The organism is Sandarakinorhabdus cyanobacteriorum, from assembly GCF_002251755.1.
GTDB classification, from domain to species: domain Bacteria; phylum Pseudomonadota; class Alphaproteobacteria; order Sphingomonadales; family Sphingomonadaceae; genus Sandarakinorhabdus; species Sandarakinorhabdus cyanobacteriorum.
The window spans coordinates 1-43927 of sequence record NZ_NOXT01000090.1 but is presented as its reverse complement, the minus strand read 5'-3'; the positions used below and the strand labels follow the sequence as shown (position 1 = coordinate 43927).

Here is a 43927-nt window from a genome sequence, read left to right as displayed (position 1 = left end):
AACGCCCTGACAGGAAGGCTCATGAATAAGGCGGGCTAAGTTGCAACCGCAACTTCGCCGCCCGCAGTTGAATCGTCGGATTTTGGAGAACGGCGTGCAGGCGGCCTTGTCGGCAGGGTGGGAGCCGACGTCCCGCGGCAAAGCGGTTGTATTGAAGGTAGATGACAGCGGCTGTCCTTGGATCGCAAATGCGCCCCTTCTCAACTCGCGCGCCTGAAAACAAACGGGTGCAGGGACTGAGTCCCTGCCCGCCGGAGGCCCCTCGACTCCTTGCCTGAAGGTCAGGCCAGCCCCACCGCCTTCATCGTCAAATCCCACAGCCGCTCGTTGCGCGCTTCCAGGGTGGCGCGGGCGGACAGGGGCTGGGCGAAGGGCATGCGGCCTTCTTTCTGGCGGTTGCCCCAGCTCCAGTGGACGCCGGATTGGCTGGCGAAGGCGGGATCGGCGACCACTTGGGCGGTGCGTTCGCCGGCCAGCGGCTGGCTGACGTAGCCTTTGGTGATGTTCTTCTGGAACCACGGGAAAATCCGCTGGAAGGCGGGTGGGGTGTGGCGGAAGAGGGGGGTGTCGGCGACGCAGCCGGGGTAGAGGGTGTTGAAAACGACGCCGGTATCGGCCCAGCGTTTGTGGAACTCGCGGCTCATGATCATGCAGGCGAGCTTGGAGTCCTTGTAGGCCTTGCCGGGTTTGAAGTCCTTGCCGTCGATCATGGCGATGGGGGCCTTGAAGCCGCTGGCGAGGCCGGAGAGGTCCCCCAGGTCGGCCGGGGCGGGGATGGGGATCTTGCCGCCGAATTCCTCGCTGTTGGCGGTGACGGTGCCGAGCGTGATCAGGCGGGAGGGGCTGGCCCCCAGCTTCCCCTTTGGTCGGCCGTTGCTGGCCTTCAGGTCGCCGATCAGCAGGTGGGCGAGGAGGAAGTGACCGAAATAGTTGGTGGCGACGCTGATTTCATAGCCTTCGGGGCTGCGCATCGGCGCTTCGAGGCGCGGCAGATAGACGGCGGCGTTCAGGAGCAGCGCATCCAATGGCAGGCCGAGGGCGTGGAAATCGTCGGCAAATTTGCGCACGCTGGCTTGATCGCCGAGATCGATGTGGAGGATGCGGCGGTTGGCGGCGTTCACGCCGATCTCGTTGGCGGCGGCTTCGGCCTTGGCGAGATCGCGGCAGGCCATGATGACCATCCAGCCGCGATCGGCCAATGATTTGGCGGCCCACAGGCCGACGCCCGACGAGGCGCCGGTGATGATGACGACTGGTTGATCAATGGCGGGTTGATCCGACATGGAGACTCCTTGAGCCCTGAGACCCTGTTCGGGTGGCTCTTTGACTCAAAGCGTGGGTCGCGGCAAGACGACGCAATGCAGGATGTCGTCGCCTTTCTGGCAAATGTGAAGCCGCCGATCACCCCGGCGCTGGTGATCCGCCGCGCGGCGTTCGCGGCGAATCTGGCCCTGATGCAGGGCGAATGTGCGGCGAAGGGCGTGCGGCTGCGGGCCCATGGCAAGATGCACAAATCCAGCCGGATCGCGGCCGAGCAGCTGGCGCGCGGGGCCGTGGGCCTGTGCTGCCAGACGGTGGGGGAGGCTGAGGCCTATGTCGCCGGCGGTGTGCCCGATGTGCTGGTGACGGCGCCGGTGCCGCCCTGGGGCTGGCCGCGGCTGGCGGCGCTGGCGGCGGCTGCGCGTGTGGGCGCGGTGATGGACAGCGCGGCCCAGGCGCAGGCGGCGAGCGCGGCGGCGGTGGCGGCGGGCGTGGTGCTGGATGCCTATGTCGATGTGGACCCGGGCATGGGCCGGGCCGGGGTGGCGCCGGCGGGTGCGCCGGCGCTGGTGCAGGCGATTGTGGCGCTGCCGGGCCTCCGCTGGGCGGGCATCCAGGCCTATTGCGGGCATCATCAGCACATGCTGCCGGCGGAGCGGGCGGCGGCGCATGCGGCGTGGACAAGGCGGCTGCGGGCCCTGCTGGCCGATCTGCGCAGCGCCGGCCTGGCGCCTGGGCAGGTGACGGGCGGCGGCACCGGCACGGCGGCGATGGACCTGGCGGCGGGCGTTTACACGGAATTGCAGGCCGGCAGCTATGCCCTGATGGATGTGGAATATGGCGACCTGGGCGACCTGCCGTTCCAGCCGGCGCTGTTTCTGGCGGCGAGCGTGGTCTCGGCCCGGCATGACAGCCATGTGACCTGCGATGCCGGGCACAAGGCGCTGCACCCCAATGGCCCGCCGCAACGCGTGGTGTGGCCGGTGGGCAGCCAGTATCGCCCGGCCGGGGATGAGCATGGCGCGATCCTGCCGCCGAACGGGGCGGCGGAGGGCGACCTCGTCTGGCTGCAGCCCGGCCATGTTGACCCCACGGTGGCGTTGCACGATGCCTATTTCGTGGCGGACGAGGATGGCCGGCTGGAGCGCTGGCCCATCGATGCGCGGCGGACCACGACATGAGCTGGACCATCGGCATCATCGGCGGATCGGGGCTGTATGCCATCGACGGGCTGGAGGACGCGCGCTGGATCAGCGTGGAGAGTCCGTGGGGCGCCTCATCGGATGCGGTGCTGGCCGGGCGCATCGGGCATGTCGAGCTGCGTTTTCTGCCGCGCCATGGCCGGGGCCACCGCATTCCGCCGCACCAGCTCAACGTGCGCGCCAATATCGATGTGCTGAAGCGGCTGGGCTGCACCGATCTGCTGGCGATTTCGGCGGTGGGGTCCCTCAACGCCGCGATGAAGCCTGGTGATTTCACCGTGGTGGATCAGTTCATCGATCGCACCAAGGGGCGGCCATCGACCTTTTTCGAAACCGGCCTGGTGGGCCATGTGCCGATGGCCGATCCCACCTGCCCGCGGCTTTCGGCCTTTGCGGCCGATGCGGTGGCGGCGTGTGGTGGGCGGGTGCATCGCGCGGGCACCTATCTGGCCATGGAGGGGCCGGCCTTTTCCACCCGGGCCGAGAGCCGGCTGCACCGGTCTCAAGGCTGTGATCTGGTGGGGATGACCGGCATGCCGGAGGCAAAATTGGCGCGGGAGGCGGAGTTGCCCTATGCCTTGCTGGCCATGGTCACCGATTTTGACTGCTGGCACGATGGCGATGATGTGGATGTGGCCAACATCATGGCGGTGATGCAGGGCAATGCCGCCCTGGCCCGGGCCAGTGTGAAGGCGCTGTGCGCGGCGCTGCCGCCGGTTCGCGATGCCAGCCCGATCGACACGGTGCTGGACCAGGCCATCATGACGGCGCCCGATGTGCGCGATCCGGCCATACTGGCGAAGAACGAGGCCATATTGGCGCGCTGGCTGGCAAATCAGCGCACTGGCTGAAACGGCGCGTGCTGCTATCGCAGGCCGCATGGATCGCATCAGCATCACCACCGCCGCCGGCCCGGTTTCCGCCTTGCAGGCGGGCAGCGGCCCCCGGCTGCATTTTGCCCATGCCACCGGCATGAATGCCGCCCTGTATCGCGGGTTGCTGGCGCCGCTGGCCGATGATTTTGCCATTACCGCCAGTGATGCGCGCGGCCATGGCCTGACCGGGCTGGATGCCGATCCGGCCGGCCTGACCGCGTGGGAGGATTTTGCCTATGATCTGCTGCGGCTGATCGATGTGATCGATGGCGGCAGCCGCTGGATTCTGGCCGGGCATTCGATGGGGGCGACCGTTTCGCTGCTGGCCGCCGCGCTGCGGCCGGACCGGGTGGCGGGCTTGGTGCTGCTCGACCCGCCGATGCTGCCGTTTGAGGTGGCGCGGGCGGTGCGGGCCGGCGCCGTGGTGCCCAATCCGATGGCCGATCAGGCGGCGCGGCGGCGGGGTGTTTTTGCCAGCCGGGCCGAGGCGCGCGCCGCCTATCATGGCCGCGGTGTGTTCCGCAGCTGGAGCGATGCCGATCTGGATGCCTATCTGGACGGGGGGATGATCGACAGCGCGGCCGGGGCGGAACTGGCGTGCCGGCCGGCGTTCGAGGCTGCGACCTTCCGCGCGGTGTCGCCCAATGTCGAACTGGCGCTGGCGCAGCTGCAGTGCCCGTTCATCCTGTTGGCCGGCGAGGAGGGATCAACGGTGCGCGATCCCGAGCTGGCGATCTTTGCCGCGCACTCAGCCTGCCTGGAGGCGCGGCGCCTGCCGGGCACCAGCCATTTCCTGCCGCTGGAACAGCCCGAGGCGGTGCGCACCGCGATCCGACGGATCAGTTCTTCTTGTCGGGAACCGTGAAGCGGCCGGTCACGCGGCCACCGGGATTGGCGGCGGTGCGGGCATCGAAGCTGGAGGTGCGGGTGTTCAAATTCCACACCACGCGCTCGCCGCTCAACTGGTTGCCGGCGCGGTCCATCTTGACGCCGCCCAAGAGGGTGATCAGCCGGGCGTTGACATCATAATAACCGGTGCGGGCGCTGGCGCGCATCGTGTCCTGCGCGATGCGCACATTGCCCAGCGCATCCAGCCGCTGCACCTGCGGATTGCCGCTGGCATCCTTGGCATAGGTGACGCGGACGCGATCGGCGTTCAGCGTCAGATTGGCCTGGCGGATGACGACGCTGCCGGAAAAGATCACCTCGCGGTCATCGTCAGACAGGTCCATGCGGGCGGCATCAATGTCCACCGGGGCCCTGGAATCGAAAGCCTGGGCCAGCACCGGCGCTGCCGCCAGCAGCAGATAGGCCATGATCGCGCGCGTCATCGGCTTCCTCTGCCGCGTCGCTGGTCTATCCGCAAGTGGACATTGCCAACCATGGTGATGCGCTTGCCGGCGAGATCGCCACTCAAGCTGTTGGCGCGGAAATCGCCGATCGGCGTGGCGCCGCTCACCGCCGCGTCGGTGCGGATGGTCCGCCGTTTCATGTCAACCTGCACGGTTGCGGCATCGATGCGATAGCCGCCATCCGATCGCAGCTGCACCGGGCCGGAAACCTCCAGCCGGTCTTCCTCGATGAAATAGCGGCCCTTGGGGGCGGTCACGCGCGAGGGGCCCTCCCGGTCATCGATGCTGGCTGAAAGGCGGCTCAGCTCCACCACCGGATCGGCGCTGGAACGTTGCAGGGCGGTGCCGGCGATGATCGAGAAGGCCTCGCCGGCGGCGGTCTTGCCGCGATATTCGGCGCGGGTCACCTTCAGCCGTTCCGGCGCCACGGCCACCTGATCCTTGGCGAGCAGGAAGGAGAATTCCTGGGCGGCCACCAGCGGCCAGACCAGGATGGCCAGCGCCAGCATGCCGGCGAGCGCGGGCAGCAGCCATTTCAACTGCCCCATCAACGCCTCGTGCCGGCTGCCCGGCAAGGCGGCGCGCTGCCGGGGCGACAGGCTGGACGGGGTGGGGCGGGAGGCCATGCGCCGCGGCTGCGCCGGTCACATATGGGCGAAGATATCGGTTTCCGCCCAGCCGGCCAGATCAAGTTCGGCGCGGGTGGGCAGGAAATCGAAACAGGCCTGGGCGATGTGGGTGCGGCCTTCGCGGGCCAGCCGTTCGACCAGGATGTCATAGGCCCGGTGCAGGTGGCGCACATCGCTGGCGGCATATTCCTTCTGCGCTTCCGAAAGCACAGCAGCGCCCCAGTCGCTGGATTGCTGCTGCTTGGAAATTTCAACGCCCAGCGTTTCGCGCAGCAGATCCTTCAGGCCGTGGCGATCGGTGTAGGTGCGCACCAGTTTCGATGCGATCTTGGTGCAGAACACCGGTGTGGCCCACACGCCGAGGAACTGGCGGATCACCGCGACATCGAAGCGGGCAAAATGCATCAGCTTGATGCGCGCCGGATCGGCCAGCACCGCCTTCAGATTGGGCGCGTCATACTGGCCGGCGGCAAAGCGCACCAGATGCTCGTCACCGCGCCCGTCGCTGATCTGCAGCAGGCACAGGCGATCGCGGTGCGGGTTGAGGCCCATGGTCTCGCTGTCCACTGCCACCGGGCCGGGGGCCAGAACATCAGCAGGCAGATCGCCTTCGTGCAGATAAACCGTCATGCCACCCGCGTTAGCAGGGGGCGCATGGCCTGTCATCCTGCGTTGCAAGCGGTTATGCTGGCGGCGATGGTAACCCCGGCCGATCTGCCCGACGTGCGCGCCCTGTTGATCGCGGCGGCGCGTGGCGGGCGCGATCTGTCCTATTCCGAAGTGCTGCTGGCGCTGGGCCATCGTTTCACCCGGCCAAAGATGCGCAGCCTGTGCAAGCTGCTGGACGCCATCGACGCCGAAGGGCGTGCCGCCGGGCAGCCCGAGCTGGCGGTGCTGGTGGTGCGCGAATCGGATCGGCTGCCGGGCCAGGGCTGGTGGGTGGGTCGCAGCGATGCCCCGGCTGATTGGACCGGGCCCGCCGCGCGTGCCTATGTCGATGCCTGTCAGGCCCGGGCCTTTGCCTGGTGGGCCGGTGCCGTCACTGCGGCCGGGTGCGATCGTCTGGCCTGAATTCGCGCGAGGGCGGCGGCGAGGGGGCTGGTGCGCTGGGCGGCGGCGCCATGGCGCGACCGATGCTGGCCCCCACCGAACCGGAATCACCGCCAGGCGGCCTGCGATAGCCCATGTCGGCGGCGGGGTTGCCCATCATCCGTTCCGGCCGGGGCGAGCGAAAGCCGCCATTGCCATCCGGGTTGCGGCCCCTGAAGCCATCGCCCCTGAAGCCATCCCCCCTGAAGCCATTATCGGCCCGGCCATCGCCGCGAAATCCGTCCCGACGTCGGCCATCGCCCGGCGCCGGCGGCGGTGCGCCGTTGAGGCCGCGCCCGATATAATCGCCCACGCTGCCGGGGGCACCGCGGCGCGGATCATTGCCGCGCCAGTCGCGGTTCCGATCCCGATCCCAGTCACGATCCCGGCCGCGATCCCGGTCGCGCCAATCGTTGCGGCCCCGATTGTCCCAATTGCGATTGTTCCAGCCGCGATTGTTCCAGCCCCAACCCGGCCGGTTCCAACCCCAGTTGTTCCAGCCCCACGGCTGTTGCGCTGCCCACGGCCGGCTCCAGTTGCTGTAACCCCAGGGCCGGTTCCAGTTGTTCCAGCCCCAATTGTTCCAGCCATTCCCGAAACCAATCGAAACGCTGGTGCCACCACGGCGGCCCCAATCATTCCAGCTGAAGCCCAAACCCCAGTTCCAGCGGCTGCCCCGCCAATAGCGGGCGCCATTGTGCCACGGCAGGGCGCGGGTGCGATAACCGCCGGCAAACACCTGGGTGCGCGGCACCCAGATCCAGCTGGGCGCATACCAGCTGTTCCAGTCGTTCCAGCGCCAATCATTGTCAAAGCCGGCATCCCAGCGATAGCGGACCTGCGGCGGGATCGGCGCCCAGCCCACCACATCGTCATCCTCGCGCCAGGCGGTCCAGCTGGGGGCCCATTCGGTGCCGGGCACCCACACCCAGCCCACGCTGTCGTCAAAGCCCCAGCGGCCATAATGATCGGTGGCCCAGCCCCAGGGATCGGCGCTCCGCCAGAACCGGTCCGGGCTCCATTCGCCATTCTGGTAGGGGCGCCAGCCATCCGGCGCATCGGGCAGAAAGGCATTACCCCAACGGCTGTTCACCCAACGGCCGTGCGCGGCCAGCGCGTCCTGGAACACGGCCACATCGGCCACATTCTGGAAGCCGAACCGGTCACCCGGCTGGGCGGCCTGGGCGGCGACGGCCGGGTCCATGGTGGCGGCATGTGGCGGCGCAGCGATCACCGGCCCGGCGTCGGCAGGCGGCGCCATGTCGGGCGGTGGCACAACAGCGGGCTGCGCCAGGGCCGGTTGGGCCAGGGCCGCGCCGGCAACGCCAAGCAGCGGAGTCAGGAAACGGGCGGCAATCGGCATGGCAAAACCCCCTCAAGGCGGGATGATGGGCACAGCATGCCAAGTCGCGGCTGTCCTTTCCATGAACGGCCCCGAGTTCCGGGTCGGAGCCCGCTCTAGAAGGCGCAGCCGATGCCAGCGCGCAGGAATTCGGCGACCAGGCCGGGGTCCTTGTCGTCGGTCAGCTTGTCGGCGATCTGGCGGATGGACATGCGCTGCAGCTTTTCCATGCGGATGTTGGTCAGCTCCTGCAGGCGCAGCAGCTGGCCCACCGACAGGCGCTGGCCCAGCCGGTCGCCCATGCACTGGGCCTGACGCGGGGAGACGCCGAGTTCGGTGAGATTTTTCGTGATGCGCTGGGCCGGGGTGGCGCAGGCGCTGAGCAGCAAGGGCAGCGCGATCAGGGGCAGCAGGGCGGTGCGGGCAGTCACGGGATTGGGGCCTCTTTTGATGGGGGGTGCGGCAAGTCCCCTAATGCATATCGCGCGGTGGCTGGCTATAGGATGAACCCATGCTCGATTATCTGGCCTCGCTGTCCACCCGCTATCCCGTGCTCACCGATGTGACCTGGTGGCAGGGCATCATCATCGCGCTCATCGTCGTGGCGATCATGGAGGTGGTGGCCATTGTTTCCCACAAATATGTGATGCACGGCTTCCTGTGGAGCCTGCACAAGAGCCATCACGAGCCGCGCACCGGCGCCTTTGAAAAGAACGACTGGTTCGGCGTGGCCGGGGCCATCCCGTCGATGATCCTGCTGATGATCGGCACCCATTATGGCCTGCACATGATCACCGCCATCGGGGCCGGCATCACCGCCTATGGCGCCATCTATTTCGGCCTGCACGACGTGCTGGTGCACCGCCGGGTCAAGCACAGCTGGAACCCGCAATGGGGTTACATGAAGCGGGTGGTGCAGGCGCACCGGTTGCACCATGTGGTGGAAACCAAGCACGGCACGGTGAGCTTTGGCTTCATCTGGGCGCCGCCGATCCGCAAGCTGAAGGCGCAGCTGGAGGCCGATGGCCGCGGGCGGATTCGTGCAAGTGCGAAGATGAAGGCCGAGATGGGCATGATTGACAACGCTGAGCACTGGGCGCGGTAAAGGTTCATTCGCTGTCATGCTGGCGAAGCCCAGCATCCGTCGGCGATCGCGTTCCAGCAGTGCAATGGATGCTGGCCTTCGCCAGCATGACAGAGGATTTCAATCCGGCATCGTCCACAGGCCATTCCGCGAAGGCCCCGGCATTGGCCAGCGCTGCTTGCGCACCAGCATTTCGCCAAAGGCCGCCGCCACGGCGCGGGCCTTTTCCGCCTTGGTGGTGGACACGCGGGTTTCCAGCCCGGCTTCTTCCAGGGCGCGCACCTTGCGGCCGATGCCGCCATAGATGCGGGCCGCCGCCAGCACGGCCCAGGCGGCGCGGTTGCCGAGCGCGGAGGTGCCGAAGCGGGCCGATTCCTCATAGTCCTCGGCCTTGAACACCAGCCGGGCGACCAGCCGCGCCAGCTGGCGGCGATAGGGCGGGAAGGCGAAACTGTCGCCATCCAGGCCGACGCTGGCCAGCCAGTCATCTGGGATATAGCGGCGGCTGTTCATCGCATCCTCGATCACGTCGCGGGCGATGTTGTTCAATTGAAAGCTCATGCCCAGGTCGCAGGCGCGATCCAGCACCGGGCGATCATCCGGCTTCACGCCCATGACGATCGCCATCATCACACCCACGCAGCCGGCGACATGATAGCAATAGGTCAACGTGTCATCGAAGGTGAGGAACGGCCGCTCCTCCATGTCGATGCGAAAGCCGTGGATGAGATCGCGCGGGTAGCGGGCGGGCATGCCGGTGTCGCGCACCACCATGGCCAGCGCCTCATAGGGGGTGCCGGGCGTGGGGTTGCCGGCCAAGGCGCGTTCGGTTTCCCAATGCACCTCGGCCAGGCGTTCGGCGGGCGGGCGGCGGTCATCGTTGCGCCCTTCGCCCAAGACCTGGCCGTCGATCACATCATCGGTGTGGCGGCACCAGGCATAGAGCAGCATGGCGCGATCACGCGTCGGCGCATCGAACAGCCGGCTGGCCAGTGCGAAGCTTTTGGAGCCGCGCGCGATGGCGTCGCGGGCATTGGCGAGAACGTCAGACACGGGATGCTTCCTGCCCGCCTGCGCCTTGTCGCGCAAGCGGGCTGAATGGCGAAGGCGATCAGGCCGCCTTCTTGGCCAGCAGATCCTCGATCATCAGTTTGCCGGTCGCCTTGGCGCTGCCGACCACGCCGGGGATGCCGGCGCCCGGGTGGGTGCCGGCGCCAACGAAATAGAGGTTGGTCAGCACATCATCGCGGTTGTGGGTGCGGAAATAGGCGGACTGCCACAGCACCGGCTCCAGGCTGAAGGCGCTGCCCTGGTGGGCGAACAGCGTCGTCTGGAAATCCTTCGGCGTCCAGGTGCGCATCGTCACCAGGTCGCGGCGCAGATTGGGGATGCAACGGCGCTCCAGCGAGTCGAGGATGGAATCGGCGTAACGCGGCGCTTCCTTTTCCCAATCAATGTCGAGCTTGCCGAGGTGCGGCACCGGCGACAGCACATAGAAAGCGCTGTGGCCGGGAGGGGCCATGGCCGGATCGGTCGCGGTCGGGTGGTGGAGATAGAGCGAGAAATCCTCGGCCAGCTTGTCGCCGCCCTTGTAGATCTCGTCGAGCAGGCCCTTGTAGCGATGGCCGAACAGGATGGTGTGATGCTTCACATCCGGCCGTTCGCCCTTCAGCCCGAAATAGGTGACGAACAGCGACGGCGAGAAGCTGCGCCGCATCATCTTGCCGGCCATTTCGGCACCGCGCGGATGGGCGCCGAGCAGATCCTTGTAGGTGTTGACGACATCGCCATTGGAGACGACCGCATCGAAGCGGCCCGACCAGCCATCGGCGCAGCGCACGCCAGTGACCCGGCCGCTGTCGGCCATGATGGCTTCGACCTTGCTGCCGATGCGGGTGGTGCCGCCCAGATCCTCGAACAGCTTGACCATCCCGCGCACCAGCGCGTGGGTGCCGCCGCGCGGGAACCACACGCCCCACTTCTTTTCGAGCGCGTGGATGAGGGCATAGACCGAGCTGGTCTTGAACGGATTGCCGCCAACCAGCAGCGTGTGGAAGCTGAAGGCCTGGCGCAGCCGGTCATCCTCGATATGGCGGGCGACCATGGCGTAGACCGAACGGAACGCCTCATAGCGCATCAGCTGCGGCGCTGCCTTCAGCATCGACTTGAAATCGAGAAAGGCTTCGTGGCCGAGCTTCTGATAGCCTTCGCGGAACACATTGTCCGAGAATTCCAGAAACTTCCGGTAGCCGGCGACATCCTTGGGATTGAACGCCTCGATCTGCTTGAACAGCGCCTCCTCGTCGTTCGAATAATCGAACACCGAGCCGTCTTCCCACAGCAGGCGATAGAAGGGCGTGACGTTGATCAGCTCAACATAGTCCGACAGCTTGCGGCCGGACAGTTCGAACAATTCCTCAAGACAGGTGGGATCGGTGATGACGGTGGGGCCGGCATCGAACTTGAAGCCATCATCTTCAAACACATAGGCACGGCCGCCCGGCTTGTCGCGGGCTTCGATCAGGGTGGTCTGGATGCCGGCCGATTGCAGGCGGATGGCCAGCGCCAGACCACCAAAACCGGAACCAATCACTGCAGCAGTCGTCATTTCAATCCCAATCCATATTTGAGCACGGTGCCCACCGCCCTCAAGGGCGGGATGGGCGGACGGCCGGAAAAGATCCGCCGCCAGTCATTCAGTTTCAGATCAGCGGCATAGAGCCGGCCGACCAGATCATCCGGGTGTTCATAGAAACGCTCCAGGATCGTGCGCCGTTCCTCGTCATGTGCGGCCAGGAACAGCATGCGATTGAGCACCCGATACATGCCGCGGCTGTTCCACACACGCATCGCATGGTCGCGGGTGGCGCGGTGGATGGTCGCGGCATCAAAGGCCGGCAGCGCCGCGATCATGTCGGCCATGCGCACCGCATCGGGGAAGCTGTAGCCGGTCACCGGATGGAACAGGCCGGCGGCCAGGCCCACCCGCGCCACACCGGGCACGCCTTCATCGAGGAATTTGGTGATGCTGCCGCCCACCGCCAGCGGCAGGATGCCGGTTTCCTCGCGGATCACTTGTCTGATCGTCCAGCCCTGCTGGGCGGCATAATCGGCGATGTGGCGGCGCAGCAGATCGGGTGCCATGTCGCGGCCATCGCTGTAATAAGTGTCCTCGATCAGCACATGGCGCGGGCCATAGGGCAGTGTGTAGACAAAGCGATAGCCATCGGCTTGGGGAATGGTGGCATCCATGATGATCGGGCCCTTCAGCCCATGATCCTCGGCCAGTTCCACTTCCTGCCCCAGGAATTTCTGCCACCTGAGATCGAGCGCGTCGGTCTTCTTCTGGCCGCGGCCATCGATCACTGCGTTGCAGTGCAGCACCCGCTGATCGGCCAGCGTCACGCTGGTGGGCGACAATGCGACCACCGGCACGTTGGTGATGATGTGGCCGGGCGGCAGCGCGGCGGTGACGGCGGCGGCCAGCCGTTCGCTGTTGCTCGTGCCATAGCCGACATCCAGCGTGCGATGATGGCGCGGGAAGCGCACCGAATAACAATCCCAGCGGTGGGCAAACAGCGGCTGGGTCCAGCGCCGCTGTTCTTCGTTGATGTCCAGCCCGAACGACGACCAGGTGTGATCGCCGCCGATCGATGGGCCGGATTCGACGATGGCCACGCGCAATTCGGGGCGCAGCTGCGCCAGGCGCAGGGCAATCAGGCCGTTGGCGAGACCGCCGCCCGCCAGGATGAGATCGAAATCAGGCGTCACGCATTCGCTGTTAGACGGGCGCGATGCTGCGGGAAAGGGGAATGAATGTCGCCATCCCCACCGCCACGGCATCTCCCGCGACACGGGCGCCATTGCCCCGGCGCCAGCAACTGCGTATCACCACTCCGCACCAAGGGAGAGGCTGCAACCCATGAATGCCCCGATTTCCAAGAGCGAGTTCATTCCCGCCGACCTGCCCGAACCCGGCTTCGAGGAGATCAAGCATATCCCCGGCATGGAGCCGGCGCGCTTCAAGATGCTGCGCACGCTGAAGTTTCTGGCCAATCCGCTGGGCCGCAGCCGCGAGCTGGTCGAACAATATGGCCATATCTTCCGCCGCCAGGATTTCGGCGGCTGGGGCGTGTCGATGATCGGCCCCGAAGCCAACGAAATGGTGCTGTTCAACAAGGACAAGATTTTTTCGAGCGAACTGGGCTGGAACCCGGTGCTGGAACTGCTGTTCCCCCGCGGCCTGATGCTGATGGATTTCGAAGAGCATCGCATCCACCGGAAGACCCTGTCGGTCGCCTTCAAGACCGAGCCGATGCGCCATTATTTTGCCCAGTTGGATGATGGCATCACCCGCGGCCTGAAGAAATGGCCGCGCCAGCAGAGCTTCAAATTCTACCCGGCGATCAAGGCCCTCACCCTCGATCTGGCGGCCACCAGCTTTTTGGGCGTGCCGTGGGGCGGCGAGGCCGACAAGATCAACAAGGCGTTCTGCGACATGGTCGCGGCCTCGGTCGGCGTGGTGCGCAAGCCGCTGCCCTTCACCGCCATGAAGCGCGGCGTCGATGGCCGGGCCTTCATGAGCCAATATTTCGCCCGCGAAATCCCCAAGCGGCGCGGGACTGTGGCCAACGACATCTTCACCCAGGTGTGCAACGCCCGCGACGAGAATGACCAGCTGCTCACTGAGCAGGACATCATCGATCACATGAATTTCCTGATGATGGCGGCGCACGACACCACCACATCATCGATCACCAGCATCGTGTGGTGCCTGGCCAAATATCCGGAATGGCAGGACAAATTGCGCGAGGAGATCGCCGGCATCCGCGCCCGCCACGGCGCGCTGAGTTACGAGACGCTGGGCGAGATGGAGGTGACCGACATGGTGTTCAAGGAGGCGCTGCGGCTGATCCCGCCGGTGCCTTCGATGCCGCGCCGGGCGGTGAAGAGCTTCGTGTTCCAGAACCATGTCGTGCCGGCCGGCGCGCATGTGGGCATCAACCAGATGATCAGCCACCGCCTGCCGGAATATTGGCCGAACCCGGAACATTTCGATCCCACCCGCTTCACGCCGGAAAACAGCCGGGGCCGACACAAATATGCCTGGGTGCCGTTCGGCGGCGGCGCCCACATGTGCCTTGGCCAGCATTTCGCCTATATGCAGGTGAAGATGTTCTTCTTCGCCCTGCTGGAAGGCCATCGCATCGTGGCCGACAAGCCGCTGGGTGACGTGGAAAGCGATTTTCGCATGTTCCCCATTCCCAAGCCCAAGGATGGCCTGCCCGTGCGGATCGAGGCGATCTGATGGCGGGCGGCAAGCGGCGCAACTGGTGGCGGGGATTGGGCTATGGGCTTGCCGTGGTGGCCGGCCTGATCGCCGTCGCCCGGGCCATCTTTGCCACGCCCGACATTCCGGTGGCCACGCTCAAGGCCAAATATGCCAACAGCGCCAGCCAGTTCGTCGAACTGTCGCCCGGCACCACCATCCATGTGCGCGACGAAGGCCCGCGCGACGGGCTGACCATCGTGCTGATCCACGGCAGCAACGCCTCGCTGCACACGTGGGAGCCGTGGGTGAAGCGGCTGACGGCCCGCAACATCCGCGTGGTCAGCCTTGATCTGCCGGCCCATGGCCTGTCGGGCCCCACCCCGCAGGGGCTTTACACCAGCGCGGCCTATGTCGGCATTGTCGAGCAACTGGTCGACCGGCTGGGCCTGCAGGACTTTGTTCTGGGGGGCAATTCGATGGGTGGCGGCGTCGCCTGGCGCTATGCCCTGGCTCATCCGGAACGGCTGCGTGGCCTGATTCTGGTGGATGCCAGCGGCCAGCCACAGCCCAAGGGCTCCTCCCCGCCGCTGGGCTTCCGGCTGGCGCGCGTGCCGGTGGCGCGCGATATCCTGGCCACCGTCACCCCGCGCGGCCTGATCGAGCAAAGCTTCAAACAATCCATTTCCAACCAGGCCATCGCCACCCCGGCGATGGTGGACCGTTATTGGGAACTGCTGCTCTATCCCGGCAACCGCCGCGCCACGGTGCAGCGCTTTGGCCAGTATCAGGGCGATGATGGCGCTGCCGCGAAGCTGCCCGGCCTCAAGGTGCCGACGCTGATCCTGTGGGGCCGGGAAGACAGGCTGATCCCGGTTTCGGTCGCCGCCTGGTTCAACCGGCAGATCCCGAACAGCCGCATCGCCATCCTGGATGGCATCGGCCATATCCCGATGGAAGAGGCGCCGGACCGCAGCCTGGCACCGGTGCTCGACTTCCTGGTGGACATCAGCGAATTGGGCACGGCCGTCTTGCCGCCGCCCAGCGGCACCGGCGACGCTGCTGCGAAGCCGGCCACCGCGGCCTGATCAGCGCAGCTGGAACTGCCCGGCAAAGCGCCTGAGCCAGGCCGTCATCGCCTGAAACGCCGGCTCTGACAGGGTGATGAACGCCCGGCGGGCCGGTGCGCCGCACGAACAGCCCGGCTTCCGACAGGCTGCGCACCCGGCGCAGCGCTGTGGTGGTGGGCACGGCGGCAGCGAGGCACAGGCTGGACACCGGCACATCCACCTGTTCCATCCGCGCCGCGGTCAGATCCAGCAGCATGTCCCACGCCGGGTCGCCGAACAGCTCGGCGGGCAGATGCCGGTCACGGTCACGCCGCAGCCGGATCAGCTTGCGCACCAGCGCGGCGTTGATCGGGGTTTCGCCGCTGTCGGCGGCCAGCGCCAGTTGCGCCAGCCGATCGGCGATGCGCTGCGCCTCCTGCCCCAGCGCCGCGATATTCTGCGCCGTGTCCGACAGTTCGGCGACGCCGGCCGGGGCGCCGGCCAGCAGCCCGCGCGCCAGCATGGCCAGCCTGTCTTCATCATCGCCGGGCAGCAACAGTGCATCGGCCAGATCAAGCCAGTGCGGCAGCGCCGGCACATCGGCCGCCACGCGCAGGATCACCGGCAGCATCAGGCCGCGCACCGCTGATTCGGCCGCCGCCAGATCGCCCGGAATCAGCGCCACATCGGCGTCGCCGGCCACCCGCCGCCAGCCGGGGCCGGCTTCGGGCAGGGCTTCATCAAGCGACAGGATGCGACAATCGTTCATGACCGCTCCGGATTGGGGGGAACCATGGGGTGGGGCCAATTACATATTGGTCAGATTGGAAGCAATCACCAGTATCGGCGGCATGATGATCATGGTTAAAGGTCGCGTGGCGCAGTCTGAGAGGAATAGGCCAGCGTCATGGCGTTTGTTGTACAAGTGTTGACGGGGTGGGCTATGCGCAGGGAGACCAAGCGTTTTTCGCCAAGCCAACGGGAGGATCGGCCAGAGCATCTGGCCGAGTTGGTGGGAAACAGCAAATCAATTTCGCTGATACGGGAAGAAATTCTTAAGATTGCCGATGCCAATGCTTCGGTGCTGATCACCGGACCTTCCGGCAGCGGCAAGGATGTTGTGGCCCAGTTGCTGCACCAGCGCAGCCGCCGCGCGCCCCGCCCCCTGGTGGCGCTGAACTGTGCCGCCGTGCCGGCCGAGCTGCTGGAATCCGAACTTTTTGGCCATGAACAGGGCGCCTTCACCGGCGCCATCCGCGCCCGCGCCGGCCGGTTCGAGGCGGCCAATGGCGGCACCCTGTTCCTTGATGAAGTGGGCGACATGCCGCTGGCCATGCAGGCAAAGCTGTTGCGCGCGCTGGAAACCCGCCAGGTCGAACGGGTGGGCGGCATGCTGCCGATCAGCCTGGATGTGCGGGTGATCGCCGCCACCAGCGTCGATCTGGCCGCGGCGACAGCGGCCGGCCGTTTCCGCACCGATCTTCTCTATCGGCTGGATGTCATCCACATCGCCATGCCGGCGCTGGCCGACCATGCCGAGGATGTGCCGGCGCTGGTGCAGCATTTCCTGCGCCAGCAGGCCAATCCGGTGCGCTTCACCACGGCGGCGCTGGATGCGCTGTCGGCCTGGCCCTGGCCAGGCAATGTGCGCGAGCTGCGCAACTTCGTCGAACGCGCCTGCGTGCACCATGGCGGCGAGGTGATCGGCCGCGACGGGCTGGACCGGCTGTTGCGCAGCCCCGGCGTGGCCGCCGTGCCAACGCTGGCCGATCCGCTGCCGGCCGATCTGGAACGCGCCTATATCCGCGCCGCGCTGGAACAGACCGGCGGCACCATCAGCCACACCGCCCGGTTGCTGCGCCTGCAGCGCACGACGCTGATCGAAAAGATGCGCCGGCTGGAGATTGACGCCCGCGCGGCCTGACTGTCCTACACCGGCGAAACCTGTCATGATGTTGATGCTGGCCACTGTCGATTTGCGCGTGAAATCAACGCTGAACCCCGCAAGATTCGTCAATTGTGTCAAAACAGGCCGGCAACGACAGGCTCCTTGACAGACGAATCAACGGCGGGCGTCGGCCGTCCACAGGTCCATCAGCTGGGTCAGCTGCTGGGCGGCGGCGCGGGATTGGCCAACGGCCGTGTCCATCGCGGCGAACTGGCGGGTCAGCACCTGGCGCATCTGCTCCACCCGTGTGTCGATGCGGGCCAGCTCGGCATTGGCGCCATCGCGCTGCCGGGTGAGGCCGGTGGTGGCGGTGCCCACGTTGGCGGCGATGCTCTGCAGGCGGTTCGGCCGGTCAGCCCGGGCCGGGCCGGCCACCTCGCGCAGCAGCGCTTCGGCATCGCCCAGCCGGGTCGGCGGCAGATTGGCCAGCCGGGCGGCATCCACCGAAATCGTGCCGTCGCGCAGCACGCTGACGCCCAGATCAGACAGGCGCAGGCCATTCGCCTCGGCAATCGGGGTGGTGACCAGCCGCACCAGTTGCTGATCGATGCTGCGGGCGGTGGCATCGGTGGCCAGCGGGCCGGGCGCCTCTCCGCCTTGCGCCGGCTTGCGGAAATCGCCGATCAACTGGCGCATCGCCTGCAGCGTGCCGACAAAATCGGCCAGCGCCCCTGACAGTGCATTGCCATCGCGGGACGCGCTCACCACCGCACTGGCATTCTCGCGCCGCAGGGTGAGGCGGGCACCGGGCACCAGATCATCGATGCGGTTGGCCGGGCGGGTGACGGCAACGCCATCGATCACCAACTCGGCATCGCGCGCCGCCTCCCCCAGCGCCATGGTCGCGGCGCCGGGCGTGTGGTTGAACCGCTCCAGTCCGGGCGGGCCGCCACTGGGCGCGGCGCTGATGATGAAGGCGTTTTCAGCCCCTTCAGCGCCGCGCAGCACCAGCGTGGCGCTGCCGGCCGATGCGACGATGCTGGCCGTCACCCCGGCGGCGCTGTCGTTGATGGCACGCGCCAGGCCCGCCAGGCTGTTGTTCTGGGCGGTGATGGTGACATTCACCGATGGCCGCGCCCCGGCGGCAAAGCTGAAGCCGCCATTGCCATCGGGCGTGCGCCGCCCGGCAATGAAGGTGAGTGTGCCCAGCCCCACGGGATCATTGGCGCTGGTGAAGGCGGCGCTGTTCAGCCGCTGCCCGGCGGCCAAGCGGGTGATATTGAGCCCGTTCACCAACGGCGATGGCGGCCCGCTGCCCAGCCGCTCCACCGCCACGGCGCTATCGCTGCTGGCCAGCTGCAGACCCAGCTCGCCGATGCGCACCCTGGTGTCGAGCGAGGTGGCAATGCCGGTCAGCGCCGATTGCAGCTGACCCAGCGCCGAGATGCGCGCCGTCAGCGCCTCCACCCGCCGCGTCACCGGCCGGGTGCGGTTGGTCCGCTCGGCGCTCACCAGGCTGTCGACAATCGCCCGGCTGTCGAGCCCGGAGCCGGCGCCAAAGCTGATGAGGGGGTTGCTGGCCATGCGTCACCCTATAACGGCGCCGGGCTGCCCGGCTTGCGCGGTTGCCCGGCCTCGTCAAAATCCAGCGCGGCCGGCACGAACACATCGGGCACCGCTTCGGCTTCTGGATCATAAAAGCGCATGACGAAGGCGAGGATGGTGGCCACAGCCTGAAACAGTTCGGGCTGCACCTGCGCGCCGCGCCGGGCCGACCAGAACAGGGCGCGGGCCAGCCGCGGCGTGCGGATCACCGGCACACCCAGATCCCGCGCCGCCGCGATGAGCGCCACGGCCATGTCGAGCCGGCCCTTTTCCACCACCACCGGCGCCGAATCCGTTTCCGGCCGGTATCGCAGGGCGACGGCAAAATGGGTGGGGTTGACCACCACGACCGAGGCTTGCGCCAGCCCCTTCTTCATGCGGCCCTGTGCCGCCTGCATCTGGGCCCGGCGCAGTGCCGCCTTCAGTTCTGGGGCACCGTCATTCTCGCGGGATTCGCGCTTCACCTCCTCGCGGGTCATCATCAGCTGCTGCTCCCGCCGCCACCAGGTGAAGCCGAAATCAAGCGCTGCCACCGCCAGCATCAACAGCGCCGCCGCCCCGGCCAGCCGCAACAGCGCCGCGCCGATGCCGGCCAGCCCCTGATCCTCCAGCCCGGCGAGGCCCGGCAGCAGCGGCAGCAGCACCGCCCAGGCCAGCGCCGCCATGCCGCCGATCTTGAGCAGGGCGGATCCGGCCCCGGCCAACCCCTGCCAGCCGAACAGCCGCTTGAGGCCATTCAGCGGGGACAGGCGGCTGAATTTTGGCGCGGCCAGCCTTGTGCTGACATGGCGGGTGACCGCCAGCTGCAGGCCAAAGGCGGTGACGGTGACGGCAGCGAGCAGCAGCAGCGGCCACAGCAGCGGTGCGCGGCGCACCAGCGCCACCGCATCGGGTGTGCCGGCCCTTGCCAGCGCATCGGCCAGAAAGCCGGCCAGCCCCTGCCACAGCGCCGGCCCGGCCAGCGCCAGAAAGCCCGCCGCCAGCGCCAGGCTGCCGGCCGAGGCCAGTTCCCTGGGAGCCAGCACATTGCCATCCTCCAGCGCCTTTTCGCGGCGCCGGGGTGTGGGCTTTTCGGTCTTGTCCCCCGCCATCAGCCGAGCAGCCCTAGGCCGGTGGCCAGCGCTCCGGCCAGACGGGCGGCGATATGGCCAAACACCAGCGGCAACAGCGTGACAAAGGCCAGCAGCAGCGCCGCCGGGCCAACCGCCATGGCCGACATCTGCGGCGCGGCCCGGCTGGCGATGGCCACCACCGCTTGCGCGAGCAGTAGCACCGCCATCAGCGGCAGCGCCAGTTTGAGGCCCCACAGGAACATCAGGCTGCCCAGCGCCGCGATACCGGCCAGCCCCATGCCGCCGGGCGGATAGAGGCTGGCACCGCTGGCCAGCAGGGCGAACAGATCAAGGTGGAGATCGCCCACCAGCAGCATCACCCAGGCCAGGGTGGTGAACAGCGCCGGCACCGCGCAGCCATTGCCGCCCATCGGGCCCAGCGTGGCAAAGCCCAGGCCGATCATCTGGGCCAGCAGCTCGCCGGCCAGCGCGGCGGCGGCAAAGGCCAGCGCCAACCCGAGGCCAGCGACCAAGCCGGCCATTAGTTCGGCCGGAACATCGATTGGGCCGAGCACGGGCGCGCCGGGGCGGAAGGCCGCAAAGGCCGCCAGCGCCGCCACCAGCGCCAGCCGCGCCCGCCACGGCAGGCTGGCCCCGGCCAGCGGCGGCAGCAGCGCCACACAGGCCAGTGGCCGGACGGCGGCCAACATGAACCGGGTCATCAGCGCCAGCCCATCGAAATCGGGGATGGCCAGGTTCACCGGATCGCCCCGACCATATCGGTGAGGCCCATTTCCAGAAATTCGTCCAGATTCATCAGCATGGCCTCGCCCGAAATGGCCAGCACCAGCACCAGCGCCGCCAGCTTGGGCAGGAAGGAAATGCTGCTTTCCTGCACCGAAAAGATGGTCTGGACGAGGCCGACGAGGATGGCGACCACCAGCAGCGGCGCCAGGAACAGCGTGGCGGTGCCGGCAAACAGCAGCACGGCCTCGCGCGCCAGATCGGCCAGCATCACATCATCGGGCGCCGGGGCCATCAGGCGGACCCAAAACTCTTGGCCAGCGCGCCGAGCACCAGCGTCCAGCCATCAACCACCACGAACAGCGCGATCTTCAGCGGCAGGGACACGGTGGCCGGCGAGACCATCATCATGCCCATTGCCATCAGCACGGAGGCGACGATCAGATCGATGATCAGAAAGGGCAGATAGATGACGAGGCCGATTTCCAGCGCCGTCTTCAGCTCACTGGCGACGAATGCCGGCATCACCACCACCAGTGGCACATCGGCCGGCCGCGCATAGGGGCCGCCGCCAGCAATCTCGGCAAAACGGGTGAGATCGCGCGACCGGGTCTGGCCGAGCATGAAGGTCTTGAGTTCCGCGCCGGTGCGGGCAAGCGCCTGTTCGGCCGGCAGTTTGCCCGCCAGCATCGGAGTCCAGGCGCCGTCGTGGATGCGGTCAAACTGCGGCTTCATGACGAACAGGGTGAGCAGCAGCGCGGTTCCGACCAGCAGCTGGTTGGGCGGGCTTTGCCCCAGGCCCAGCGCCTGCCGCAGGATTGCCAGCACGATGGCGATGCGGGTGAAGGCCGTCATCATCAACAGCGCCGCCGGCAGCAGCGTCAGCGCTGTCATCAGCAGCAGGATCTGCAGCGTGGTGGACAGCGGCGGCAAGTTGATGATTTCGTTCATTCGGCCGGGCTTTCCGCCAGCGTGGCAAGGCCAGCGCGCGATTGGCCGACGAGCAGGCGCCGGCCGGCAAATTCCACCACCAGCAGCCGTGCGCCGGGGCCGAGCGGCAGCGCCTGCACCACCTGGGCATGACGCGCCGGCAGCCGCAGCGCCAGCGCCGATGACCGGTCGCGCAGCGCGGTGACCAGGCTGGCCAGCGCGGTCATTGCGCGCTGCCCGGCAGCACTTCGGTCAGCCGCACGCCAAATTTGTCGCCCACCGCCACAATCTCGCCGCGGGCGACGAGGCGTTCGGAAATCAGCACGTCCACCGGTTGATCGACCCGCCGGTCGAGCACATGCACCTGCCCCGGTGCCATCGCCAGAACATCGGCCAATTTCAGGCGGATGCCGCCGACTTCGACGGCGAGGCGCACGCTGATGGCACCAAACATGCCTAGGCCCGCGACATCGCCGGGCGGCATGGTGGGCTGGCCCTGCAGCGGGCCCTGTTCGATGGTCATGCGCATTCTCCCTGGGGTTTGATGTCGATGGCGATCAGGCTGGCCTGCTGGCGGCCGTCGGGCAGCGGCACCAGGCTGGCCAGCGCCACCTGATGATCGCCCAGCATCACCGGCATTTCGGGGCAGCTGTGGATGGGGATGACGAGGCCGGGCTGCAGCGGCAGCAGGCGCGACAGCGGCAGCATTTCGCTGGCCAAACGCACCGGCAGGCGCAGTGGCAGCGCCAAGGCTGCAGTGCCCAGGGGCCGGCTGGGTTCGGCCGGGCGCGGTGCTTCGGGGGCCGGCAGGCGCACAACGCCCACCACGCTGCTGCTGGCCCCAAGCGTCACGATCACATCGATGACCAGCGCCGGCCTCAGGCTTTCCGCGGGCCACATCTTGAGCACAAGTGGCTGCAATTGTTCGCCCAATTGCCGGGCATGGCGGGCGGTGGTGACGCCGGTGATGCAAGCGATCGGCCGGGCGGGGTCGCCACCGAGCCGCACCGTGGCCAGCAAGGCGCCCAGTTCCAGCGCCACATCAGGCGCGCCCGGCGGCAGGCCGCGGCCGGGGTGGACGGCGACGGGCAGGCCGAACAGGCCGGCCAGCGCCTCCTCCAGCGCCAGGATCAGCGGCATGAACGGCGTGTCGTCGCCATCATCGGGCGGGGCGGCGGCGCTGCGCGGTTGCCAGACATCGACGAAATCGGCGGCCGGCGGCGCTTCGGTGCGGATGCGCAGCTCGCTCATTGCACCACCAGGGAGGTGAAGAACACCTCTTCCACTGTGCCGGGTTCGCCCTTTGATTTCAGTGTCTTGTTGACGACATCCTTGAGCCGCGCCGCCAGTTGTTCCTTGGCCTTGGCGGTTTCGATATCGGCATCGCGGGCTTCGCCCAGGGCGCCAAGGACGGCGGAGACGATGGCCGGCTTGTGCTTGCCGATGGCGGCCACGGCCTCAGCCCCCCCGAAGGTGGAGACCGAGAGCTTGACCTGCAGATAGCGACCGGAATCCGCGAGGTTGCTCGTGAAGGCATTTTCAATCTCGACATATTCCAATGGCCCGGCCGGCGGCGGCGGCGCTTCGGCGTGGGCGGCCTTGCCATGATCGCCGGCGGGGGCGGCGAACTTCATCACGGCGATGCCGGCCCCGGCGCCGCCGGCCCCGGCCCCCGCAACAAAGGCGAGCAGGGGCAACAGCTTGCCCATGATGTTTTTCTTTGGCTTTTCAGGCTTTTCGGCTTTGTCGGCCATGGTCTGGTTCCTCAGGCGAAGCGGTCAGTTGCGGGGGTGGGAGCGGCGCGGGCAGGGCGGCGGGCGGCGGCGATGGCTTCGAGCTGGGGCGGGGGGCGTTTCTGGCGCTGGCCGCCCGACAGGTCGCTGCGCTGGCCGTTGATGGAGAGGGACGACAGGGTGATGCCGGCAGCGGCGAGATCCTGTTGCAGGCGGCCGCCGGCGGCATCGATCAGGGGCGCTGATTGCGGCGCGGCGGCGAGGCTGACGGCAAGATCGGCCGCGCTGCCGGCCAGTTCCACCTGGACCTGGCCCAGCCGGGTCGACGGGATGGACAGCGCGGAATCCGTGCCCGCATCCGGTGCGCTGGTGGCAGCCGGCTGGGTCGGCTGTGACCGCACATCGGCCGCCGGTGACCGCAACGGGGCATCCGGTGGCAAGATCGGGCCACTGGCCGGAATCAGACCCGGCGCGGGTGATTGCAGCGGCTCGGCTGCCTCCACCAGGCGGCGGCGCGGCGGCGGTTCGGCGGGCAGTTCGGCGGCAAGCGGCGGGGCGATGGTGGTGGCCGGGGCGGGCGGTGGCAATTCGGGACCGGGCGCAAGCTCGGGCGCAGCCGGCATCGCCGCGACGGCGGCCGGCAGGCTGCGCTGCCAATCGGCCGGCGGGCGCGGCGCGGCGAGGGCGAGGCGGGCGGGCGGATTGGCCGCCGGCTGCGGTGGGGACGGCCACAGCGCGGCGGCGGGCAATGTCGCGGCCATGGGGGCGGATGCAATGGTTGCGCGTGCGGCGGACGCAGCCGGCGTGGCCGGAACGGACTCTGCTGTTGCCGGGCGCACGGCGGGCGGCGGTTCGGCACCAGGGATGGACAGGCTGGGCGCAGCGATTGGCCTGGGCTGGACCGCGGTGTCGGCCAGCGGCGACGCCAATGGTGGCTGGCCCGGCGGTGGCACGCGCACTGCGGGCGGCGTGGCTGGCACGGGCACTGCTGGCACAAGCGCGGCGGCGGCCTTCGTGGGCTGCAGTGCCAGTCCGCTGGGCTGGCGCAGCGGGGCTGGCATGGTGGCCGATGCGGTTTCGGCGGGCAGACGCGCTGGCGGCTCGGCGGTCGGCAAGGGCGGGGCCAGGGGCGCGGCGGCTTCAGGCATGCCTCGGCTGCTGGCAAGCAGCGGCGGGGCGGGGGGCACGTCAGACCGCGTGGCCGGGCTGGCGAGCGAGGTGACCATCAGCGCGCGGATGGCCGGGCGGATGGCTGCGGTGCGGACCGGAGCGGTGTTGGCGGGGGCCGTCTCCGGCATGGGTTCGGCCGATGGCGCCAGCGGGCTGGCCGCCAACGGTGCGGGCAGTGCGGCTGGCGTGGGGGCGGCGAGTTCGGGGACTAGCAGGGTCGCCCAGGGCTGGTCGGCAAGGTCGGCCGACGCGGCATCCGGGCTGGCGGGTTCGGCCTCCCCATCAAGTGCGACGGCTGGTTGGGCCAGCGGCGTTTCGATGGGCAGGGCGGAGGCCAGCGCCAGCGCAAAGGGTGGTGCCTCGGCCGGTGCTGTCGGCGATGGGGGCAACTCTGCCGGTGTGGCGGCGACCGGCCCCGGCGGCAGCGCGCCGGGCTGCAGCAATGGCAGGCCGGGCGCAGGCGCTGCGCCGGGCAGCGGGGCTGGTTGCGGCAGGGCTGGCAGGGCGGTCGGGATCATTGCCCGCTCTCCTGCTCGGCGCGGCGGGCCAGGGCGGCGTCCACGGCGGCGCGGGCGGCGGCGAGTTGGCGGCTGGCCTCGTCCCGCCGGGCCAGCGCGCGGGTCTGGCGATCGGCGATGTCGGCCGCGATGGCCTGCAACTGGCCATCGATGCGGGCCCGGGCGGCGCGGGCGCCGGCGTTGGCCGTGCCTTCGCCCTGCCCGCCCACCAGCGCGCGCACCCGGCCCAACAGCGCGGCATCGGCGGCAGCCTGGCCCTGGGCGCGGGCCAGATCGGCCAGCGCCAGCCGTTCGCGGATGCGGCGCACGCGGATCAGGCGGTCGATGGGGGTGGGTGTGGTCATCAGGCCGTCTCCATGGGGGCGACGAGTTCATTGAGGGTGGCGATGCTGTCGGCCGGATCGGCCGGCTGTTCGCGCGGCTGGGCCATGAAGGCGGCCAGCGCCGGCTGCAGGGCGAGGGCGAGATCCAGCTCGGGATCGGCGCCGGGGGCATAGGCGCCCATCAGCACCAAGTCGCGGTTTTCCTCGGTGAGGGCGATCATGCGGCGGAAGCGGCTGGCGGCAGCGAGATGGGCGGGGTCGCAAATGTCGAACATCACCCGGCTGGCCGAACTGACCAGATCGATGGCCGGGAACTGCCCGCGCCCGGCGAGCCGGCGGGCGAGCAGGATATGGCCATCCATCACCCCGCGCGCCGCATCGACTACCGGATCGGCGCGGTCATCATTTTCGGCGAGCACGGTGGCGATCAGCGTGATGGCGCCGCCCGATTGGCGGTCGCCGCCGGCACGTTCGGCCAGATCGGCGACCAGCTGCAGCGCGGAGGGCGGATAGCCGCGCGTGCCCATCGGCTCGCCGCGCGCCATCGCCACCTCCCGCGCGCCGTGGACGACGCGTGACAGGCTGTCGAGGATGAGCAGCACCTGTTTCCCCTGCGCCCGGTGCCATTCGGCAATCGCCATGGCGGCCTGGGCCCCGCGCACCCGGCACAGCATCGCATCAGAGGCTGGCACGGCGATGGTGATGGTGATGGTGCGGCCACGCGCCGGCCCTGAAAGCTCGGTATCGATGAAGTCGCTGATTTCGCGGCTGCGTTCGCCGATCAGGGCGACCACCACGACATCGGCGCGGGCCCAGCGGGTGATCTGGCCGAGCAGCACCGATTTGCCCACACCGGTGCCGGCCATGATGCCGATGCGCTGGCCGACGCTGACGCTAAGGAGCGCATCGATGGCGCGCACCCCGGTGGGCAGCGGGCAGGTGACGCGGGCGCGGGCATGCGGCGGCAGCGGTGCCGGGCTGGCCGGCATCCAGGCGCTGGTGGCCGGCGGGCCGAGCCCATCCAATGGCTGGCCCAGGCCATCGATGACGCGGCCGAGGAGGCCATTGCCCACCGCGACTTGGCCGCCGGCCGGATCGGGCAGCACCGCCGCGCCCGGCGCGATGGCGGGCAGGGCGGACAGGCCCATCACGAGGGCGCGGCCGTCGCGGAAGCCGATGACCTCTCCCACAGCCTTCGTGGCCCCGATGGCGACGCGGCTGCCGATGGCGGCGCTGATGCCGACGGCTTCGAGGATGGCGCCATCGGCGGCGACGACGACGCCGGCGCGGCGCAGCGGCAGCGCCGGCACGCGGGTGGCGGCGATGCGGCAGGCCAGCGCGGTGGTGGCGGTGGAGTTTTGGCCTGGCGCGGCCCCCTCCGCCTCGCTGCGCTCGGCACCTCCCCCAGGGGGGGAGGATGATCTGGGGCGGGTGGTGGGCCCGTCCTCCTTGCTGCGCTCGGCACTTCCTCCGGGTGGGGAGGATGATCTGGATGGGCGCGGGGCGGCGGGCCCCCTCCGCCTCGCTGCGCTCGGCACCTCCCCCAGGGGGGGAGGATGGGTTTGATCCTCCCCCTCTGGGGGAGATGCCCGCAGGGCGGAGGGGGCGCGGCTCATGGCAGGGCTTTCAGCAACTGCGCCAGCCGGTCAGCGAGGCCGGCATCGACGCGATAATCCGGGCCGGCGACGGTGATGTGGCCGGGCGGCAGGCTGGTATCGGCACGGGTGGCAAGGCCGGGGGGCAGATCGGCGGCGATCAGGGCCAGCGTGTCGGGGTGGGCCGACAGGGTGGGCAGCGCGGCATCGGCGACTTCGGCGAGCGCGGCGGCGACCAGTGGGCGCAGGCTGTGCGGGCGGCTGAGTTCGGCCATCAGCACGGCCTCGCAAATGGCCCGGGCGAGGCCGGTGAGCAGCGGCGCCAGCACCGCTTCGTCAAGGCCGGTCGCTGCCGTGAGAGCGCGGGCGGCGGCGTCGAGGGCGGCAAGGCGGGGGGCGAGTTCGGCCAGGGCCGCGGCGTGGCCGCGCGCTTCGCCAATGGCCTCACCCTCCGCGCGGCCTTGCGCGCGGGCGTCTTCGAGCAGGGCGCTGATGTCGATCGCCGGTTCGGGCGGCGGCGGCGGTTTGGGCAGGTGGCTGGCCAGCAGCGCGGCCAGGCCGGCGGATTTGGCCGGGGCGGTGCCCAAGAGGGCGGCAAGGCGGGGATCATGCGCGGTCACAGCATCGCCTCCCCGGCGGTGGGCAGGGTCAGCGCGCCGCTGTCGCCCAGGCGGCGCACGGTGCGGCACAGATCGCGCTGGGCCGCATCGACCTCGCTGCGCTTCATCGGGCCGCGTTCGGCCAGTTCGTCCTGCAGCTGCGCGGCGGCGCGGCTCGACATCGAACCGAAGATGAAGTCCTTCAGCGCCGGGCTGGCGCCCTTCATGGCGATGGCGAGCTGGCCGGGATCAACCTCGCGCAGCACCAGCTGCATGTCCTTCTGGCTCAGGCCGAGCAGATCCTCGAAGATGAACTGCTGGCTTTCCAGCTCGGCGGCGAGATCGGCGTTGACGCCCATCAGCGCTTCGAGCAGCGCGCCGCGCCCGCGCGCCCGCGCGCCCGCTTGATGACGGCGGCGGCAAAATCGGTGCCGGCCAGTTTGGCGCTGTCGCGGTTGGTGCCGACGCCGCGCAGCTTGGCCTCCAGATCGGATTCCAGGGCTGCCAGATCATGGATGTTGACGGGGTTCAGCGTCGCCAGCCGGGTGGCGACATCGGGCTGCAGATCTTCGGGCAGGCCATCGAGCACGGCGGCGGCGCGCTCTTCGGGCAGATGGGCCAGCACGACGGCGATGGCCTGGGGATGTTCATCGGCGATCAGCGTGGCCAGCGCCGGGGCATCCACCCAATCCAGCACGGCAAAGCGGCGGCCGGCGGCGGGCGGACCGATTTTTTCGAATGGTTTCGGCGCGCGGGGTGCCCAGCGCCGCGCCCAGCCGCTGGCGCACCTGACGGCCCTGGCTGTCGAGCGCCGCCACCTGCGCGGTGCGGGCGAGAAATTCATCGAGGACGTGATCGATGGCGAGCGGATCGATTTCCGCCACGGTGAGCATGGCTTCGCCGACCTGCTGCACCTCGGCGGGGGTCATGCCGGCCAGCATCTCGCTGGCCTGCGCCTCTTCCAGCACCAGCAGCATGATGGCGCATTTCTGCGCGCCGGACAGGGCGGCAGCCGGGCTGCCGGCCGGCAGGATCGGCGCGCTGGCCATCAGGCGGCGTCCTCTTCGGGTTCGTCTGCGGCCGGCGCGCTGCTCTGATCGGCGAGCAGCATCTGGCGGGCGACGGCCATGGCACGATCCCGGTCACCGGTGACGAGGGTGCGGGCAATGTCGAGCTTGCCGCTGTAATCGCGGGCGGCGGCGGGGCGCAGCAGTTCGCCGCCATCGATCATGGCATCGACGGCGGCCTTTTCGGCCGAGCCTTCGGGATAGACGGTGGGCACCGGGCCGGCGCGGCCAACGGCGCCAAGCACGCTGCCGAGCACACCGCCGACCGCGCCGCCGACCACGGCCCCGGCGCCATCGGCCGCGGCCCCGGCCAACCCGGCGGCGGAGAGGGCGGCCTGCGCGGCCTTGCGCCGGGCGCGCCAGAGCAGGAAGCCGCCGCCCAGCAGCAGCAGCACCGCGCCGACGGCCGCGATCCACGGGCCATAATCCTGCACGACCGGGGTTTGATACCAGGCCTTGGGCGCATCATCGGCCGGCGCGAAGGCGCGCACCTGCACCTCCACCAGATCGCCGCGGGCCGGATCAAAGCCCATGGCGCCGCGCACCAGCCGCTGGATGGTGGCGATTTCGCCGGCCCGCGCCTTGGCATTGCCCAGCGCGGCAGTGTCGATCAGCACCGCGACCGACAGGCGCTTGAGGCGCGGCGCGGCGGCGCGGGTGACGGAGACATCCTTGCCGATCTCGTAATTCGTCGCCGCGGTTTCGGCGGTGACGGTGCCGCCGGCCGCAGCGGGGGCGGGCGTGGCGGGCGGGTTGCCCTGCACCTGGGCGGCCTGGGGCACGGTGTTCGTGAGGGCGCCGGGAATGCCAGCCGCTGGTGGCGGCGTGCCCTCCATGTTGCGGCTGGTCTGTTGCGACCGCACGGTGCCAGCGGGCTGGAAGCGTTCGGAGGCGGCTTCGTTTTCGGAGAAATCGACATCGGCGGCGACTTCGGCGGTGAAGCGGCCGGGGCCGAGCATGGGGGTGAGGAGTTTCACCAGCCGGTCGCGCACCAGGCCTTCCAATCGCTGTTGATAGGCAAGTTGCTGGCCGTCGCCCGACACGCCGGCCGAGAGCAGGGTGCCGGATTGATCGACCACCGAGACCCGATCGGAGGTGAGGCCGGGGACCGAGGTGGCGACCAGCCAGATGATGGCGCGCACCTGGGCTTCGGACAGGCTGCGGCCGGGGGCGAGGGTGACGAACACGCTGGCCGACGGCGCGGCACGGTCGCGGATGAAGACGGACGGTTCGGGGGCGGCGACATGCACGCGGGCGGATTTCACCCCGTCGATGGCCTCCACACTGGCGGCGAGTTCGCGGGCGAGTGCGGCCTTGAGGCGCGCGGCCTCCACCGAGCGTGACGCGCCCAGGGGCATGGCATCAAGATCGGATCCCGGGCCGGCAGCGGCGGATTTGGGCAGGCCCTGGCCGGCAAGCAGGATGCGGGCGCGGGCGACATCGCTGGCGGCGACCTCCACGGTGCCGGTGGCTTCGTTGACGCGGTGATCGAAATTGGCGGCGGCCAGCGCGGTGGTGACGGCGGCGGCATCGGCTTCGGACAGGCCGGGATAGAGCGGCCGCCATTCCGGCTGGCGCAGCAGTGCCCAGGCCAGCGCGGCGACGCCAAGCAGGGCAATCAGCAGCAGCGCCGGGCGGGCACTGGCAATGGCCGGACTGGCGGCGAGCGCGCGGGCGCGATCGACAACGGGCGCCAGCGCCGGCGGCACGGTGAGGCCAGCGGGCGCGGCGGGTTCGGGCGGAAGGGCGGCAGCCTCGCTCATGCGCGCATCACAACGGCATGTTCATCACGTCTTTATACGCCGCGACGAGGCGGTTGCGCGCCTGCAGCGTGGCTTCAAAGGCGATGGAGGCTTTCTGGCGGGCGATCATCACGCTGGCGAGATCGTGGGTCTGCCCGGTTTCAAAGGCGGTGGTGGCGGCGCTGGCCTGATCCTGGATGGTAGAAACCTGGCGCAGGGCGGTGTCGAGCGCTGCGCCGAACCGGGGTTGTTCGGGCGCGGCGGCGGGGGCGCGCAGGGCGGCGTTGCGGGCAAGGATGTCCTGCTGCAGCCGGAGGATGGCGCTGGTGTCGACCGGCGGCAGCATCATTGCACCATTGCGCCGCGCCCGGCGGCGAGCTTGTAGCGCAGGGTGCGTTCGGAAATGCCGAGTTGGCGGGCGGCATCGCGGCGGGTGGGGGCGCTGGCGATGGCGCGGGCGATGGCGATCTGTTCGGCGTCGCGCACCACGCCGGGCAAGGCGGCCGGGGTGGCGGCGGCGGCGGGGGCCAGCGTATCGAACAGCAGGTCGCGGGCGCGGATATCGGGGCCATCGGTGAGGACAAGGGCGCGATCCAGCACATTGCCCAGTTCGCGGACATTGCCGGGCCAGGCGTGGGCGTTGAGCCGGCCTTGCGCGCAGGGGGCCAGCCACGGCACCAGGCCATCGCCGCCGGTGCGGGCCAGCAGCATGTGGGCGGCGATGGCGATGATGTCGGCCGGGCGGGCGGCGAGCGGCAGGGTGCGCAGCGGGAAGACGGCGAGCCGCCAATAGAGATCGGCGCGGAAGCGGCCCGAGGCGACATCGGCGGCCAGATCGCGGTTGCCGGCGGCAATGATGCGCACATCCACCGCCACCGGGCGGGTGGCGCCGACGGCCAGCACTTCGCGTTCCTGCAACACGCGCAGCAACTTGGCCTGGGCGGCCAGCGGCAGTTCGGCGACTTCGTCCAGGAACAGGCTGCCGCCATCGGCGCTGCGCACCAGGCCGGGGCTGGCGGCATGGGCGCCGGTGAAGGCGCCGCGCTCGTGACCGAACAGCCTGGCCTCCACCATCTGGTCAGCGAGCGCGGCGCAGTTGACCGCGACGAGGGGCGCATCGCGGCGGGGGGGATGCCTGGTGGACAAGGCGGGCGAGACCTTCCTTGCCGGTGCCGGTGGCGCCTTCGATCAGCACGCTGGCCGGGCTGGCTCCGACCCGGCGGGCGAGCGCCAGCAGGCTGGCCGAGGCGGGATCGGCAGCCGCCGGTTGGCCGGGCCGGGCGTGGGCGGCGATGAGCGCGGTGGCAAAGGCTTCATCGCCCGCCGCAACGCCGATGATCAGCGCCGGGCCGGCGCGGCGGGCAAAGCCGCGGGCGGCGCGGTGCAGGATGACATGGCGGCACTCAAGCTTTGGCAGTTTCTGCCGTTCATCACCAATGACAATGGGCAGACCGGCAAGATCGGCCTCGCGAAGGCCGGGCAGCCATTCGAGGGCGGGTGGCGGCAGGGCTGGAACAGGCGTGCTCATGCCCGCTGTGTTGCAACGGGCGTGCCATGTGCCCGGATGAACGGCCGCGCCGATGCGGCATGGTTACGAGATGGTTAGTCTGTCGGGATTTTGACGCCGCGCCGTCAATTTTCCGCCGCCAGCCTGTCAAATGGCTGACATGTCAGGCGTTTGACAGCTCGGCCTCGGCCGTGGCGCGGCGGGTTTCGACCATGGTGCCGCCCAGCACCAGCCGGTCGCCAACATAGGCCACGGCGGCCTGGCCGGGGGCGACGCCATACTGCGGCGTGTCGAACAACAGCCAATCGCCGTCGAGCCGGGCCGGCGCCAGCGGTGCCATCGAGCGGACCTTGACCATCAGCGGGCCATCGCCGGGGCCCAGCCGGTTCAGCCCTTCGAGGCGGACGGCGGCCACCGCCAGTGACCGGCGCGGCCCGGCGATCACATTGCCGGCAGCGGCATCGATGCCGACGACATAGAGCGGCTCGGCCTGGCCGCCGATATCGAGCCCGCGGCGCTGGCCGACGGTGAAGCGATGGATGCCGTTGTGGCGGCCAAGCACGCGGCCCTGTTCATCGACGATGGTGCCGGGGCTGGCGAGTTCGGGGCGGATGCGTTCGACGACGGCGGCATAATCGCCGCCGGGCACGAAGCAGATATCCTGGCTGTCGGGCTTGGCGGCGACCACAAGGCCAAAGGCTTGCGCCAGCGCGCGGGTTTCCGTCTTGGCCAGCCCGCCGAGGGGAAAGCGCAGATAATCGAGCTGGGCCTGCGTGGTGGCCCACAGGAAATAGCTTTGATCCTTGGTGGGATCCGCGGCGCGGTGGAGCTCGCCGTGGGCGTCACCCCGTTCTGCGCAGGGCAGCCGCTGGACATAATGGCCGGTCAGCAGCGCTTCGGCGCCGAGATCACGGGCAAGGGCGTGGAGATCGGTAAACTTCACCGTCTTGTTGCATTCAACGCAGGGCACCGGCGTGAGGCCGCGGGCATAGGAATCGACGAAATTGTCGATGACGCTTTCCCGGAAGCGGCTTTCCATGTCGACGACATAATGGGCGATGCCCAGCCGTTCCGCCACGCTGCGGGCATCGCGGATATCGGCGCCGGCACAGCAGGCGCCGGGCCGGCGCGCGGCGGCGCCCTGGTCATAAAGCTGCAGCGTGATGCCCACCGCCTCGCAGCCGGCGGCATGGGCCAGCGCCGCCACCACCGAGGAATCCACCCCGCCCGACATGGCAACGGCCACGCGCCGGCCCTTAAACGGGGTCAGCACGGCGGCAGCGGCTGCAGGGATGGCAGGTGCGGTCACACCCGGCGCAATGGGGATGGCGCGCCGGCGCGTCAAGGCCCGGCGATGTCTTAAGAAAGCCTGGCATTGGCCGTCCAATGGCTTGAACCCACCCAGACGCGCCCCGGCGGGGCCAGGAGGCCAAATGTCGTTCATGTCACCGCCGCCGCCGGGCACCCAGCCGGAGGATGATCTGCCGCCGGCCGATACGGTGCGCTGGGTGCCGCGCCGAAAGGCTGCCGTGGTGAAGGCGATTGCCGAAGGCCGGATCAGCCTGGATGAGGCCTGTGCGCGCTGGCGCCTGAGCATCGAGGAGATCAAATTGTGGGAACGGGCCATGCGACAAATCGGCGTGCACGGTTTGCGCGTGACCCGGGTGCAGATTTATCGGCCGCTGTTCCGAGACGATGGCGAAACCGGTAACGGATAATTTATTAATGGTTCACAATTTTTCCATGGAATCCGGGCTTTACACTGCATCGTAATGATTGTTACAACCGTAGATGGGGTCAGGTGGGTCGTGCCTGAGGAGGGGTGTTCCTAAACCGGAGAAATTTGCATGCGCGTTCTTTTGGTCGAAGACGACTGTGCAATGGCCCGCAGCATCGAGCGCATGCTTGATGACGCGGCTGTGGAGCACGAAACCGCCAGCACGGGTGAGCTGGCGCTGGAATATGTCCGCGCTTACGAATTCGATGTCGTGATGCTGGATCTGACGCTGCCGGACATCAGTGGCCAGGAAATCCTGCGCCGGATGCGCCAGCTGCGCATCAACACCCCGGTGCTGATCCTGTCGGGCGATGCCGAAACCACCACCAAGGTGACAGGTTTTGGCGCGGGCGCCGATGATTATGTCACCAAGCCGTTCGAGCGGGAGGAATTGCTCGCCCGTTTGCACGCGCTGGTGCGGCGCAGCCAGGGTCATGGCCAGTCGATGATCGTCACCGGTCCGGTGTCGGTTGATCTGGCCGGGCGCAGTGTCACCGTGTCGGGCAAGCGCGTGTCGCTGACCGGCAAGGAATATGCCATCCTGGAAATGCTGTCGCTCAGGAAGGGCATGACGCTGACCAAGGAGATGTTCCTGACGCATCTTTATGGCGGCCGCGACGAACCCGAATTGAAGATCATCGACGTGTTCGTGTTCAAGCTGCGCAAGAAGCTGCACCTGGCGGGTGCGCCGCCGTCGGGCTGCATCGAAACCGTTTGGGGCCGCGGCTATGCGCTGCGCGATCCCGAAGTGTCCGAATATCCCGCCGTGGCCTGATTGGTCACGGCTGGGTTGAAACAAGGGCCGCCGGGCAACCGGCGGCCTTTTTGCTGTTGGGCGCTTGCCTTTGGGCCTGGGGGGGCAAGCCGGAATTGAGCCCCACTGGATCGGCTTGGCGATCCAGCCGCAAGGCATCGCCGGTTCGGGGGCTGCACCTTGTGTTGGAGGCCCGAGCCGGAATCGAACCGGCGTGCACGGATTTGCAGTCCGCTGCGTCACCACTCCGCCATCGGGCCTCGAGGCGTGGGAGAGTGCCACTAGCAGGGCCGGCCGGCGGGGGCAATGGCCAACACGTGCCAGCCCGCACGCGCCCGCCGCAGCGCAACATCACCATTGCGCGACAAGCCGCCGCAGGGCAAAGAAGCGGCCATGACCCGGACAGCACCGCTCTCACCCCGCCAGACCATGGTGGACAGCCAGTTGAAAACCGTGGGTGTCACCGATGCCGCGGTGCTTGCCGCCTTTGCCGATCTGCCGCGCGAGGCCTATCTGCCGCCGGCGCTCGCGCCATTGGCCTATGCCGATGCCGCGCAACAGGTGGCGCCGGGCCGCCGGCTGCTGCCGCCACTGGTGCTGGCGCTGCTGCTGCAGCATGCCGCCGTGCAGCCGGGTGAGCGCGTGCTGGTGGTGGGCAGTGCCACCGGGCTTTCGGCGGCGCTGCTGGCCCGCATGGGGGCACAGGTGACGGCGCTGGAAAGCGATGCCGCGTTGATCGCCAGCGCCGAAGCGGCCGGGGTCGCCAGCGTGCAGGGCCCGCTGGCCGAAGGCTGGGCCGCCAATGCGCCTTATGATCTGATCCTGTTTGAAGGCGCCATCGGCCAGGTGCCGGCCGCCATTGCCGCGCAGCTGGCGCCGGGCGGCCGCGTTGCGACCGTGCTGCGCGAAGCCGGTGTGGGCCGGGCCTATGCCGGGCCGCTGCGCGCCGATGGCCAGCCGGCGGCGCTGCCGTTCCTCGATGTGTCGGCCCCCGATCTGCCCGGCTTTGCCCGCCCGGCGGCCTTTGCCTTCTGAAGGCCAATGCCGTAACAATCGGGGCATGAGCGAGCCGCCGGCCTCCATCGATGCGATTCTGGCCTCCATCCGGGCGCGGGTGACCGGGCCGGACGACGCCACCCCGCCGCCCGCGCCGCCGGTGGCCGAACCGCCCGCCGAACCCGCCGTGCCGCTGGAAACCGTGGCCGTCACCCCGGCCGCCGCGACGATGACGCTGGACGAGCTGATCCGATCCCTGCTGGCGCCCCACATCAAGGCCTGGCTGGATGCCAACATGCCCGAAATCGTCGAGAAGTTGGCCCGCGAGGAAATCCGGCGGCTGACCGGCAAGCTGTAACGGGCTTTCCCGCGACGCCCCCAGCCGCTATGCGGCTGGCCATGATCGACAAGATTTTCGACCCGGCCAGTTTTGAACAGCGTTGGTATGCGCATTGGGAGACGAGCGGCGCCTTCCGCCCGGCGCGGCCCGATGCCCAGCCGTTCACCATCGTCATCCCGCCGCCGAATGTGACGGGGTCCTTGCACATCGGCCACGCGCTCGACAACACGCTGCAGGATCTGCTGATCCGCTGGCACCGCCTCAACGGCCGCGATGCGCGCTGGGTGGTGGGCACCGATCATGCCGGCATCGCCACCCAGATGGTGGTGGAACGCCGCCTGGCCGAAGCGCAGCAGCCGGGGCGCACCGCCATGGGCCGCGAAGCCTTTGTGCAGAAGGTGTGGGAATGGAAGGAAGAAAGCGGTGGCACCATCACCCGCCAGCTGCGCCGGCTGGGCGCCAGCTGCGACTGGGCCAATGAACGCTTCACCATGGACGATGGCTTCAACACCGCCGTGCTCAAGGTGTTTGTGGAGCTCCACGCCCAAGGTCTGCTCTATCGCGACAAGCGGCTGGTGAACTGGGACCCGAAGCTGAAGACCGCCATTTCCGATCTGGAGGTGGAAACCCGCGAAGTCGCCGGCAGCTTCACCCACATCCGCTATCCGCTCGCCGATGGCCCAGTGAACGGCGTGTCCCATGTCATCGTGGCCACCACCCGGCCCGAAACCATGCTGGGCGACACCTGCGTGGCGGTGCATCCGACGGATGAACGCTACACCGCCATGGTAGGCAAGCTGATCGCCCATCCGATCACCGGCCGGCAGATCCCGATCATCGCCGATGATTGGGCCGATCCCGAGCTTGGTTCGGGCGCGGTGAAGATCACCCCGGCGCATGATTTCAACGATTGGGCCGTGTATGAACGGCACAAGCAGGTCGGCTGGATCAACATCCTGGATGCCGAAGCCCGCATCTGCGCGGCTGACGGTGTGCCGGCGGACTATGTCGGCCTGACCCGCGAGGATGCCCGCAAGAAGGTGGTGGCCGATCTCGAAGCGCTGGGCCTGATCGAACGCATCGAGCAGAAGACCATCCAGATGCCCTATGGCGACCGCTCGGGCGTGGTGATCGAGCCGTGGTTGACCGACCAATGGTATGTGAACGCCGGTGAACTGGCCAAGCAGGCGCTGGCCGCCGTGCACGATGGCCGCACCCAGTTCGTGCCGAAGACCTGGGAAAAAACCTATTTCAACTGGATGGAGAATATCCAGCCCTGGTGCGTTAGCCGCCAGCTGTGGTGGGGCCACCGGATTCCGGCCTGGTATGGGCCGAACGGCGAATGTTTCGTGGCCGAAACCGAGGCCGAAGCGCAGACACAGGCCGGCGACCTGCCGCTGACCCGCGACGAGGACGTGCTCGACACCTGGTTCTCCTCTGCCCTGTGGCCGTTCGGCACGCTGGGCTGGCCGGAGCAGACGCCGGACCTCGCCCGCCATTATCCCGGCGATGTGCTGGTGACGGGGTTTGACATCATCTTCTTCTGGGTCGCCCGCATGATGATGCAGGGCTTGCACTTCATGAAGGATGTGCCGTTCAAGACGGTTTATTGCCATGGCCTGGTGCGCGACGCCAAGGGCCAGAAAATGTCGAAGACCAAGGGCAACACGGTCGATCCGCTCACCCTGATCGACAAATATGGCGCCGATGCCCTGCGCTTCACGCTGACCGCGATGGAAACCCAGGGGCGCGACATCAAGCTGAGCGAGAGCCGCATCGAAGGCTATCGCAACTTTGCCACCAAGCTGTGGAATGCCGCGCGCTTCTGCCAATCGAACGGCATCGCTGGCAGCAACAGCCCGCTGCCGCCGGCCGCGGCCCAGCCGGTCAACCGCTGGATCATCGGCGAGGTGAAACAGACGGCGCGCGCGCTGGAACAGGCGATCGCGCAATTCCGCTTCGATGCCTATGCCGATGCCATCTACCGCCTCGTGTGGAACCGCTTCTGCGACTGGTATCTGGAACTGATCAAGCCGCTGCTGGCGGAAGGGGCGGATGCCGACGTGGCTGCGGAAACCCGGGCCGTCGCGGGCTGGGCGCTCGATCAACTGCTGGTCATGCTCCACCCGGTCATGCCCTTCCTCACCGAGGAATTGTGGCACCAGCTGGCGATTCGCGATGATCTGGTGCTGGCGCAATGGGTCGCAACCGACGCGCTGCCGGAAGACGCGGCGGCGAGCGCGGATATCGATTGGCTGATCGGCCTCATCTCCGAAGTCCGCTCCGCCCGCACCGAGCTCAATGTGCCGCCGTCGGCCAAGCTGGCCTATGCCGTGGAGGGCGCTTCGCAGCAGACCGCCGAGCGCCTCGCTGCCAATGCCGCCGCCATCGAACGGCTGGCCCGCATCCTGCCCGGCGACGCCGGTGCCGGCGGCCGGCTGGCCGTGGTGCATGGCGAGGCGACGCTGCTGATCCCCGTCGGTGACGTGATCGATCTGGCGGCCGAAAAGTCCCGCCTCGAAAAGGCCCTCGCGGCCGCTGCCAAGGAACGCGATGCGCTCGCCGGGCGGCTGGGCAACCCCGGCTTCACCGAAAAGGCCAAGCCCGAAGCGGTGGAAAAGGCCCGCGAGGATCACGCGGCGCGGGCCGCCGAGGCGGAGCGGCTGCAGGCGGCGCTGGCGCGGCTGGGGTAGTTATCCCACCCCCAGCCCCTCCCGCAGGCGGGAGGGGAGACGGTCGGTCCTTGCGCATCCTGCTCCCCTCTCGCCTGCGGGAGGGGTCGGGGGTGGGTTGCACCGCTTGGCAACCACCACCAACCTGCTAGCCTTCCCTTCAACAAGGGGGACCCAGATCATGTTGCACCGTTCCATCGCGCTGGCTCTGCTGCTCGCCAGCCCGGCGCTCGCCCAGACCGCGCCGCCGCCAGCCGCCAACATCGCCGAAAACCCCGACGTGGCCGCCGCGACACGCCTGTTCAGCGCCTGGATGGAAGGCCAGATCGCCTATCGCGGCCTGCCCGGCGTGGCGGTGGGCGTTGTGCATGATCAGCAGCTGGTATGGTCAAAGGGCTTTGGTTTTGCCGATGTGGCGTCGAAGCGGCCGATGACGGCGGACACACGCTTCCGCATCGCCTCCAATTCCAAGCTGTTTGCCGCCATCGCCATCCTTCAGCTGCGCGAACAGGGCAAGCTGCGGCTGGATGATCCGGTGGTGAAGCATCTGCCCTGGTTCACCATGAAGCCGGCCGGGCCCGACGATGGCCCGATCACCATCGAGCAACTCCTGTCACACTCGTCCGGCATGCAGCGCGAGGCCGGCGACCATTGGTCCAGCTTTGACTTCCCGACCGAAGCCCAGCTCAAGGCGCTGATGCAGGATCGCCAGGCCGCCTTCCCGCCGCAGACCCGCTGGAAATATAGCAACCTGGCCTTTGCCGTGGCCGGGTTGGTGGTGGAACTGGTGACCGGCCAGCGCTGGGCCGATTATGTCACCGCCAACATCACCCGGCCGCTGGGCATGACCGCCACCAGCATCGACAAGCCCGATCCGGGGCTGGCCACTCCTTATGCCAGTCGCACGCCGGAGGGCACGCGCCGCATCCTGCCGTTCATGGATGCGCGCGGCATGGCGTCGGCCACCGGCATGACCAGCACGGTCAATGATCTGGCCAAATTCATCTCGGCCCAGTTGCGCACCAGCGGACCCAATGTGCTGACCGCCGGTTCCTGGCGCGAGGCGCTGCGGGTGCGCAGCGTGGATGAGAGCTGGGAAAGCGGATCGGGCCTGGGGTTTGATCACAGCCGCTTCAAGGGCCGCACCTTTGTCGGGCATGGCGGCGGCTATCCCGGCAACACCACCATGACGCGGGTGCAGTTGAACGACAAGGTGGGCGTGGTGGTGTTGACCAACACCAATGATTCGGGCCCCGGCGACATTGCCAACCAGTTGCTCGCCACGGTGGGTGAGGCCGTGGCCAAGGCCGCCAGACCCGGCAAGCCGCCACTGTGGGACGATGGCTGGGCACGCTTCGCCGGCCGCTATCGCAGCCCCTATGACGATGGCGTCACCCAGGTGGTGTTGCTCAACCGGCAGTTGGTGCTGCTGGCGGCCAATGGCCCGGCCGCCGAAACCCGGGTTGTGCTGGAACCGCTGGGCGACGGCCGCTTCAAACTGATGGCGCCGACCGGCGGCGGCCCGGTGGGCGAAGTGGTGCGGTTTGAAGAGGCCGGTGGCAAGGTGACGCGCATGTTCCTGGGCGATGGCTGGAGCAGCCGCATCGACGGATGGTGAGCGGCAGGGCTGTGCGCCCGGCGACACCGCGCCCCCTTCCCTCGCTTGTGCCTTCTGCTAGAAGGCCGGCGTGCACCGTTATGCAAATCCCACGCGATTCCTGAAGATCGCCCGTGTGGCGACGCCGATCGTCGCCCTGCTCGGCCTGGCGCTCACGGCGGCCGGGCTGTGGATCGGCCTGTTCGCCAGCCCGCCGGATTACCAGCAGGGCGAAAGCGTGCGCATCATGTATGTGCATGTGCCGGCCGCCTGGTTGGGCGCTGGCGGTTACATGAGCCTTGCCATCGCATCGGCCACCGCGCTGATCTGGCGGCACCCGCTGGCCACCATCGCGGCGCGCGCCATTGCGCCGGCCGGGGCCGCCTTCACCGCCATCTGCCTGGTTTCCGGCAGCCTCTGGGGCAAGCCGACCTGGGGCACCTATTGGGTTTGGGATGCGCGCCTCACCTCCATGCTGGTGCTGCTGTTCCTCTATCTGGGCTATCTGGCCTTGAGCGCCAGTGAGGCGGAAAAGGGCGGCGAGCAGCGCGGCGCGGCGATCCTGGCGCTGGTGGGCGTGATCAACCTGCCGATCATCAAATATTCGGTGGAATGGTGGAACACCCTGCACCAGGGCAGCAGTATCTCGGTGGCCAACGCCTCGTCCAAGATCGCGCCCGAACTGCTCACCCCGCTGCTGCTGTCGGTCGCCGGCTTCTCCTTCCTGTTTGGCGCCATCGTGCTGATGCGGATGCGGGCGATGTTGGCTTGGGCGCGGGTTGATGCGCGCAGCCGGCGCATGGCAGAGGCTTTGGCGTGATGGACGGCGTCGTCTCCCGCCCCGATCTGTGGGCCAATTTCATCTGGCCAGCCTATGGGCTGACTCTGGTTGGCCTCATTGGCCTGCTGGTCTGGGCCTTTGTGTCGATGCGCACGGCGGAAAAAAAGGCCGAGGAATCGAGGCGCAAATGAAGGCCAAGCATCAACGCCTGTGGCTGGTTGTCGGGGCGCTCGTTGCGCTCGGCGGCGCCGGCGCGCTGGCCTTTTCGACTCTGGGCGAGAAGGCGACCTATTTCTATGCCCCGTCCGATCTGAAGAAGGGCCCGGCGCCCACGGCCGCCATCCGGCTGGGCGGCATGGTCGAAAAGGGCTCCATCCAGCGTGAAGGCGCGACGGTGCGCTTTGTGGTGACCGACATGGCGCAGACCGTGCCCGTCACCTACACCGGCATCCTGCCCGATCTGTTCCGCGAAGGGCAGGGCGTGATCGCCGAAGGCAAGATCGATCCGGCCACCGGGCAATTCCAGGCCGAAACCATCCTGGCCAAGCATGATGAAAGCTATATGCCGCCGGAAGTGGCCGGCGCGATGAAGAAGACCGGCAGCGTTTCGGCGGGCAGCTGAACCGGGCCGCGCCGCCCCCTGCTCATGCCCGGCCGGAAAACAGCAGATGGCCGGGGCCAAGCCGATCCAGCACCAGGCCCGCATCGGCTTGCGAAAAGGCGAAACAACCTTCGCTGCGGCCCAGCTTGCCGGTTTTTTCCAGCACCTGGCGCTCGCAATACCAGGCGCCGTGGATGACGATGGCGCGGGCCATTGCCGTGCTGTTTTCCGGATCCAGCCCGATCAGGCGCCGCGACGCGCCATGCTGGCCCCAATAGGCCTCACCGGTCAGATAGGCGCCCTCGCTGCTTGCCGCTGAGCCCGGCTGCGCCGAAAAGCGTTGCAGCCAGCCGGAATGCGCCGGATCAGAGCCGCGCCCATGCGCAACCCGCAGCGCGGTCAGTGCACCCGTGTCCGGGGCATAGAGGAAAAAGCGCGGAATGGCACTGTGGACGCCATAATCGGCAATGGCGATCAGATCCTTGCGGGCGATGCGGTGGCCATGGCGCACAAAGGCATCGCGGGCCCGTTCCAGCAGGCGCGGATGCGGCGCGGCGGCCCTTGGCAGGCTGGCCAGGGCCGGGCCGGCGGCCAGCAGCCCGGCGCCGAGCAGGGTGCGGCGCGACAGGATGGGAAGGTCAATCGACATGCCACCCCCAAATGGGGCATGCTGGCGAAAATTCCAGGGAGGCCCGCAGATGCAGCGCCAGATCGCCCCAATTCCCCGCCCGGTGGCGGCCATGTTGGCGATTCTGCTGGCGACCGCCGCCAGCGCGCAGCCGCTCGCCACCCCGGCAGAGCGGCTGGCCAGCCTGGACAGCGGCACATTGTCGCCGTCGGCGCAGGCGGCGGTGGTCGCCAGCCGGGACGCGTGGCGCGCGCTGACGCTGCTGCCCACCGGGCGCTGGCTGCTGGTCAACATCCCGGCCTTCGAGATCAGCCTGTATGACGGCCCGGTGCGCCAGGCGACATGGCGCGCCATCGTCGGCAAACCGGCAACACCCACCCCCAGCTTCACGGGATCGGCCACCGCCGTCATCCTCAACCCCTGGTGGGATGTGCCGGCCAGCATCGTGGCCGAAAGCGTGGGCCGCCTGGTGGCGCGCAATCCGAAGAAGGCGGCGCGCGATGGCTATGTGCGCATCGGGGATCGCTATCGCCAGATGCCGGGGCCGGCCAACCAACTGGGCCAGATGAAGCTGGATTTTGTCAACGCCTTCAGCGTGGGCATTCACGACACGCCGTCAAAGCCCTTGTTCGGGCGGGCACGGCGGGCGCTCAGCCATGGGTGCATCAGGGTGGATGATCCGTTCGGATTCGCCGCCACGCTGCTGGGCCCGCCCGCCAGCCGCGACAGCCTGAAGACCGTGGCTGATACCAGCCGCACCACCCAGCGCCTGGCCTTTGCCGCGCCATTGCCGGTGATCGTCGGCAATTTCACGGCCGAGGTGGCAGACGATGGCAGCCTGCGGCTGTTTGACGATGTGTACCGCCGGGTGCGGACCATGCCTGCCACCGCCAGCGATGCCTGCTCGATGTGAACCCCCGGTGGGTGAGCGTCTGCGGACGAACTCTCTTTCCATTATCTTATTGGTATTATATGTTTAAATGTTCGCTCCCAAACCGCGATTGTATGCCTTCAAGGCATTTCGGACTGCGTCTTGAAAAACTCCCAAACACGTTCAGCGCCGTCAAAAGACTGGATGGGATTGTTACCCTGTCGCCGACCGCGCGTCCCTGGCCAGCCATGGCCTCCAACATCATCGACTACTGAGATCGTGACAGCGCCATTTGGCGCGGCGCGATAAACAGACGTGCTCACCGACCCACTTCGGGTAATCACAGGCGGCGTCAGTGAGTGGTTAGCGGCGGTCCAGAACTGAACCGTTTCAGCCAGCGGCTTATAGGGTGCCGCCTGATTGCGCGAAACGAGCGGATTTCGGCTGAAGCCGCCTTCGGAAGGAACTTCATTATCTTGCCCACCGTTGATGAGCATGATCGGCAGCGGTCTGCTGGGCTTCGCGTCAAAGCTGAACATTGCACCCACGACTGGCGCGATAGCTGCCAAACGCTCAGCGCGCTGGGTGGCATAGACCAAGGTCATCATGGCTCCGTTTGAGCCGCCGGTCATGAAGATCTTTCGGGGATCTGCGCCGTGATCCCAGATGAGGAGGTCGATCAAGGCATCTAGGTAAGCAATGTCATTGGCTTGGCCGACCTGCCGACGCATCAGGAAGCCAGTGTTCCATGCGTGCCGTCCCGGCGCCCATTCCGTTCCTTCCGGGTAGACGACGGTGAAACCCTCCGAGACCGCGAGCCTATCAAACCCGCTTCGCTCTCGTTGAGCATCCGCGCTTCCCTGACCTCCATGCAGCACGATCACGACAGGAGAATTGCGGCCAGGCCCAAGATCATTGACCACAACGGCACGTCGTTGAGCGCCTTCAACTGCAACCGAAATCTCGCGCGAATTTTGCGCGTAAGCCGGGTGGAAGGCGAGTGCTAATGCGGAAAAAATGGCGATGGCGCGGACCAAAAGCATAAGATCTTTCTTCCTGACCTGTTATGCAGCAGGGCATCAAAAGCGTTGAGCGTGTCTGACGAATCCGCAGCTATTGGACAGGCATAACGCGCCAGCAAACTCTAGCCAACTGACCATCATTTAACATATTGATATGAAATATTTGCTGTTTCCAAGATGAATTCCCGAGGCTGCTCGGTAATCCGGCAGGATTCTGAGTCTGCATCTGGGCACCTCCAAAAACCCCTCGCCAATAGCGGCCTG

51 protein-coding genes and 1 tRNA gene are annotated in these 43927 nt (G+C 68.2%); 18 read left to right on the top strand and 34 right to left on the bottom strand.

Features of this window, described 5'->3' with window-relative positions; all coding sequences use genetic code 11:
* Positions 1-281: 281 nt before the first annotated feature.
* Positions 282-1283 (bottom strand): protochlorophyllide reductase, encoded by a 1002-nt coding sequence (locus CHU93_RS05145; RefSeq protein WP_094473066.1) that lies wholly within the window; start codon positions 1281-1283, stop codon positions 282-284.
* A gap of 75 nt (positions 1284-1358) precedes the next feature.
* On the opposite strand from CHU93_RS05145, the gene CHU93_RS05140 reads away from it, so the two are divergent.
* The 3 genes from CHU93_RS05140 to CHU93_RS05130 are packed head-to-tail and all read left to right on the top strand — an operon-like array spanning position 1359 to position 4202.
* Positions 1359-2441, top strand: a complete 1083-nt coding sequence (locus tag CHU93_RS05140; protein ID WP_094473065.1) for an alanine racemase — start codon at positions 1359-1361, stop codon at positions 2439-2441.
* Positions 2438-3313: an S-methyl-5'-thioadenosine phosphorylase gene (gene mtnP, locus CHU93_RS05135; RefSeq protein WP_094473064.1), complete on the top strand. Its 876-nt coding sequence runs from the start codon at positions 2438-2440 to the stop codon at positions 3311-3313. The genes CHU93_RS05140 and mtnP overlap by 4 nt, the downstream gene beginning before the upstream one ends.
* Before the next feature lie 28 nt (positions 3314-3341).
* Entirely contained in the window at positions 3342-4202 is an 861-nt protein-coding gene (locus CHU93_RS05130; RefSeq protein ID WP_165768609.1) for an alpha/beta fold hydrolase, read from the top strand.
* Here CHU93_RS05130 and lptA read toward each other — a convergent pair.
* Genes lptA through CHU93_RS05115 form a run of 3 tightly spaced genes read right to left on the bottom strand, consistent with a single transcriptional unit; the run spans position 4177 to position 5948 of the window.
* On the bottom strand, positions 4177-4668 hold the full coding sequence (gene lptA / locus CHU93_RS05125) for a lipopolysaccharide transport periplasmic protein LptA (RefSeq protein ID WP_094473062.1): 492 nt from the start codon (positions 4666-4668) through the stop codon (positions 4177-4179). The genes CHU93_RS05130 and lptA overlap by 26 nt on opposite strands.
* Complete coding sequence (gene lptC, locus CHU93_RS05120; RefSeq protein ID WP_086116760.1) at positions 4665-5315, bottom strand: LPS export ABC transporter periplasmic protein LptC; 651 nt, start codon at positions 5313-5315, stop codon at positions 4665-4667. The genes lptA and lptC overlap by 4 nt, the downstream gene beginning before the upstream one ends.
* An 18-nt stretch (positions 5316-5333) precedes the next feature.
* Positions 5334-5948, bottom strand: a complete 615-nt coding sequence (locus tag CHU93_RS05115) for a ribonuclease D (protein WP_086116759.1) — start codon at positions 5946-5948, stop codon at positions 5334-5336.
* A 54-nt stretch (positions 5949-6002) separates the two neighbouring features.
* Here CHU93_RS05115 and CHU93_RS05110 point away from each other — a divergent pair, with 54 nt between their 5' ends.
* Complete coding sequence (locus CHU93_RS05110; protein ID WP_165768608.1) at positions 6003-6389, top strand: ribose-phosphate pyrophosphokinase; 387 nt, start codon at positions 6003-6005, stop codon at positions 6387-6389.
* On the opposite strand, the gene CHU93_RS05105 is transcribed toward CHU93_RS05110, so the two are convergent.
* Positions 6358-7770: a DUF6600 domain-containing protein gene (locus CHU93_RS05105; protein ID WP_094473061.1), complete on the bottom strand. Its 1413-nt coding sequence runs from the start codon at positions 7768-7770 to the stop codon at positions 6358-6360. The two genes, CHU93_RS05110 and CHU93_RS05105, sit on opposite strands and share 32 nt — an antisense overlap.
* A 95-nt stretch (positions 7771-7865) precedes the next feature.
* Positions 7866-8180 (bottom strand): hypothetical protein, encoded by a 315-nt coding sequence (locus tag CHU93_RS05100; protein ID WP_094473060.1) that lies wholly within the window; start codon positions 8178-8180, stop codon positions 7866-7868.
* Between the two features lie 80 nt (positions 8181-8260).
* Between CHU93_RS05100 and CHU93_RS05095 the strand changes: the two genes are divergently transcribed.
* Positions 8261-8854, top strand: a complete 594-nt coding sequence (locus tag CHU93_RS05095; protein ID WP_086116755.1) for a sterol desaturase family protein — start codon at positions 8261-8263, stop codon at positions 8852-8854.
* 99 nt (positions 8855-8953) lie between these two features.
* On the opposite strand, the gene CHU93_RS05090 is transcribed toward CHU93_RS05095, so the two are convergent.
* From CHU93_RS05090 to crtY, 3 genes are read right to left on the bottom strand one after another with little or no spacing between them, the layout of a single operon-like run.
* Positions 8954-9886 (bottom strand): phytoene/squalene synthase family protein, encoded by a 933-nt coding sequence (locus tag CHU93_RS05090; protein ID WP_094473076.1) that lies wholly within the window; start codon positions 9884-9886, stop codon positions 8954-8956.
* A gap of 58 nt (positions 9887-9944) precedes the next feature.
* Positions 9945-11441 (bottom strand): phytoene desaturase, encoded by a 1497-nt coding sequence (locus CHU93_RS05085; RefSeq protein ID WP_094473059.1) that lies wholly within the window; start codon positions 11439-11441, stop codon positions 9945-9947.
* Positions 11438-12604, bottom strand: a complete 1167-nt coding sequence (gene crtY, locus CHU93_RS05080) for a lycopene beta-cyclase CrtY (RefSeq protein ID WP_243375249.1) — start codon at positions 12602-12604, stop codon at positions 11438-11440. Before crtY ends, CHU93_RS05085 begins: the two co-directional genes overlap by 4 nt.
* Before the next feature lie 151 nt (positions 12605-12755).
* Here crtY and CHU93_RS05075 point away from each other — a divergent pair, with 151 nt between their 5' ends.
* Positions 12756-14141, top strand: coding sequence for a cytochrome P450 (locus tag CHU93_RS05075; protein ID WP_094473058.1), 1386 nt, complete (start codon positions 12756-12758; stop codon positions 14139-14141).
* Entirely contained in the window at positions 14141-15190 is a 1050-nt protein-coding gene (locus tag CHU93_RS05070) for an alpha/beta fold hydrolase (RefSeq protein WP_094473057.1), read from the top strand. Before CHU93_RS05075 ends, CHU93_RS05070 begins: the two co-directional genes overlap by 1 nt.
* Here CHU93_RS05070 and CHU93_RS17895 read toward each other — a convergent pair.
* Entirely contained in the window at positions 15111-15920 is an 810-nt protein-coding gene (locus tag CHU93_RS17895; RefSeq protein WP_243375246.1) for a hypothetical protein, read from the bottom strand. The two genes, CHU93_RS05070 and CHU93_RS17895, sit on opposite strands and share 80 nt — an antisense overlap.
* 138 nt (positions 15921-16058) lie before the next feature.
* Here CHU93_RS17895 and CHU93_RS05060 point away from each other — a divergent pair, with 138 nt between their 5' ends.
* Positions 16059-17075, top strand: coding sequence for a sigma-54 interaction domain-containing protein (locus CHU93_RS05060; protein ID WP_423825893.1), 1017 nt, complete (start codon positions 16059-16061; stop codon positions 17073-17075).
* A gap of 138 nt (positions 17076-17213) precedes the next feature.
* Here the strand turns inward: CHU93_RS05060 and fliD are convergent, their stop codons facing one another.
* The 21 genes from fliD to mnmA form a co-directional block, all read right to left on the bottom strand.
* On the bottom strand, positions 17214-18623 hold the full coding sequence (gene fliD / locus CHU93_RS05055; RefSeq protein WP_094473055.1) for a flagellar filament capping protein FliD: 1410 nt from the start codon (positions 18621-18623) through the stop codon (positions 17214-17216).
* An 8-nt stretch (positions 18624-18631) separates the two neighbouring features.
* The gene (locus CHU93_RS05050; RefSeq protein WP_094473054.1) at positions 18632-19735 is read right to left on the bottom strand and encodes an EscU/YscU/HrcU family type III secretion system export apparatus switch protein; all 1104 of its coding nucleotides are present in this window, start codon (positions 19733-19735) and stop codon (positions 18632-18634) included.
* Positions 19735-20457, bottom strand: a complete 723-nt coding sequence (locus tag CHU93_RS05045) for a flagellar biosynthetic protein FliR (RefSeq protein ID WP_094473053.1) — start codon at positions 20455-20457, stop codon at positions 19735-19737. Before CHU93_RS05045 ends, CHU93_RS05050 begins: the two co-directional genes overlap by 1 nt.
* On the bottom strand, positions 20454-20735 hold the full coding sequence (locus CHU93_RS05040) for a flagellar biosynthetic protein FliQ (protein WP_207759227.1): 282 nt from the start codon (positions 20733-20735) through the stop codon (positions 20454-20456). Before CHU93_RS05040 ends, CHU93_RS05045 begins: the two co-directional genes overlap by 4 nt.
* Positions 20735-21391, bottom strand: a complete 657-nt coding sequence (fliP, locus tag CHU93_RS05035; protein WP_094473052.1) for a flagellar type III secretion system pore protein FliP — start codon at positions 21389-21391, stop codon at positions 20735-20737. The genes CHU93_RS05040 and fliP overlap by 1 nt, the downstream gene beginning before the upstream one ends.
* Entirely contained in the window at positions 21388-21597 is a 210-nt protein-coding gene (locus tag CHU93_RS05030; protein WP_094473051.1) for a flagellar biosynthetic protein FliO, read from the bottom strand. The genes fliP and CHU93_RS05030 overlap by 4 nt, the downstream gene beginning before the upstream one ends.
* Positions 21594-21893, bottom strand: coding sequence for a FliM/FliN family flagellar motor switch protein (locus CHU93_RS05025; RefSeq protein WP_165768607.1), 300 nt, complete (start codon positions 21891-21893; stop codon positions 21594-21596). The genes CHU93_RS05030 and CHU93_RS05025 overlap by 4 nt, the downstream gene beginning before the upstream one ends.
* A complete protein-coding gene (locus CHU93_RS05020) occupies positions 21890-22621 on the bottom strand; it encodes a hypothetical protein (protein WP_094473049.1) in 732 nt (243 codons plus the stop codon). The genes CHU93_RS05025 and CHU93_RS05020 overlap by 4 nt, the downstream gene beginning before the upstream one ends.
* Positions 22618-23124, bottom strand: a complete 507-nt coding sequence (locus CHU93_RS05015) for a flagellar basal body-associated FliL family protein (RefSeq protein WP_094473048.1) — start codon at positions 23122-23124, stop codon at positions 22618-22620. The genes CHU93_RS05020 and CHU93_RS05015 overlap by 4 nt, the downstream gene beginning before the upstream one ends.
* Positions 23125-23135: 11 nt before the next feature.
* Entirely contained in the window at positions 23136-24791 is a 1656-nt protein-coding gene (gene fliK / locus CHU93_RS05010; protein WP_094473047.1) for a flagellar hook-length control protein FliK, read from the bottom strand.
* Entirely contained in the window at positions 24788-25135 is a 348-nt protein-coding gene (locus tag CHU93_RS05005) for a hypothetical protein (protein WP_094473046.1), read from the bottom strand. The genes fliK and CHU93_RS05005 overlap by 4 nt, the downstream gene beginning before the upstream one ends.
* Positions 25135-26424, bottom strand: a complete 1290-nt coding sequence (locus CHU93_RS05000) for a FliI/YscN family ATPase (RefSeq protein ID WP_243375243.1) — start codon at positions 26422-26424, stop codon at positions 25135-25137. Before CHU93_RS05000 ends, CHU93_RS05005 begins: the two co-directional genes overlap by 1 nt.
* 302 nt (positions 26425-26726) lie before the next feature.
* Positions 26727-27329, bottom strand: coding sequence for a FliH/SctL family protein (locus CHU93_RS04995; protein ID WP_094473044.1), 603 nt, complete (start codon positions 27327-27329; stop codon positions 26727-26729).
* Positions 27326-27667, bottom strand: a complete 342-nt coding sequence (locus CHU93_RS04990; protein WP_094473043.1) for a FliG C-terminal domain-containing protein — start codon at positions 27665-27667, stop codon at positions 27326-27328. The genes CHU93_RS04995 and CHU93_RS04990 overlap by 4 nt, the downstream gene beginning before the upstream one ends.
* Positions 27667-28005 carry a hypothetical protein gene (locus CHU93_RS04985; protein ID WP_165768606.1) on the bottom strand — a complete coding sequence of 113 codons (339 nt, stop codon included), beginning with the start codon at positions 28003-28005 and terminating at the stop codon, positions 27667-27669. The genes CHU93_RS04990 and CHU93_RS04985 overlap by 1 nt, the downstream gene beginning before the upstream one ends.
* The gene (locus CHU93_RS04980) at positions 27956-28357 is read right to left on the bottom strand and encodes a magnesium and cobalt transport protein CorA (protein ID WP_094473041.1); all 402 of its coding nucleotides are present in this window, start codon (positions 28355-28357) and stop codon (positions 27956-27958) included. Before CHU93_RS04980 ends, CHU93_RS04985 begins: the two co-directional genes overlap by 50 nt.
* A complete protein-coding gene (gene fliF / locus CHU93_RS04975) occupies positions 28357-30138 on the bottom strand; it encodes a flagellar basal-body MS-ring/collar protein FliF (protein ID WP_094473040.1) in 1782 nt (593 codons plus the stop codon). The genes CHU93_RS04980 and fliF overlap by 1 nt, the downstream gene beginning before the upstream one ends.
* A gap of 7 nt (positions 30139-30145) precedes the next feature.
* Positions 30146-30466: a flagellar hook-basal body complex protein FliE gene (fliE, locus tag CHU93_RS04970; protein ID WP_243375240.1), complete on the bottom strand. Its 321-nt coding sequence runs from the start codon at positions 30464-30466 to the stop codon at positions 30146-30148.
* The gene (locus tag CHU93_RS18110) at positions 30463-31263 is read right to left on the bottom strand and encodes a sigma 54-interacting transcriptional regulator (protein WP_279353788.1); all 801 of its coding nucleotides are present in this window, start codon (positions 31261-31263) and stop codon (positions 30463-30465) included. The genes fliE and CHU93_RS18110 overlap by 4 nt, the downstream gene beginning before the upstream one ends.
* Positions 31196-31645 (bottom strand): sigma 54-interacting transcriptional regulator, encoded by a 450-nt coding sequence (locus tag CHU93_RS18105; RefSeq protein WP_279353786.1) that lies wholly within the window; start codon positions 31643-31645, stop codon positions 31196-31198. The genes CHU93_RS18110 and CHU93_RS18105 overlap by 68 nt, the downstream gene beginning before the upstream one ends.
* A gap of 142 nt (positions 31646-31787) precedes the next feature.
* Complete coding sequence (gene mnmA / locus CHU93_RS04960) at positions 31788-32933, bottom strand: tRNA 2-thiouridine(34) synthase MnmA (protein WP_279353784.1); 1146 nt, start codon at positions 32931-32933, stop codon at positions 31788-31790.
* A 124-nt stretch (positions 32934-33057) separates the two neighbouring features.
* Here mnmA and CHU93_RS04955 point away from each other — a divergent pair, with 124 nt between their 5' ends.
* Together CHU93_RS04955 and CHU93_RS04950 are read left to right on the top strand one after the other, a co-directional pair.
* On the top strand, positions 33058-33342 hold the full coding sequence (locus tag CHU93_RS04955; protein WP_243375237.1) for a DUF1153 domain-containing protein: 285 nt from the start codon (positions 33058-33060) through the stop codon (positions 33340-33342).
* Between the two features lie 129 nt (positions 33343-33471).
* Positions 33472-34176, top strand: a complete 705-nt coding sequence (locus tag CHU93_RS04950) for a response regulator transcription factor (protein ID WP_094473039.1) — start codon at positions 33472-33474, stop codon at positions 34174-34176.
* 165 nt (positions 34177-34341) lie between these two features.
* Here CHU93_RS04950 and CHU93_RS04945 read toward each other — a convergent pair.
* Positions 34342-34415: transfer RNA gene (locus CHU93_RS04945), tRNA-Cys, on the bottom strand.
* A 133-nt stretch (positions 34416-34548) separates the two neighbouring features.
* Here CHU93_RS04945 and CHU93_RS04940 point away from each other — a divergent pair.
* From CHU93_RS04940 to ccmE, 7 genes are all read left to right on the top strand, one after another.
* Positions 34549-35190 carry a protein-L-isoaspartate O-methyltransferase family protein gene (locus CHU93_RS04940; RefSeq protein WP_094473070.1) on the top strand — a complete coding sequence of 214 codons (642 nt, stop codon included), beginning with the start codon at positions 34549-34551 and terminating at the stop codon, positions 35188-35190.
* Between the two features lie 25 nt (positions 35191-35215).
* Positions 35216-35509: a DUF2497 domain-containing protein gene (locus CHU93_RS04935; protein WP_144037493.1), complete on the top strand. Its 294-nt coding sequence runs from the start codon at positions 35216-35218 to the stop codon at positions 35507-35509.
* Positions 35510-35550: 41 nt separating this feature from the next.
* Complete coding sequence (locus tag CHU93_RS04930) at positions 35551-38184, top strand: valine--tRNA ligase (RefSeq protein ID WP_243375234.1); 2634 nt, start codon at positions 35551-35553, stop codon at positions 38182-38184.
* A gap of 160 nt (positions 38185-38344) precedes the next feature.
* Positions 38345-39781: a serine hydrolase domain-containing protein gene (locus CHU93_RS04925; RefSeq protein ID WP_094473037.1), complete on the top strand. Its 1437-nt coding sequence runs from the start codon at positions 38345-38347 to the stop codon at positions 39779-39781.
* 70 nt (positions 39782-39851) lie between these two features.
* Positions 39852-40580, top strand: coding sequence for a heme ABC transporter permease (locus tag CHU93_RS04920; RefSeq protein ID WP_094473036.1), 729 nt, complete (start codon positions 39852-39854; stop codon positions 40578-40580).
* A complete protein-coding gene (ccmD, locus tag CHU93_RS04915; protein WP_086116727.1) occupies positions 40580-40732 on the top strand; it encodes a heme exporter protein CcmD in 153 nt (50 codons plus the stop codon). Before CHU93_RS04920 ends, ccmD begins: the two co-directional genes overlap by 1 nt.
* Positions 40729-41163: a cytochrome c maturation protein CcmE gene (ccmE, locus tag CHU93_RS04910; protein ID WP_094473035.1), complete on the top strand. Its 435-nt coding sequence runs from the start codon at positions 40729-40731 to the stop codon at positions 41161-41163. The genes ccmD and ccmE overlap by 4 nt, the downstream gene beginning before the upstream one ends.
* A gap of 22 nt (positions 41164-41185) precedes the next feature.
* On the opposite strand, the gene CHU93_RS04905 is transcribed toward ccmE, so the two are convergent.
* Positions 41186-41791: a murein L,D-transpeptidase catalytic domain family protein gene (locus tag CHU93_RS04905; RefSeq protein ID WP_094473068.1), complete on the bottom strand. Its 606-nt coding sequence runs from the start codon at positions 41789-41791 to the stop codon at positions 41186-41188.
* Positions 41792-41840: 49 nt separating this feature from the next.
* Between CHU93_RS04905 and CHU93_RS04900 the strand changes: the two genes are divergently transcribed.
* The gene (locus tag CHU93_RS04900; RefSeq protein ID WP_165768605.1) at positions 41841-42683 is read left to right on the top strand and encodes a L,D-transpeptidase family protein; all 843 of its coding nucleotides are present in this window, start codon (positions 41841-41843) and stop codon (positions 42681-42683) included.
* Positions 42684-42781: 98 nt separating this feature from the next.
* On the opposite strand, the gene CHU93_RS04895 is transcribed toward CHU93_RS04900, so the two are convergent.
* Positions 42782-43684, bottom strand: a complete 903-nt coding sequence (locus tag CHU93_RS04895) for a CE1 family esterase (RefSeq protein ID WP_094473034.1) — start codon at positions 43682-43684, stop codon at positions 42782-42784.
* Positions 43685-43927 lie beyond the last annotated feature (243 nt).

What these genes read in the sequence shown, in the direction of transcription:
- CHU93_RS05145 (WP_094473066.1), bottom strand. Translation starts at nt 1,283, where the DNA reads ATGTCGGATCAACCCGCCATTGATCAACCAGTCGTCATCATCACCGGC.
- CHU93_RS05140 (WP_094473065.1), top strand. Translation starts at nt 1,359, where the DNA reads ATGCAGGATGTCGTCGCCTTTCTGGCAAATGTGAAGCCGCCGATCACC.
- mtnP (WP_094473064.1), top strand. Translation starts at nt 2,438, where the DNA reads ATGAGCTGGACCATCGGCATCATCGGCGGATCGGGGCTGTATGCCATC.
- CHU93_RS05130 (WP_165768609.1), top strand. Translation starts at nt 3,342, where the DNA reads ATGGATCGCATCAGCATCACCACCGCCGCCGGCCCGGTTTCCGCCTTG.
- lptA (WP_094473062.1), bottom strand. Translation starts at nt 4,668, where the DNA reads ATGACGCGCGCGATCATGGCCTATCTGCTGCTGGCGGCAGCGCCGGTG.
- lptC (WP_086116760.1), bottom strand. Translation starts at nt 5,315, where the DNA reads ATGGCCTCCCGCCCCACCCCGTCCAGCCTGTCGCCCCGGCAGCGCGCC.
- CHU93_RS05115 (WP_086116759.1), bottom strand. Translation starts at nt 5,948, where the DNA reads ATGACGGTTTATCTGCACGAAGGCGATCTGCCTGCTGATGTTCTGGCC.
- CHU93_RS05110 (WP_165768608.1), top strand. Translation starts at nt 6,003, where the DNA reads ATGCTGGCGGCGATGGTAACCCCGGCCGATCTGCCCGACGTGCGCGCC.
- CHU93_RS05105 (WP_094473061.1), bottom strand. Translation starts at nt 7,770, where the DNA reads ATGCCGATTGCCGCCCGTTTCCTGACTCCGCTGCTTGGCGTTGCCGGC.
- CHU93_RS05095 (WP_086116755.1), top strand. Translation starts at nt 8,261, where the DNA reads ATGCTCGATTATCTGGCCTCGCTGTCCACCCGCTATCCCGTGCTCACC.
- CHU93_RS05085 (WP_094473059.1), bottom strand. Translation starts at nt 11,441, where the DNA reads ATGACGACTGCTGCAGTGATTGGTTCCGGTTTTGGTGGTCTGGCGCTG.
- CHU93_RS05075 (WP_094473058.1), top strand. Translation starts at nt 12,756, where the DNA reads ATGAATGCCCCGATTTCCAAGAGCGAGTTCATTCCCGCCGACCTGCCC.
- CHU93_RS05070 (WP_094473057.1), top strand. Translation starts at nt 14,141, where the DNA reads ATGGCGGGCGGCAAGCGGCGCAACTGGTGGCGGGGATTGGGCTATGGG.
- CHU93_RS17895 (WP_243375246.1), bottom strand. Translation starts at nt 15,920, where the DNA reads ATGAACGATTGTCGCATCCTGTCGCTTGATGAAGCCCTGCCCGAAGCC.
- CHU93_RS05060 (WP_423825893.1), top strand. Translation starts at nt 16,059, where the DNA reads ATGGCGTTTGTTGTACAAGTGTTGACGGGGTGGGCTATGCGCAGGGAG.
- fliD (WP_094473055.1), bottom strand. Translation starts at nt 18,623, where the DNA reads ATGGCCAGCAACCCCCTCATCAGCTTTGGCGCCGGCTCCGGGCTCGAC.
- CHU93_RS05050 (WP_094473054.1), bottom strand. Translation starts at nt 19,735, where the DNA reads ATGGCGGGGGACAAGACCGAAAAGCCCACACCCCGGCGCCGCGAAAAG.
- CHU93_RS05040 (WP_207759227.1), bottom strand. Translation starts at nt 20,735, where the DNA reads ATGGCCCCGGCGCCCGATGATGTGATGCTGGCCGATCTGGCGCGCGAG.
- fliP (WP_094473052.1), bottom strand. Translation starts at nt 21,391, where the DNA reads ATGAACGAAATCATCAACTTGCCGCCGCTGTCCACCACGCTGCAGATC.
- CHU93_RS05030 (WP_094473051.1), bottom strand. Translation starts at nt 21,597, where the DNA reads ATGACCGCGCTGGCCAGCCTGGTCACCGCGCTGCGCGACCGGTCATCG.
- CHU93_RS05025 (WP_165768607.1), bottom strand. Translation starts at nt 21,893, where the DNA reads ATGACCATCGAACAGGGCCCGCTGCAGGGCCAGCCCACCATGCCGCCC.
- CHU93_RS05020 (WP_094473049.1), bottom strand. Translation starts at nt 22,621, where the DNA reads ATGAGCGAGCTGCGCATCCGCACCGAAGCGCCGCCGGCCGCCGATTTC.
- CHU93_RS05015 (WP_094473048.1), bottom strand. Translation starts at nt 23,124, where the DNA reads ATGGCCGACAAAGCCGAAAAGCCTGAAAAGCCAAAGAAAAACATCATG.
- fliK (WP_094473047.1), bottom strand. Translation starts at nt 24,791, where the DNA reads ATGATCCCGACCGCCCTGCCAGCCCTGCCGCAACCAGCCCCGCTGCCC.
- CHU93_RS05005 (WP_094473046.1), bottom strand. Translation starts at nt 25,135, where the DNA reads ATGACCACACCCACCCCCATCGACCGCCTGATCCGCGTGCGCCGCATC.
- CHU93_RS04990 (WP_094473043.1), bottom strand. Translation starts at nt 27,667, where the DNA reads ATGGGCGTCAACGCCGATCTCGCCGCCGAGCTGGAAAGCCAGCAGTTC.
- CHU93_RS04980 (WP_094473041.1), bottom strand. Translation starts at nt 28,357, where the DNA reads ATGGCCAGCGCGCCGATCCTGCCGGCCGGCAGCCCGGCTGCCGCCCTG.
- fliF (WP_094473040.1), bottom strand. Translation starts at nt 30,138, where the DNA reads ATGAGCGAGGCTGCCGCCCTTCCGCCCGAACCCGCCGCGCCCGCTGGC.
- fliE (WP_243375240.1), bottom strand. Translation starts at nt 30,466, where the DNA reads ATGATGCTGCCGCCGGTCGACACCAGCGCCATCCTCCGGCTGCAGCAG.
- CHU93_RS18105 (WP_279353786.1), bottom strand. Translation starts at nt 31,645, where the DNA reads ATGAGCACGCCTGTTCCAGCCCTGCCGCCACCCGCCCTCGAATGGCTG.
- CHU93_RS04955 (WP_243375237.1), top strand. Translation starts at nt 33,058, where the DNA reads ATGTCGTTCATGTCACCGCCGCCGCCGGGCACCCAGCCGGAGGATGAT.
- CHU93_RS04950 (WP_094473039.1), top strand. Translation starts at nt 33,472, where the DNA reads ATGCGCGTTCTTTTGGTCGAAGACGACTGTGCAATGGCCCGCAGCATC.
- CHU93_RS04940 (WP_094473070.1), top strand. Translation starts at nt 34,549, where the DNA reads ATGACCCGGACAGCACCGCTCTCACCCCGCCAGACCATGGTGGACAGC.
- CHU93_RS04935 (WP_144037493.1), top strand. Translation starts at nt 35,216, where the DNA reads ATGAGCGAGCCGCCGGCCTCCATCGATGCGATTCTGGCCTCCATCCGG.
- CHU93_RS04930 (WP_243375234.1), top strand. Translation starts at nt 35,551, where the DNA reads ATGATCGACAAGATTTTCGACCCGGCCAGTTTTGAACAGCGTTGGTAT.
- CHU93_RS04925 (WP_094473037.1), top strand. Translation starts at nt 38,345, where the DNA reads ATGTTGCACCGTTCCATCGCGCTGGCTCTGCTGCTCGCCAGCCCGGCG.
- ccmD (WP_086116727.1), top strand. Translation starts at nt 40,580, where the DNA reads ATGGACGGCGTCGTCTCCCGCCCCGATCTGTGGGCCAATTTCATCTGG.
- ccmE (WP_094473035.1), top strand. Translation starts at nt 40,729, where the DNA reads ATGAAGGCCAAGCATCAACGCCTGTGGCTGGTTGTCGGGGCGCTCGTT.
- CHU93_RS04905 (WP_094473068.1), bottom strand. Translation starts at nt 41,791, where the DNA reads ATGTCGATTGACCTTCCCATCCTGTCGCGCCGCACCCTGCTCGGCGCC.
- CHU93_RS04900 (WP_165768605.1), top strand. Translation starts at nt 41,841, where the DNA reads ATGCAGCGCCAGATCGCCCCAATTCCCCGCCCGGTGGCGGCCATGTTG.
- CHU93_RS04895 (WP_094473034.1), bottom strand. Translation starts at nt 43,684, where the DNA reads ATGCTTTTGGTCCGCGCCATCGCCATTTTTTCCGCATTAGCACTCGCC.